Below are 57,671 nucleotides of genomic sequence, written 5' to 3'. Positions count from 1 at the left end.
TGTTTGTAATGTACATCATCAAGTTCTAAGCATTCTATTAATGCACTATAAACAGTATTAAGGACTTTATCTTTTTGCTTGGGATGTCCTACATGAATTTCTTCGATTTCCTCTTTGTTAATCTTTCGCTTATTATCCCCTTTAAGTAGGTGAAGGTAGCTAGGTAAAGCCGAATTTTTTGAAAAATAAGTGTCACTTTCAGTTCGGATACAAGCTACCGCTGAACCATCAACGTGAGCCATACAACCACCTGTCTTACCACAAATTACACATGGGGTTCGATAGTATTCATACCAATCTTTGACTCTAGTTTGCCTCATTAATTTCATAATTCGTAACAACCTTTCTTATAGTTCTTAAGCTCTTTACACACAATCCTTAAATCGGAAATGATCAATTGGCGGCATGACTGTTACAAGCTTAAAAATAAAATGCGAATGTTTAGCGATGACCACAACAATCGGGTTATCATCCATATCTCTCCCGGCTATTACAACCTTAGATGCCCCTTGTCTTTCAACGATATCTCCATTAAATAAAGCTGAAACAATGTCTCCTTTAGAGTACCCTCGCTTTTTAAGCCTTTTCTTAGTGTGTGTCCCTATTAAAATTTTTCCTTTTCCAGTCATTAAGACTTTTTTAATTTCCTTTAAATTCATTTTTTTCCACCTCCATTGAATAAAAAAAGCGGCCAATGGAAAGAAGAGAGAGCATCAAAAAGAAAGCTCTTGCTTCGATCCAAAGACCGCTAAATTGATAAATTACCGCTTATCTCATAAAAGATAGCCAAGAAATAATAAAAGAAAATAGATTACTATCAGTTTAGCACCTACATGAAGAATCAATCAACAGCATCTAATAACTTTCTTTTTATTTTCATCCAGAAGGTTGGTCGGTATATTTTATCAAATTCTTTCCCCACAAACCCTCTAGCTATTTTAATAAATGGCGGTATGAGCTTTTGAGCTGCAATTATGTCAGCAATCAATGGTTTTCTCTCATGGTTATTTGCCATTACCCTGTCAAACATGGAAGGTAAAGCTGTGATGAGCTCCAAGTCTAATAATTCTGCTACGTCCTTTGGCCGGCTATGAGTACCAGTGCGGCTATGAATCAATTTAACTGGCTTTTTATACTCCTTAATGAGTGTATTGTGTATGAAATTTTTCCATTCTTTAGTTCGGTCAAACTGGTCATCAGCAATTACCCAAATTTCGTCGAGGTATGGAAGTGTATTTAAAGTGGAATCATCCATCTTTCCGGTAGGCAAATCCACTAATACATAAGCATTTTCTTTAACTGAAATAAAAAAATCTAAAATTAGATCCTGGTTTCGATCAATATCAAAATCATTTAAGCCTACCGGGAACCATTTGACGCCTTTATAAATCCATAAAGAGTTATTATTGCCATTGTCATTGGAGTAAAGGTTTTCCGTTAGTGAAATCCAATTGTCTGGCTTTGAACCAAACCGGTGTAAGATCTTAAACAAGTGAGGATTCTCTTTTGGGATCTCCACAACTGATATAGGAACACCATGTTGCTGAAGGAATATGGCATAATCCACAATGAAGGTTGTGGCCCCTGCTGTTAAAGGTGCCCAAATACCCACAGTCTTTTCTGTACTGAGATTTACACCATTTAATTTTCTACCGAAATCATGAGCCTTTGTAGGTGAAGAAATGTATATTTTCTTCCTCTTTTTTTGTGAAGCTGATGAGTTGTCATGTTCTTGATTAGGTGCTGCCTTTTTAGATTCCGGACTTGGCGTTTTACTTAGGGATTTACTATTGATCTTTTCTGAGTTTTTTTCTAGATCGTTTTCTTTTGGAGGAATTTTAGAGTTTGTATTATCCTTTTCCTTCGAGAATTCTGGAGGTGATTTGTCTATGGCTTTTTCCTGATTATCACTCTTCTTAACGTCATTTTCAGCTGTTTCATTAGCAATTTCTTTCTTTATCGGCTTATCATTGGATGGTTCCATTACTGTTCTATCTATTCCTAAGTGGCCAATAGGTGAATCATAGATGGCCATTCTTGTATCATTTGTACTTCTGCATAGAACTATGTTTTTATTTGTAACGTTTATACTTTTATCATAGTCGATTACAATGAGTTGACCCTCTAATTTAATGGATTCTAAAATATGTTGATCCAGAAAGTCACTTAGAGTGATACATGCTAAAAATGGGTTGCTTATTGCCTCTAAAACTTCCTCCTTGGAAGATAGCTTATGTACATCTACAAAGGGAAGCAATCCTTTAATTGTACTTCTGATTTCTCCATCTTCTTTATCAGAAACTGCTAAATATATCTTTTTCATGAATCTCTTTCTCCCGCTTCAGATAATCGTTAATCCGAACTCTAAGTTGGGGAGAGAATGGTACCTCGCCCCTTTCAATCTGTCCAAGATAACTTGTACTAATTCCCATCCCCTTTGCAAACTGATATTGGGATAAGGCCATTCGTTTTCGGAGAATTAACAATCGTTCTACGTCATCTTCTATTTCAATTTCATTAAATGTATCAACTGTTAGCATTTATTTTACTGTTCTCCCCTCTTTATAGATTCAAAATAAAAAAGACCGCTAAACACACCTTTAACAAAAGGCTGTTTGAGCGGTCATCGCTTTAAGTAAATTAAATTATAGAAATATTATAGCACATCGGGAAGCATTTTAAAGGGTAAAAACACCACAATAGCACAATCCTGGAAGTTTATTATTGTTAATTAAATTATAAAATTGTATAATTTTTTCAGGAACTTTTTTTATTTTTTTATTTTTTGGCAGCCATAATTTGGTTAGCGGATACTCTATTAAACTTACAACCTTTGGGTTGATGGAATTCAAGTAAGCATTTTGTGCTTATTTGTAACTATCAAACTCAGAGGTTTTTTTGCATTAATGGAGCAAAAAATAAGTGGTGGAAAAGTTCTAAGAAACTTTAAGGGGCTGTTGTTGTGAAGAAAGATTGTAGCATGGAGGAAGTTATGCAAAAGCTGCAAGCGCCTTTTCCTTCAAAGGATATCGAATGGCGTGTCAGTCGAAGTGGTCAAAGCAATGGTAAAAAATATGCCTTTGTCTTAGCTTATGTCACAAATCGAGCAATTCAAAATCGATTAGATGAAGTATTCGGACCGGCTGGATGGCAAAATGATTTTTCTGATTTTATGCAAGGAGTCCTTTGTACAATCTCATGTTATGTAGATGGCGAATGGATAAAAAAATCAGATGGAGCAGAGCAAACTCAGTTTGAATCATTGAAAGGTGGCCTTTCAAGTGCAATGAAAAGAGCTGCAGTTCAGTGGGGCATTGGAAGATATTTGGTGTGAACTGTTCTCGCACAAAAAGTTGTGGAAACACACTATATAAAAGCGAGGGAACAACAATGTTCCAACTGCATGTTTGACTAACAAGACTTGGAAGTGAGTCTTGCAAGAATATCGTAAATTCTTGAAAAGGTCTAATCCTACGGATAGCAATAATAGATAACCCTATTATTGTTATAAGCCCGTTGAAGTCGGTGAAAATCGAGCCTAAATTCCTGTGGGAACATGGTAAGAGAAGTAATCGGGATGCCATAAAATATCTATGGATAGAATGAATCACAGATTCTGACGAATCACCGAATGTACATGTCGATACTATCCGTTCCATAGAAATATGGAGGAGGTAAACCCCTACCTTTTCAGTTGTGGAAATGATAATCAAATATATCAAATCTACGGATAGGGACTATCCCCTATTCATCTAATGAACCACATTACGATTAATTCATTAGTAACTGACGGCATAAAGGTGAATCCTAAGGTTATATGCAAGGCTAGAACATGCGGAACAGTTGAAGTTGGTGAGAACGCAATACGGTGGTTAATTACCGGTTCGTGGATATAAGGTATTGAAACAATACTGAAATTCCTTTACACCAATGGCAGCAGGGTCATAGTACTGATGAGGGTTATGTAATGTAACCGAAGGGAAGGGCCCGAGTCTACAATCAAGCAAAAGCGGAATTATTCTAGGAATGTGTAACAGTAACCGACTAAACCTTAGAGCAAAATCTCATTAAGAGGTGATGCAATATGGTGCGAAAACTAGAATACACTCTTGAATCAGAATCAGAATTAAGATGCACATTAGACAAGCTGCACTCAAGAACAAGAGAGCAACTGGAAAACAATATCAAGGTAAAACACACATCTCTCCTTGAAATAATGATGTCAAAACCCAATATTGTCACAGCGATACATTCACTGAAGAGCAATAGGGGCTCTATGACACCAGGAGTCGACGGAAAAACAATACGCGACTACTTAAAACTATCCGAGGAAAAACTCATTGAGTTAATCCACGATAGAATTAAGAATTTCAAGGCACATACCATAAAACGTGTGTTTATTCCAAGGGCTAACGGCGGACAACGACCTCTGGGTATTCCTACATTAGAGGACCGAATAATCCAGCAAATGATGAAACAAGTTCTGGAACCTATATTAGAGGCACAATTCTTTAAATATAGTTTCGGGTTTAGACCTGAAAGAACTACTTATCATGCTCTGGAAAGAATCAAAGTCCTTGTTCACCGTACTGGGTACCACTGGATCGTGGAGGGTGACATTCGTCAGTTCTTTGACAAAGTAAACCATAGAATCCTAATAAAGAAATTATGGAATATGGGTATCAGAGATAGACGAATATTATGCTTAATAACTGAATTTCTCAAAGCTGGTATCTTCAAAAATATTGTCAGAAATGACATTGGAACCCCACAAGGAGGCATTTTAAGCCCCCTCCTAGCTAATGTATATCTGCATTACTTTGACAAATGGGTTGCTAAGCAATTTGAAGAGTTCACCACTAAACACAAATATTCAAAACACGACCATAAATTACGAGCTCTAAAATCTTCTAAACTCAAACCAGGCTATCTAATCAGATATGCTGATGACTGGATTTTGGTCACAAATAACAAATCCAACGCGCATAAATGGAAAACTGTTATTAAAAATTTTCTCCAGAAGGAACTTAAACTAGAACTCTCTGAAGAAAAGACGAAAATCACCAACATCAGAACGAGTCCAATTGAATTTCTAGGATTTAAATACAAGGTAGTTCTAAAAGGAATAAAAGGTAAAAGGAAGAAAGATAAAAAGACTAGATACATCAGTCATGTTACCCCTTCCGATAAGAAGATTAAGAGCAAAGTAAAGGAACTCAGAGCTGAACTCACCTCTCTTAATAAAAAGTTAAATCATGACAAACTGAGTAACGCACAGCTAATATTAGCCTACAACTCAAAGGTTAGAGGTCTAGTAAATTATTATTCATATGCAACAGATACTTCCATTATGGATAAAGAAGGTTATAAATTAAGAATAAAAACTTATAACATTCTTGCCAAACGTGGAGGAGTCTTACAATCTACCAATAAATGTGTCAACCTTGCGGTCAAATATCCCGAACGGACACAGAAAACTTTGGCTATCGAAACCGAAGTTGGATTTGTCGGCATAATGCTTCTCAATCTAGCAAAAATGAATGAAAACCTGTTCAAACAAAAAGTTCAAGACGAAACCCCCTATTCTCCTTTCGGTCGAGCATTAATCGAAAAAAGAAAAGGAACTAGGGAAATCGGTATCAGGCATGATGAAATAACAAGCTTATCCCTTCTTGAGAAAATTAGGAAAGAACTTGTTACTTCGCCACGATACAACTTTGAATATTTTATGAACAGAGCATACGCGTTCAACAGAGATAAAGGTAAATGTAGAATTACAGGAGTCCCTCTCGGGAAGCATAACCTGCATGTTCACCACATTGACCCTAATCTTCCACTAGAAGAAGTTAACAAACTGCCAAACTTGGCTTGTGTTCATAAGGAAATCCACAAGGCTATACACACCGCAGTAGATATGAGCAGCATCTTGAATAATAAGGAACTTAAGAAACTGGAACGGTTCAGGAAGAAAATTCGCACAAGCTGATAAGTAGATGGAGCGCCGTATGAGGTGAAAGTCTCACGTACGGTGTGGACCGGGGGAAAAGTCAATCTTAACGGGTAGTGCTGAAGAATTGGCTTACCTATCGGTATTATAGATTGGAAGAGAATTACGTACAAGTTTTTGATAATAAACGTGATGGATCCAACTATATAAACGACAAGAAAACTAATGTTAAGGGTTATTGGATGCCACCAAAGCTTCCAGATTGGGCTTTGCCTGCTGATGAGAAAGGAAATTGTAGAAATGCTTCTCAAGATCCTCAAAATAAGCCTGAAAAGCAATACCAAAGAGAAAATAGCCAAGCTCAGCAGAGTAATCAAAATGACTCTGTACTGAAAAAAACTGGGAAACAACCTCCGAAAGGAACTAAACAAATGAATCAAAAGGGCGAATTTGACCGCTCTCGTTGTTTAAAGGTAATTGGTGAGTATTTAGAAACTACGGGCCTGAAGGAACAACCGCAATTTATCATTCCGCTGTTCAAAAAGGTGACCCAAAATTCTACTTGCAAGTCACTACAAAATATTTTTGATAAAGCAACAGAAGAGGAACTTAGAGCATTTTATGGTGTTTTGAGGCCGGTTAATGACCTGGTTCTTATCACAAATAATTATAAAGTTGCTTTAAGTGATTCTTTAAGATATGTACAAATTCTTCTTCCTAATGTGAAGATTGAGAGTTTGTTTAGTTGCTTTATACATCTAACGAAGGATCATGTTAAAGAAGTCGCTACATTTATTAAAGAGGACCTTCAAAATGGAAATTTAACTAAAATCGCTTAATTGAGGAGTGGCACTAAAGAAGATTTTTCTATCTTTCTTTTGGTGCTTTTTTATTTATAAAAAAACAACTCATGGAGGAATAACAATGCATATTAAAATTAACCATTCTGTGTTGTCTGATGCTTTAAAAAAGGTAGAGAAGGTAGTAAACGCCAAACACAATATCCCTATATTACAAGGAATCTACATGGAAGCTACTAATGAAGAACTTATTTTTATAGGTTCTGACAGTAATGAATCATTCCGCTTTCACGTACCTGTTGATGGTGAAAACGTTGAGGTATATGAGCCAGGGAAAACGGTATTGCCTAAACAAGTGACCGAAACCGTAAAAAGATTCAAGAAGGACATTACCTTAAAGCTTGATGGTTTTACTCTCCTTCTGCAATCAGGCCGGTCTAAGTTTAATTTGAATACGTTTGACCCTGAAGAGTTTCCAAAGTTACCCGACTTTGCTATTGAAGAGTCTACCCTGTTCTTAAAGGGTACTGATCTTAGCAATCTAATCAAGAAAACGGGATTTGCTGCGGCTGATTCTGAAATACGCCCTATATTAACCGGTGTATGCCTAGACCTTTCTGGAGATTGTATGCAAATGGTTTGTACCGATTCTCACCGGTTGGGTAAAGTCCAGGTGAGAAACACTTCAGATAGGGATTTAAAGTTTGTTATTCCTGCGAAATCGCTTGATAAGCTGAATAAAACATTTGATTTACAGGAGGATGTCCATATCTATTGTGAATCAGAAAACCAGCTCATCTTTAGAAGTTGTTCCTTGGTGTTCTATTGTCGTTTGTTAGAAGGCACCTACCCTGATACTTCCCGTCTCATTCCGCAAGATTTTAAAGCGGAAATGAAGATTAATCGGAAAGTGTTCCTGGATGAAATTGAAATAATCCGCGGGATTGCTAATAATGCAGACAATGGACAAGGAGGAGTAATTAAACTTCATGTAAACGGAGCAGCAACTATTTCTTCTTATACCGCTCAAACAGGCAAAGGTGAATCGGTTGTAGATTATGAGTCTTTAGAAGGCGAAGATAATTTCACGATTAGCTTTTCGGGAAAATACATTGTTGATGCTTTAAAAGCCATCGATGACGAATTCATAAGTTTCAAGTTCAACGGAGAAATGAGACCTTTCTTGTTAACTCCATGTGAATCTGAGTATGAAGAGCTTCAGCTGGTCTTACCAGTTAGAACACAGTAAGGAGCGGAGAGTTATCTCCCTCCTTTTCTAATGGGGGAATTAATTTGAAGATTGACTTTTATAAAGTAGAAAAACTTTTGGAGCCTTATAAGCAAATTAAAAAGCAAACCTCTGAAAAGAAAGAGGAAGGAGTAGCCAAAGTCATTCAATATGTATGGAATCATACTCCTACCAAAAAGGTGGATTTTGATTCTTTTAATCTAAACGGAGGTCTTAGAGCTTTTTATGAGTTTTATTTCCTCCCCCACTACGATGATGAAATGACACAGGCAGATTTAGTCGCTATTAAAGACAATCTATGGGAGATTAACGCTGCCTGGGATGACTTGATCTATTCATTAACCAAATGTAATAACAAGGTTTATGAGAATGAAGATGATTTCATTTAAGGAGGAATTGGCATGAGAATGTTATTAGATGCAGAAGAAAAATACGCTTACGATGAATCAATAAGCAATTTTCTTACATTAAAGATTTGGCACGATTTAGGGGTTAATGTGAAAGAATTTCCGGATTACATTGTGTATCCAGGTGGTTATGATGGTTCATCTTTCGAGATTCTAGAAGCTGGATTAAAAGCACTTTATCCAACATTCAGACAGCTGGATTATGAAGATGAACACAAACTAGAAACCATTGCTAAAGAATCTAATATTTCTTCTACTCCTGAGCGGCTATATTTATTAAACAATGATAAGGTTCAAAAGCTACTAGATACGGGTGAGATAGATAAGCTAAAAAAGCCATTATCCAAACTTTACGGAGATCTTACTGAATTTGATATGAGTTTCCATAAGGAATATGGATTGGTCTTGGCAATTTATTTTACAAGTGTATTTTTTGAAGCGGCTGAGGCAGTGGCTAGAATTACTAGATTAGTAGAGGATTTATATATACAAATTGAGGGTGTGACAGATAATGGATTATGTTATCAAGCTATCTGACAAAATTGATGACTATGAAGGTTATGTAGAGGTTCTGCGATTATCTGACCGTTTTGATGGAAAGACAGAAAGCTTGGACAAGATGGTGAAAATAGAAAACCGTCTCATCCAGGATTTATATAAAATGACTCTATCAGATTTAATCCGGATCTTATCGGAATCTAGTGCAGGTGGAGAAAACATTTCAACTCCTATTTTACCGCAAAATTGCATAAAGCATGTATGGGTGAATCGAGCTGCTAAACAGCATGAAGTATACATTGAGATACCGAAAAGGCGGTGGGATATTACTTATCATTCTCAGGCTTTTGAGAAGGTGGGATTCCCAAGGATGATTTTTAAATACTCAGTGTCTGACACTAAAGTAATCCTATCTAACATTGTAGCAGTGCAAGAGCAAGGGATACTAACTGATGAAACCCCTTTATTTCTGTTTCCTTTTTCAAATGTGAACACAGATACAAAGGTATGTATGGGTGGAAATGAACTCCCTCCTATTAAAACTCTATCTCAGTTAAGTACTTTTCATAATATCTTTTTTGTGGCACCGTTCGGGGATGACTATGGGTCAAAGACGTCTAATGGAAAAACAATACGAGAGCTTTTTACCGTACTTAAGGACAACGATTTTAACGATGAATGGCTTGTTCCTTTAAAAGAGTCTATACTTGGAAATTTTTTAAAAAACTAATTGGAGGAAATAAACAATGACAAAGGTAGAACAAACTGATATTTTTAGCAGTGCGACACGTTCCTAACTTAAAAGGTTAGGCACTAACAACAAGTTAGTAGAACTATTATTCTAAGAAGTCAAATGAATGGGTAACGCCATGAAGGGCTTCCTCTAATACTCCGACATGCACAATGTTTGGTAAAGAACAAGGTGTTTGAAGCTCGGTGAAGTCGGCCAAAAGCTACCGTAACAAGTAAAGTTGACGAAAGCTCTCCAGAGGTGGAAGGTGTAGCTGATAGGTCGGGAGTCTATAAAAAACCTATGATTAGAATGTTCAGAATACCTTTATGTTTGGTTAGAACTGACGAATCTTCGAATGTACGGATCTATAAAATAGCTGAATAGAAATGTTCAGAGACTCAATATGAGTTGTGATTATGGATGAGTAAGATTTGCTGATATGAAAGTCCATATTATGTTACAGGCATAATCAAGATCACAGGTCCAAAGAAGAAATCTAAGGGTTTATGCACAGATAGGAATAATGGAACGTGGTAAATCTGCTACGTGGAGGGATTGCCCCCTATGAAACGGTTCAAGGAAAGTACTGGTGATATTAGCCAACTGTATAACTTGATTTAAGCAGATGAAGGTAATGGCACAGTACCAATGAAACGTCTAATTAACGTGGAGGGATAGCCATTAGTCTAGTGAAGATTAATCCAACTAAAAGTGACATTTCTGACGAGTTATAAGGTTCGAGTAAGACTAAGAGAGGTTTATCTCCTCAGAGGAGGAACCAACTTATGACTAAAGGAAAGAAAGCCAAACTCAGACATGTAGAATACTATTCTCTTCAAGCAACCCTTGATGAACTGTATTCACGTAGCCTGAATGGGAACAACTTTTATAACCTTGTAGAACTTATGAGCAAAGAGGAAAACATAAGACTAGCATACAGAAATATTAAGAGAAACAAAGGAAGCAAAACACCTGGAACTGATGGAAGAAATATAACTGACATACAGAACCTAAGTGTCGAAGCAGTAGTTGCTAAGGTCAAATCAATGTTTAATAGATATGAACCACAGTCAGTTAGACGTGTGCTAATACCTAAACAAAACGGAGAAAAAAGACCGCTAGGGATTCCTACCATATGGGATCGGATCTTCCAACAGTGTATTCTGCAAATTCTTGACCCTATTTGTGAAGCTAAATTTCACAAGCACAGCTATGGTTTTAGACCTAATCGTAGTGCCCATGATGCTATAGCTCGTATGAACGACCTGATTAACAAAGGAAAGAAATACTATTGCGTAGACATTGATATCAAGGGATTCTTTGATAATGTGAATCATGGAAAACTTCTAAAACAAATATGGGCATTAGGAATAAAGGACAAAGCATTAATTTCCATAATATCTCGCCTACTTAAAGCTGAAATTGAAGGAGAAGGACAACCAACTAAAGGTACACCCCAAGGTGGTATCCTTAGTCCCCTTCTCTCTAATATTGTGCTTAACGAATTTGATTGGTGGATTAGTAATCAATGGGAAACTTTCAAAACGAAATTCCATTATAAGACTGAAAAAAACAAGTTTGCCCCACTCAAAAAGTCGAGGTTGAAAGAATGCTTTGTAGTCAGATACGCTGATGATTTTAAAATCCTATGTAGTAATTACCAAACCGCTAAGAAAATTTTCTACGCTACCAAAGACTTTCTTAAAACTAGATTAGGTTTAGATATAAGTCCTCAAAAATCTAAAGTTATAAATCTAAAAAAGCAAGGTAGCGAATTTCTAGGTATTAAAATTAAAGCTGTGGCAAAATGTAAGAAACTTGTTGCACAATCGAAAATGACTGAAAAAGCAAAAGGAAATGCCAAAGCCAAGATAAAACTAGAAATTAGAAGAATCCAGAAGAATCCAAACGCTGATACAGTTTGGAACTTCAATTCGGTGGTTATGGGAATTCACAACTACTACTCGGTGGCTTCTAATATTTCGTTAGATTTAGCGGAGATAAACAATTCTCTAAGAATAGCTCTTTATAATCGATTAAGAAAAAACTTTGCGGAAGCTTCAACAGCAGATATGACTAAGACTCTTAAAAAACGATACGGTAGTTATAAACCAAAGCTTTGGAAAATACAAGGTATGGTCTTAATACCCATATATGCTCAGAAAACCAAGCCTGCTATGAACTTCTCACAGAACATATGTAACTATACTGTAATGGGGAGAAAGAAAATTCATGAAGGTCTTAAGAGTATCAATAAAAGAGTACTAGAATTGCTTATGAAATCCTTCATTAGAGATACGAGCATTGAATACAACGATAATCGTATCTCCAAATTTATTGCTCAATATGGAAAATGTTCAATATCCAAAAGAATTCTCGGGATTGAAGAGATACACTGTCATCACATAACCCCAAAGGAATATGGTGGAGATGACAGTTATCAAAATCTCACCATTATCCATAAGGATTTGCATAAACTTGTCCATATGAAGGATGAGGGAAAAATCATTCCCCTTCTTAAAAGTTTCAATCTTAATAATGAGCAAATCTCAAAACTTAACAAGTTAAGAGAAAAAGCTCACAGAAAAGTGATATAGGGATGGATTGATTGGATTAGATGGGACGCCGTATGCGGTGAAAATCGCACGTACGGTGTTAACCGGGGGAAAAGCTGGAGATAACCTCAAATGCTTACCTATCGGAACTGTTTGATATTGAGGATGAGGCAGTAATTAAGCTTGAAGCTGCAAAAGCAGCCGCCGTAAAAAAGCGAGAAGAACAAATCGAAAAATTAAGGAAATCAAATGAGGAAAAGAAAGAGGCCAAAGCTTCTACACCAGCTGCTCCAAAAAAGGATCCATTTAAAGTCCTGGTTGATACTATTGTTCGCTATGCGGGTATGGACTTGCCAGTTACCAACTATTTCTCAATAGAAGAGCTAGAAAATGGACTTCCGACTAAAAAGAAGAAAAAAGATGATGATGGAGAAGAATCAGCATTTGAGCCGATTTCTGAAAATGCTCTCAGAAAGAAATTAGAAGATGACTTTCCTGAGCTTGTGGCCAACTTTACTCAACTTGTATACATTGAGAAGAAAAACATTATTGTACCCGTACTTTCTGCAAAGAAGAAAGGTATGGTGGATTGTAAGGAGACCTCTGCATCTGCAGAGGTTTCTTCCTGTTCAAAGAAAAAGAAAATTCCCTTTCACATATTGGCTGATTTTATCGTAGTAGCCAAAGATTTTTCTAGTAAGTTTGGAACGGAGGTTCATGCCGACATCTACCTTGACAGAGACAAAGGAACATTTATCTTAGATTTTCCCAAGCAAGTGGTTAATTCTGTGCTTTGCTCAATCGATGATGATAATGCGTGGCTTTATGTTGAGAAATACGGTGATAGAAACTTAATGAAAATTATGGAGATCCACTCTCATCATGTAATGCCGGCTATCCCCTCTCCAGTGGATGATGCTAACGAAAGGTCCCCTATCCTTTATGCCATAGTTGGCCGCCTGGATAAATTTTTTCCGGACTTAATCGTCAGAACATTTAACAAGGAGACTCAAAAACACTTTAATATTAATCCCTTTAATGTTTTTGAAAACCCGGTATTTGATGACTATGCGACTTATCTTAGTGATATCTCAAATGTGGAGGTTGAGTAATATGCCGAAAATATCTGTGGATTTTACAAAAGGCAAACGACTTTTCACTCATATTGTGCTAGTTGGAGCGGGAGGTAATGGAGGTTATGTCATTCAGCAAGTAGCTCAAATGCTCAATATTTTTGATGTGTGGGGCAAAATGGTGATTGCTGATTATGACCATTATGAAGAAAAGAACCTAGCTAACCAGCTTTGTTTACGCCAAGATTTAGGAAGGAACAAAGCGGAAGTATTAGCTAAACGTTATCGCTCAGCTTACCAGGTAAACATTGAAACATATAGCGCTAGTTATATTGAGAATGTTGAAACCTTAGACAATTTATTTAATACAGACTATGAAGGTTGTCATGGCTGGAGTACATCATATGTACCAATCTTAATCTCTTGTGTTGATAACAATTTCTCTAGAAGGGTATTCCATGAATACTTTGAAAAAGTAGATAACCTATTATATATCGATATTGGGAATGAGGAAGTCCAGGTTCCCAACGACTTCCGTATCCGGTCAAAAGATGCCTGGACAGAAGAAGAGTTGGAAACTTATGAACGATCAGGCTTTACGGGTCAATTGGTATGTGGCCTTAAAATTAATGGGAATGTAATTTCGGAGCCAGTTGCTTCTGTATTTTCTGATATTTTAGAAGACCAGGATGAAATTGCCCCGTCCGAACTTTCATGTACTGAACTTGCTGCTTCTAATCCGCAGAGAGTGATAACTAATCGTTACTCAGCTCTAGCAGCATCCACAGTATTGAATGAAATATTCGAATTAGGAACAGTATCTACCCATAAGATATTTTATCATTCTAAGAAAGGATATATGAGAAGTGAGCCGATAACTCAATAAAATAAATTATTTTCTATAAGACCATCATTTTTTAGATGGTCTTTTTTGTACTTCGAAAAGAAGATATGTAAAGACCAAGCAGAGGCAATCTGCTTGGTCTTGTTTATTAGTTGTATTGAAAGAAACTGTCTACTTGAGCTAAGTTAACTGTAAGTTTATCTGTATCAAGAGTATTCATAACAACTGCTCTAGTAACTATTTGATCTAAAAGATTGTCCTGCTCTAAATCAGTTAGGCTAGTTTTTATTGAGATATTCAGGAAAAGACCTTTTTCGCTATCCCCGATATCAACAGCCAAAACTGTTACTTCTCCTATTTTGTCTAATCCTCTATAATCTGAATTTATAATCTCCCAAACTTCACTTAAACTATTTACTGCAGTTAAACTAAGATAGTTCTGAGGATTAATAAAGGTAATGTCATCTAGAGAAGCCATAATGCCTTTGTGTTGAGACTTATAAAAATGTATACCTCTTTTATTAGCCTCGTCTTTAAAAGCCCATAATGCCCCTAAACAAGCCGTATTTAAGGATATATCCATCAGGGTAGGGTAAACACCCTCATATTCAATTACCATCCATTTGATCAACTCTCTAAGGCTATCCATGGTTATTACTTCTTCTAGGTTATTATTTGAGCCGACTCGGAGCATATCGGGGATTTGTTGCGCTATTACCCCTTCTGCTTGTTTAAACCAATCATCCTCAAAGTTCGATTCGCTGTTTTGCATTAATTCCATTGCCATAAAGTAACCATTAAATATTTGTGATTGAATTCCTGCAAATAGCATATTCTCCATCTTCTCTACTTTGTCATGCTGCACGTATTGTAATAATCTATTTTTATAGAACTCATAGATTGTTGCTAAATCAATATTGAACTCTTGATTATTCTGTTGGTGGGCTTTTAATTTCTTTTGTGTGTATTCATAAATATTAATCTCAGTGGTTTGTGTCATCTAAATTCTCCTTTGTAAGTATTATGAAGCATTATCCTGAACTTCATATGGAGGTGAAGGACTATCATCAGCATATTTCCAGACTCCATTTTCCTTTTGAAGTATGGATATAAAATACTCCTCCCCGTTTGTTGTTAAAACCTTACGATAAAAACTCCCTTCATTTTTAAGCCGGTTAAAAGTAACATTTGTTAATGTGTAGCTTTCGCCATTAATATTTTGTTTTAGATACAGGTCCTGTAATGAAGAAAATACAGTTACAGCATCATCCTTAGAAGGTAAAGATTCCTTTACTGACTCAGTTCCATATTGTAAAAGGAATTCATAATAGTTTTCCGGAGAAAGTTGCACTGTGTAGAATTTATACAATGCGTCTGCGACAAATTTTGAAAACTCTGCAGCATCCTTATACTCTTCTAAATTTTTGTAGTCTAGATTTTCAACTTCTTTTAAGGTATCTAACTCATTTTCATAGACTACCTCATTAACTGGTCTCTCCATATCTTTGTATATTTTCTCTTGTTCTTCTTTTTCTTTGCTATCCTTAAGTTCACCTTGCTTCTTTTCTTCTTTTAGAGCTTCAATTCTTTTTGATTCTTTATCGAATAAACCACCGCATCCAGTTAACAGCAAAGAACTAGATAGAATTAGAGAAATAGCTTTAACTTTCATCTTAAAATCCCTTCTGTCAAAAGCTTCTTTTCTTTAGTAGTAAGATAATTTATTAGTTCTGCGCTATGTAAAGCAGAGATGTCACTCACTGCAGATGTGACAAGTTTAGGTATATCTGTTATTTTCATTTGGTTATTGCTAGGTGTTACTGGTACTTTTAAATGCTTTTCTAAACAATATGAAAGAGTTTTAAGATGATCTCTATCAATACTGGTTGGTAGTGATATGCATTCTAATTTTCTAATTCCAAATAAGTTGATGCAGACAATAATCGATTTTAAAGTAATCAAGCCTGGATCTAAGGTTAAGCTAAATATCTTCGAATTATCTTTGTACCATTGGTCTTTCAAAGTTTTTAAAATTGGATGTGAATGTATACTAAGCTGTTCTTTTTTACTATTAATTTCAATATAGTTACTAATCTGCTCATTCTTAAGAACTTCCGATAAGTATAAAGATTTTTGTTTGTTAAAAGGTATAGATAATACATCATTGGAATTATTGAAATTAAAATCTCCTTCTCCTATTAAGACTGCTTTGGAGAAATCTAATAGGTTTCTAGAAACTTGCTTATCTTCCAACGCCACAGCTCCTTTCCCATAAAAAAAAGCACTCCAGAATAAAACCATCTCCAATAAAAGATAGTTTTTCTGGGTGCTTCCCATTGTTGTTTTTGTTTCCACAATTATACACTTAATTTTGAAGCCTATTCAAGTTCTTTTTGGGTATAGGTTCCTTCGACTATCTGTTTCAGATAGTATGATGCAGTATTTTCTTCAATTCCTAATTCGGCGGCTATGAGCTGGATTGGTACTTTTTTAGAATAAAGATCAAATGCGATAGCTCTTCGAATTATAGTAAGAGTTAAAGCTGGAGATCCTTCAGGGAGGTAATCACGAGATATTGCTCTTAAATGACTTTGCATGGACATTACCTGTATAGGTCCAGTTACGTTCTCTCCGTGATGTTTTGTCGTAAATACATACTCGCTGCCATTAAAAAAAGTGGAGTAAAAGTACTCATGGAAGTATGCCACTTCAGATCCCTGGAGGGTAATGGTTCTATTTTTCAATTGAATTTCAACTATATCTTTATTTGCGTTATCTTTAACTTTATCCTTGGTAAATCCAAACTCAGCCATCTTTAAGCCTTTAGTGGCCAATAAAAACAATACTTTTCTAAGCGGCGAATATTCATCATTAAGCAGAACTAGATCAAGTACTTTTAGAATTTCGTGAAATTGAATGTGCACAGTTGGCTTTTCTTTTACAACAAACCTCTTGATTTTGACTGCAGGATCAACACTTAAAGGTACTTTGTCAGTTTCCCAAAAATAGTTAAACATAGTCTTTAAAATGGCAAGTTCTTTATTTATTGTCGAGATACTTTTTTCTCTTATATCACGTTGATACTCTAAGTATTTGATTATGTCTGAAGAGGTAATTTGAAAAGGTTCCTTATTCTCCGGATATTTATCTTTAATAAAGGCAAAAAATTGGTTTATAACCTTTTCGTAGCTATTTACTGTTTCCTCACTATACCCTTTATTTTCGATATGCTTAATAAATCCGTAAGGCATACATTCTCCCCTCCTAATATCAGACCTTTATATTTCCTATATTATACTAGATTATATGTTCGTATCTTCCTTAAAAACTAAAAAACTGCCAATTTTAAGTGGTTTTTTGTTGTAATTTACTACCGCAAGTTTTAGACTCACCTTAACTACTCAGCGGTTTTGAAACCTAACTTTTTTAGAGTTCAGTTGTACCCTGTATTTTATTTATTTTTCAAACCAAGAACGCAGCTAAGGTTTAACAAAAACCCATTAGAAATACAATAATAATGACTAAAAAAAAAGCTCATCCCAGTAAATATTTTACTGAATGAGCTTTAATAGCTATAGGAGATATTGAACTTACCAATTAATGATTGTCCTGGCGATAGCTGCTAGCAGAGTTACTGCGGTTGCAGCCACCACCACTTTATCAATTGTTCTAACTGTTTTCTCTTTAAAATAATATGTTAACACTCTGCCCACCCCTTATGAACAACTTTAGTAAACCCATTATAAAACATATGTTCGGAAATTTCAATCTATTTCATATTTGCACTTAATAGTTTTTTGTCATCTACATCAGTATCAAGCTGCATATTCGAAAAAGAATCACGCTCTTGCTGTAATAACGTATTTACTTTCCTCTTTTCCTCTTGAAGTGTTTCTATTTCTTTTCTTGCTATATTGATCTTCTCTTTAATTTCTTGATCCATTTTTTCTTTTAGCTTTGTTTCTACATCCTTGTTAATTTGCTCAACATCAATAATATCAGGTTTCTTAAAAAGCCCTAAAAAAGAAGGTTTTTGAATACTTTTCTTCAATGAGGTTGATAGCAGCTGCGATTGTTTTTCTTCTAAGTACTTCATATAAGCATCTGTCTTGATTTGGTCTATCTCAACTTCTTTTCTCTCTAGTTTTCTCTCAATATCAGAAATATCTTTTTCGTACTTAAGTATGTTCAGCATTTTACTCTGGAATCCTAGATTTCGCTCCATAGTTGATAAACGTTCTTCATAATTATTCTGCAGCTGATCGCTATACTCTTGAAGATCGGTACTTTCACGTTGAACCCTCTTTACATTGCCTCCCATTGAAACACCAGGTTGCATTCCTAGCTCAGCAAGAAGATCCACAGAAGTTTTAGAGGCCTTGTCCATTAATACAAATATTAAATGTAAACGAAATACACTTTTATAATTTAACCTGTAAAACTTCCCGAACTTTTCAGGTTGAATGTACTCGATTAGATCTGAACGAAAATGATTTCTAATTGTAGAGTCTGACCGTTCAATAATACGACCTGCCTCAACAGTGCTATATGTCATATCTTTATGCATTGATTGAATACCGGTTGTGAACACGCTGTCCTCTAATCCATTCAAAACAGCCATTCTGAATATAGGATCATTTTCAAATTCTTCCATAAGCAATTCTTTCATATCTAAGCTTTCCACATTCTCACCTCCAGTACTGTAGATTTCTACAATCATTTATAAAAAATATTACACTTAATAGATTTATAAATCAACTCAAAACGTTGATATATTAGGCGTTAGCAACCTCCGAACGATTCGCAGCGCTTGCGATATTTGCCACAAACGAACATCAGCGCGAACGCTACCTTGCGAAATTTAATAAATCACTAACGTAATTGAATCAAACTCATATGCATGAATCTATCATTTTCGTAATTGAATTATATAGAGCGTTATTTAACGTTACAAGAACGTTAGCGCTACATGTCGTTTGTGCTTAATAGCGCTTGATTTATAAGGGTTCTGGTTTTGTTGTTTGCGTTTGATTGAGAATGAATGATGAAACATCGTCCGTGTTATGTTGAGTGAAGATGAATTTTGTGAATTACTAGGTTTTTATCCAGGTTAAGAGCTTTTTTTGCGTCTTGGATCCAGCACAAGTCTTTTCTTTGAATTTCAAAGCGAACCTAACATAACTTAAGGGCATTCTTTGATTTTAACTTATAGTAATAACCGTATTAGTAAGGTAAAAATAATTTTATATGTACCGCAATTGAGGTTGCTAATTATGGTACACATATAAAACGTTGATACACGAGGGATTGATGGTTTACGGTCCTTTTAGGTACATAAAAGGGGTACACAAAGTTTGGAGGAATAAATACAAAAAAACAAGCCTAGAAGGCTTGTCTTTTTAAAAATCAATATCATTCAAATCGGCAACTTTAGCTTTCTTTGGCTTATTCTCATTATCCTCAAATTCTAGATCATCTAAAGTCATCTTTTTCCGTCGGACTGTAGTGTTTCCAGAAGAAAAGAAGTCATCAAATTCATCTAACCCTAGTGCTGAAGAAGCTTGTTTCTTAGCTTCCTCTTGTTCTTTTTCTAACTGTTCCCACTGCGATAATTCTTCTCTTAACTGTTGAATTCTTACAGAGGGAGAAGGGTAAACGGCAAGGCCATATAAAGTAAGGTTTTCCAATTTGCTATTTTTAGATATTGATAAGTTTACTTTGGTATCAAGCAAGTCAGAAGTATATCTGAAAACATCATCTGCAATCTTAGGTGATATATTCTTCGAAGAAGGATATAGAACTGCTACAGCACCAGCCACTGCATTTTGAACTTTATAACTAGCCAGTACTTCATTGTTATTAAATAGATTTCCTATAACAGATTCGATATTTTCATCGTTTCTCAGTTCCTTGTGCTTCGATATAGATAGCCAGCCTGGAGTTGATAAGGTAGTAAGTAGTTCCGTTTTATCAAATACGGACCGTCCATCTAAAAGAGGTAGAGATGAAATCTCTGCCAAAGCACTTGCGATCACCATATTGCTATAGGATTTAGCATCAATTTCAAGGCCTCCGTAAGTTTTGAGAGGGCTATTTGCGTAATAGTCTTTCATTTTTTCATTATCAATAACTACAGCAGCGCCCATTTTGTTTTCATTCATAAGCTGCTGAATTACACTAATACCAGCAAGAGCGTTCCTTCTAAATGCAGAACCTCTTTCGTCAGAAGAAGGCAGGGAGCAAATAACACCTAAAGGAATTTTCCCGCCTGGTAGGGCTCTGTTTTCTCTAACTTTTGACAAGTAAGCTAATGCTACTTTTAGCGCTCCATTACCAGTCCCGCCGCCTAAACTAACACATACCCAAACGAACTCTGAGTCCTGTACTGCATCGTCAAGTGCGACCTTTTTATATAAGTCTGCATTTTCTTTAGCGATTTCAAATCCAAGCTGTGCATTTTTATCTGTACCTTCAAGTTCAGGAAAGTCTTTACTGGAAGTTACAATCCTATGAGTTTCCGGTATTAAATTTTTATGTTCTTCCATATCTGATTTTGATGAATTGAGTAAGAAAGTTGGATAACCAAACCTTGATAATTCAGCAGCGATTCGGCCACCACCTTGTCCAAGACCAATAATTGCTTGTGAAGGATAACGATCCATTTCAGATTTTAGTTCATCAGATAGTAAATGTGGGGATAGCAGCGCTTTAATTGCACCTAACTTTTCATTTTCTCCAAAAGTCTTAATCATCATATGTGTTGCTCCTTCCTTAACTTTTCTTCATAAAGTAGTTGGGCTAATTGTTTGCCTCTTACTGTAACAAAATAGGGAGTCGCGGTTCCGTCTTCTTTTTTCTCAACGAACCCTTGAGCTTCAAGAGTCAAAAAAGCGGAATCATACTTCTTTCGTTTGCTATGAAAGTTATCTAACCTAGTCTTAACAAGGCCTCTATGTATCTTGTTTTCTTTCACGACCTGCCTAAATACGTCAATAGTAAAGTCATCTAGCTTTTTTCTAAGGAATCGCAGTGTGTCATTATCGTATTCCAGTTCATCTAAGTCTCTGAAACTCTTAGCTTCAAGTTCACTCATTCCTTCACCACCTTATGAACCTAAAAAGACCTCTTTTGTGTACCTTTAAGGAACATTATAGAAAACAAGCCAAATAAATGCAATATATATACTTTATTATCTCAAATAAATGTACTTTCCTTCCATCCTTGTGTACCTTAATTGTGGTACACAACACAAATCTCAGACAGCTTGATTCCTGAAAAAACGTACCCTCCAATAACGCTCGATGTGTACCGCAATTGTGTACCTTAATTATGAACCTTAAAATTTACATAATAAAGTCCCCCATATTTCATTTTCGTATCATTAAATTCATTTTAGTTCTGTTTAAAAAGGGAAGACAGATCATCTTCGATCACAATTCAAATTCATTCAACTTACATATTTACCGTTGTCTAGCAATCATTCAGGTTCATTCAAGCTCATGTACTAGCATTATCATTAAAATAAATTTTTTTAAGTAAAAACAGCAATTGTTTTATACGATTACTGGAATACGGAGTATTAAATGCCGGGGAGACATTGCTAGAAGGAAAATGATTGTAAGAGATTGTCTGTAGTGGGGAGGTCTCGAAAGGATTCCTAACCATCTTTTACATAGGGGTATTCACTTTTTCATTCAATCCATGATTTTATATTTAGTCCTCAAGATATAACATAATCAGTAAAGTTCCGCATACCAGTGGAAAGGTTGCGGTGGAAAGATTATCGTTCCACCAAAAGTTTTCCACCATGGTACACCAATAAAAGTTCTTTGAAGTCTAGGTATTATAGTAAATACGGGTTCCAAAGCAAGTGTGAGTTCTTACCGTGTTTTCACCCCGTTTAAGTTAAAGGATTGAGACTGAATTCTATTGATTTTACAACATCGATTTGTACCCTAAAATATAGCTATTTCATAACAAAACTTATTAAGTACGAAGGTCACCATTCTTTGTATATCCCTGTATAATCATTCGCTAGATATCACGATATTTTATTGCCAGCTCTTATATAAAATGGTATACTCAGGTCGAAATTTCATATCTAAAGGGACGACCCTGGACTCACTAAGCTTAGGCTTGGTTTGTTCGGGGTCTTTTTTTATCTCATAGAAAGGAGGCTATAAGTGGTGAGTGAGAAGTCTATCTATACTTACAATAATGGTAGGGCATGGATAACTGAAAAGGATAAAGAATTATTAAAGCTAATATGGTTACATAAATCAGTAACTGTCTCACAAGTAAGGTTCTTTCTTTTAAAGGCATATGGTATGAAAAAGAGTGCTGTCTACAAGAAGCTTCAGAAATGGAACGAGCTTAAGATTACCAAAACACAAGTTTATAGCGGGAGGAAGAAGGTCCAATTAAGATGTGTACAGATGAATAAGAATGGAATTGATATTTTAGTAAATGAAGGGGTTATCCATAATTCAACTTATCCTTTGGTAGAGCTGCCAAATCCTAAAACGGCTGATCACTTCTTTTTAACAAGAGAAATAGTTATAAGAACGTATTTAGAGTTTTATAAAAAGGGAGGTAGGTTTACTTCAATTCCTCCATTAGAAACTCCTTACTATGACACTAAAGTGAAGAAGGCTTATAAAGAACAAGGAAAAAATCTCTTAAAAATACCAACTCTAGTAGAACCGGATTGGATTTTGTACAGTGATTCATCAATACTGAATATTGAATCGGATACCGGGCATGAAAGAGCAAATACTATCATCGACAAAGTTAAAAGGTATGTAGAATATAATGCTCAGAATTTAGAACATAAAGACCATCATATATTGATTGCCCCTATAGATTCTGCAGATGATGACATCCTATGCTATGTGGAAGATCGGCCAAAAGAACGTAAAAAGCGTGTAAGCCAAATAAAAGAATATGTTATTAGGGCAAGCGCTCATATCATTCCTAACCTTCATTTCCATGTGGTCACTTCTAGCAGAGCAGGGAAAGTAGCTTATAACATACTAACAGGAAAGACTAAGGAACATTCCTATGTACTAAATGAAAGTATTGGAGCTTTAGAAACTAATAAACACCTCAATGTTTCAATGGTAAAAAGGCTACCTGAAGAGTTTTATACCGGAAACGTATTAAATTCATATTTTGCTGACGGCCATTTTGACATGAAAAGAGAAGGAGAGAAGGTAAAAACATTTTTAATCAAAGTAATGGATGAAGGCTGCGTAAAGTCCTTGGACCAACTTGCTTATTTAAACTGGCTTTTAGAAAAAGACCGTTATAAAAGTCATGTCGATGGAATCCTTGCTATCTATCAAACAGAAGAGGAGAGATTGCATGATAATCTGGGTGACCTTTGGGAGTTAAATCATGTCTATTTCAGTTCTTTAGAAAGGCTACAAAGAAATAGTATTGACGGATCAACATTTTATCAGCAAACCTCTAAATTTAAGAGGAAGAAGGTGTTGCTTTATGAGGGATAAACTGCTGTTAAAATTGCCGGGCATTGCCGTTTCAATACTGGGTATTCTCTCTTTGTATCTAACAATCCGGGCAACCATAAATTATTTCTTTTTAATGTCTGCTCAATTTAAAGGTGTGGTACCATCATTTATTTTATTTGGTGATTCTACAGAACCTGGCCGAATCGGTTTCTGGTTATCAGCAATCTGTCTTATAGTGGGATGGCTAATCAGTACAAAGTTTAAAGCATTTCAAACGAAAAGGTGGAGAATTGCTTGGTTTGGAAATATGGCTTTAGGAATGTTTTTTCACTTCCTTTGGTTGATTAGTGCACCAGTATATAACACCCTGATCCCGTATTTAGGAAATCGCATAAATCAAATGGATGTTCAAAGTATATGGTTAGAAATTGCGGTGGGTGACACTCAAACATTGCTTCTAACAGTTATGTTCGTTCCTACTACAATTACTTGCGTAAGTATGCTATGGCTATTTGGACAGTACTCACAATATTCAAAGGAACTTAATCAAGCATTTTGGGAATATGAATACAAGAATGTTCATCTGCAAAAATTCTTTAAGATTAGCAAAAAGGAACTATGGCCAGATGTGGTATTGGGCCCAGACTCAGACACAAAAGAAATGGTTGTCCAACCAGGTAAGGACCGTACTCTCAACAATGTCATAATTGGTAGTATCGGTACAGGTAAAACCGCTGCTTTGGTTCTACCTATAATTAATCAGGATTTACATTGGATGAGCCGCTACATAAATGAATATCCTTCTCTGTATCAGAGGGAGGACTTCCATACGGAAGATGTTAAGGGTATGTACCTAAATGGAGTAAGCATAATAGAGCCTTCAAACGACCTTTGCCAAAAGGCATTTCAGTTAGTAAAAGCACATGGCATCCCAGAGGAGTCAGTATTTTACATCGACCCTACAAATCCGAATACTCCATCTATAAATCCTATGGAAGGACCGGTTGATAAAGTGGCTGAAGCTTTCGCTATGGTTATCGAGGGTCTAGCAGAAGGCGGTCAGGCAAACTTCTTTTTCCAACAGAGTGAAAGGAACCATTTAAAGCACTATATCTATTTACTAAAACTGCATGAGCCTGAACAAGAAGTTACTTTCGACATGTTGTTAAAAATGTACGATAATCCTAACCTTGTTCGTGTAATGCATGAGAAACTTAAAAAGACCTTCCCAGAAAATGTGGACCTGATGGAAGATCGTGATGAGCGGAATCATTGGGCTATCGTAAAACAGATAGATGAATGGTTTGACACAAACCTTCTTCCGAAAACAGAAAGAGCAGGTCAAGGAAACGTACCAAAACTTGTCCAAGAAGGGGAGTTTCGTGGGCAGCAAGAATATTACGATGCTAAAGCGGAGTATGTACAGGGTTTAAGAAACATTCTTAACGACATAGGGGCAAGCCCGTTAATACGAAGAGTATTATTTGGGAAATCTGATTTTTCATTTGACCGCCATCTAGAATCAGGCGGTGTTTTACTAGTGAACTCGGCCAAGGGAGAACTCGGCGGCCTATCCAACGTATTAGGTAAACTCGTATTGTTGAGTCTTCAGAATGCAGTTTTCAGAAGGAAACCTAATATATCAAACTTTCATCATATTTTAGTAGATGAATTTCCAGATTACATTTATCAACCATTCAAAGAGTTTCCAGCTCAGTCACGTAAATATAAAGTTATTGTTACCGTTGTAGCACAAACTGTTGCCCAGCTAGCGGATAAGTATGGAGAAACCTATATGCATACTTTGCTAGGTACCTTACGACACAAAATGGTTTACGGGGATATTCCTGATTTTGATGCTCAACTTTTCTCAAAAATATTCGGGGAGGTTGAAAGATTTGAAGAAGGAGTAAATGAACAAGCAGTCAGCCCACTGCAAGAAAAGCCTATGTTACGGGTTGGGAATTCCTATCAGAAGAAAAAGGAGGCTATCCTATCTCCAAGCGATATCATTTTCCAGAATCCATTCCAATGTGCAGTTAAAATTGTTGCTAATAATAAGCCGGTGCCGGTTATGCAAATTGATGCAAACTTTGTTCCAAAGGAAGAATTTAACGAGGCCGTGATCCAGGTAAATGAAGAAGCTGCTAAAACATGGCTAGAGTCTAGAAAGGGCATAGTTTTGTTAACCGAGAATCAAACTCTCGAAGAATTTGAAGTATTAGATGAAGAAGAGGTTATTAAAGAATTAGAGAAATCGGACATTGAGCAGGCAGAACCTCTTCTACTAAATCCCGGTAATGATCATCCTATTACACTACCAATTTTTAATAAAAAAGACTCGGACCCAGAGGCTGAAATACCAGCTGGAGTTTCAAGTGACAAATTAGAAGCTGTTCCGGAAGATTTAAAAAAGAATACTGACGCAATAGAGCCGATTGTTCCTTTAAGTCCCGCTAATTCAGAAGATATCAAAACAGAACCTCCTTCTAGTAGTGTTATTCTAAGTAGCGATGATGGTGAACCCACTGTCAATGTTTTGTCCAAAGAAATGCCACAGGGTTTACCAAAGGAGCGCATAAACATAACTCATGAGTCAGACAGTAATATATCAAATAAAGAGGTGCAGCGACCAGTACTGTCTCAATTAGGCGAAAAGCAGGAACAGCTTCAAAACGAATTACTAAAAGAGTTAAGTGAAATACCCGCAAAGTCAGAGGTTGCTGTAGCTTCTGAAACAGACAAAGAAGCAAAGAACAATTCTAAAAAGGCTGAAATTCTATTCAGTGTATTTGAGGAATAAAGTAGTAATATAGTTAATTATAGTAAATTAATTATTGCCAAATCTATAACGCTTAGTATACACTTTTGGTAAGGTAGCAAGAGCGAAAATTAAATTATTCTAAAATGGGAGTCCCCCAAGAACCAGAGTAGTACTACACTACTCTCGTTTTTGGGGGACTTTTTTTGTTTGCTTACCTGCCTTTTTAAAATCAGGAGGGATACAAATGGAAGAACTCACAACAAAATCTTGGAAATCTGAAGAGCAGCTAGATGATCTTGCAAGATATAAAAGAAATAAAGAGATTGTTAAAGGGGTTGTTACCTCTGTAGGAGTAATTAAAGCAAGGGTCCTGGACGCTGACTCTCAAGAGTATGTAAATAAAGAGACTGAAATTGCTTATCTAATGCTTGAAAACGGGGTAACAGCTTATTGCCCGGCACATGAATTCTCATCACATGAGTTCCGTAGCCTAAATGGATTTGCAGGTACGATGCAGGAGTTCCTCATCGACCATCTGGATTTAGAACAAGAAATTTTACTTGTCAGCATAAAAAAGGCAGATGAGATTAAAAGGGCAAAATTTTTAAGCCAGCTTGAGGTTTTAGAAGAAACTGACCAATTGCATGAATTTGTGTTTGATGGAACGATAACTGGTTTTGATAGAAGAACTAGAAGAATTTTCGTTCGTGTAAATGGTGTTGATTGCACTATGTACCCAGACGATTACAGCTGGGAGCGGGGAAGACGTATTGAAGAACAAATTCACCGCGGAGAAAATATCAAAGTAAAGATTATCCGATTTAACAAAGAGCGCAATACCATACGTGTCAGCCGTCGTCATACAATGGAAGATCCATATGAAAAACTAGAATCGTTACAATCCAGAAATGCAATCGCTGGGAAAGTTTCAGGTGTAGACGCTGTTCACGGCATCTTCATTCAACTGGATGTTGGATTAGAAGTAAAAGGCGTTAAACCTAATTATCTGGAGGAGCCAGTGGTCGGAGATGTGGTAAGCTGCGCAATTCGAAGCATCGATAAAGAGAATCGGAGAGCCAAAGTTGTCATTACTGGATATCCTAGGGGTAAAAAGAAACGCAGGGACGTTGGAGCGTTCTTGTTTGAATAATGGAAGCTCTTATTCAAGACCAGCCTAACCCAGGAGTAACACAGGAGTATCCATTACTCACAACAAAGAAAGGTGAAGTGCCTTTATGGGATCACCCCTTCCTTAAAGGCACTAAGGTCTTGCCGAAGAAATACTACCCTTACACTAATTTAGAAAGTGTTGTAGAACATTTTACGAAGGGTAGGTTAGACGAGAAGGATTTCACACTCTTAAAAGTTCTTGGTGATGCCATTTGTGCAAACGAAAACCAATTACGAAGGTATCTATTGCCTATTATGAGTTCTTCTCAAACATCTTTAAGGCTAGACCGCTTGCGCCGAAATGGGTTTGTTGAACGCTGGAAAATACGAATTCACGGAGAAGAGGATTCAGTAAAACCACCCGCTCCCTTTACTTTGGGAATGGCCGGATTTAAGCTTTTAAAGCACTTTTATAATTCTGATTTCTTTATGGACGCGAATCGTTGGGATTCTTTAGGTGTTGGTGGAATCAAACGATATGTATCCATGAATGAACTTCGCTGTTTAATGGCGGAAATGAACATCTTAAAAAAATGGAAGTGGAATCCGATCATTGCTACTAACCATCAAAATAACCGACCATTAGGAGCGGCAATCATAGAGTTTCCCCAGGGTCAAATGAATTTTCTTATTGATCGAGTTCAAGGGACTCAAAACTATATTGGGTATTTCAAGGAAAGACTATTCAATTGGAAAAACATTTATGAACACTATGGAAGAATTCCAGTAAGTGAGTTTCCTGATAATACTTCCTATATCATAATATTTGCTTCCACCCTTAGCATTGCGAATCATATACATCAAGAACTAATGCTGGATACCTTCCCATTTAATATATGGGTATGTGTCGAAGAGGATGTTCTTGAAAGTGGATTTAATACTTCTTTTTACATTCCGAACAAGCAAGACCTAAAACGAATTAGACTTGATTTTTAAGGAGGTGGAGAAAATTAACGAGGAGCTTTTAGAAGAAACTTACACTCTTGTTACAGCCTTATTTCATCACTGTCTCGATACGTATATGCACTCATTCTGGGTAGGGGATGAATTATATGCTTTCTCCAACTTCTTAGGATTTAGTAATGCTCAAGACATTTTTGTGCTGGGGCTTCTTCATGACATTGGTAAGCTTAAAATCCCTTACTCCTTGCTGAATAAAACTACACCTTTGACTGAAAGTGAATTTGCAGAGATAAGAAACCATGCCGACTACGGTAAAAAAATACTTTATAAGCTTGATGTCTTTCCTCCAGATTATACAATGTGTATTAAATATCATCATGAAAACTTTGATGGCAGCGGGTATTTTGGAATTGCGGGCAAAGAGATTCCACTTCTTGCTCGGATGATAAGAGTCATAGACAGTTACGATACTATGCTAAATGGAAGAATTTATCAGCATACTAAATGTCATGATGTAGTAGTTCACGAATTGTTATCTAATAAGGGGATACTATACGATCCAGATATAGTTGATCGATTTATACAATTTCTTTCAAAGCGATTTACACTGCAAGCTACTCGAATATAATGGTTGAATTTAGCAAATCGGAGTGATACAATGGGACTACAACAACGCAGTTGCTTTATAGCCTTGAAGCAACAGCCTTTCTTAAAGTTTTTTAGTGTGGGCCTTCTAAGAGATTAGGAGGCCTGAAAAAAACTATAATAAAACGGGAAAAACCCGAAACCTAATTTCCAATCAATACTACATGGTATTGTTGGTGATTACGTTTCGGGTTTTTTGTTTTTTCCAGGAGTGATTTTTAAATGCCTAGAAAAGTGCTTATCGCTGTGGGGGATAAATCCTATACAGACATACTGATTAATACGTTTCAGCAACATACAGAGGATTTCACCTTATCCTCCCAAGAAGTGCTGCATAGACGTTTCCTTAAAGAAATTGTTGAAATTGAAACCCCAGAAATCTTAATCATACACGATTATTACCTTGAAAGTGATTATAACCGACAGGAATTGAAAGACAAAGAGCTCATATCATTCCTCAAAGATATGCGTATCCAGTTTGAAGACTCTTTACGTATCGTTTATTTATGCGAAAGGCCAAAAGGTGATCCTATCCTTTCAACAATAGTCAGTTTAGGGATTATGGATATTTTCAATACAAATTCATTTGATTTGAGTGTTTTTGTTGAACAGCTAAAAGCCAAACCACAATTCTCTAAAGTTGCTAAGTTCCTTTCATCAAATATTTTTTCAGATACCTCTAAAGTCAATGAAGTTGACCACCAGACCAATGAAGAAGAAATAAACGAAAATGAAAGTGAAGCTGATGAAAACCTCAACCCAGAAAAACAAAAGCAAGTTGTCCAAAAGGTAATAGAAAAGAAAGTCGTTCAAAAAGTCGTTAACAAAACCACTATAAAGAGGGACTACACTTTTCATGTACATAACCATACTGAAAAGATTGTAGGTATTCCCGTAAAGAAGAAGTTAGTGATGATTGGTAGTCCGATTGAACGAAGTGGCAGCACATTCATCTCACATCTTTTGGCAAGGTGCTTAGCGAAAATGGGCGTTTCCACTACCTATGTAGAGTCTCCATTCTCAAAATCATATACCTATGATCGATTTTTCGGACATTTATATTCGGATGAGTACAAAAGTAAATTCTATCAATTCAGCAAGTACATAGATCCAAAGATTAAAAGCATATATGACTGGAGCAAATCAGAAGTAGATATTATTTGCAAACACCCTACTAAGGAACCGCTTTATCAGGAGGAGGACGTTACATTTGATGTACTTATCAAAGTACTGTTTTCTTCTAACTCGACAGTAACCATAATGGATGTTGGTACTGACTGGCAATACGAACTCTATCAAGATGTATTTGACATTGCAGATCATGCTTACTTCATTCTTGAACCTGATATTCCTTTTATTCAGCATTTTGAGGAATCAAGTGAAAAATCAATTGAGTTTCTACAAAAGCAGCTTCAGTCTGATAAATCTTCATTGGTAGGAAATCGATTTGATAAAGCTCTAATGAAAAACGAATTGCTTAAGGATCTTTACCTGGAGAAAATGATAACCCATTTACCTTCTATTCCAGTAACAGATGTGTTTCAAGCACAGTTCCAGGGATTATTCTTGAATGATACAAAAGATTACGAAAAACAATTGGAATCAAGTTTGCGGCCGCTTTTGGAAGATATCCTTCCTGGTAATTTTCTTAAGAAACAAAAGAAAGCTTCTGGAGTATTTAAGGGGCTCTTTAATAAGAAAATTAGTGTTGAAAAAGCGGAATCCAAAGGAGAGGAGACAACTGTATGAAGCCGGGAGTCAAAATAGCTTTAGGAATATTCACTTCCGTGGCTACTGCAGGATTTATCTTTGTATACGATTTTTATATAAAAGATCGTATTGATTCAGCAGAAGTAGTCGTTGTGAAAGCTGGGGAAGAAATTCTTAAGTCTGAAAGTATAACCAAAAATAAGTTAGCTATAGAAAGAAGGCCAAAAGAGGCACTAATTGACGATGTGGTACTTGCACAAGATATGGACCAAATAGTGGGGCAGGACTCATCCGTCAATATCGTAGGAAACTCAATGATATCAACTAAAATGATTGATTTTGAACAATTGATTCCCGATGAAACCGAAGGAGAAGCTATTCGCCCTATTACAAAGGAAATGATTTATGCTCAACCAGGTTCATTGCGAAGGAAAGACTCTATTGATATATATCTTGTCAATCAGGATGGAACAACGAATCTTATTACCAACGGTGCTCCCGAAGTTACCTCTGAAACAAAGGAAGAAACAGATTCAAAAGAGGCAGAGTCTAAAGAAAAAGTTGAAATCAATACTTCAGTCAACACTAAGCCATTCCTTAAGGATGTAAGAGTGGTGTACGTAAAGGATTCCGGCAATAAAGAAGTCGTATCTGCTGCTGACGGTAACAAAGGGGATAAACGCTTAGATGCTACCTCTACCATCAGTGATCTGGAAGTGATATTAGATGAAGAGGACTTTACAAAATTAATGGGTGAGGTACTTGGTAAGGGAGCCCGCTTATATATTACTTACCATTAAAGGAGAGTATTATCCCATGAATCTATTAGTGATATCAAAAAACTCTATCTATAAAGAACGGTTTGAAAAACATGAGGAAATCACCACAGTACTTATTATGGACGAAGCAACAAAAACAAATGTTGAAATCAATGCCATTTTATTAGATGGTGAGAGTTTTGATTTAGATAGTTTACAACAAGTTAGAGATCTTTTTCCGGAGAGTTTAGTCTTTTATAAACCACTTGGAGTAAACAGCGATATTATCATGCGAAATATTACCCGCTTATGTGCTGCCTATAAGGTCAAGGTCTTAAGCGAATATTCAACAGTGGATCAAGTTGTAGATGAAATTATTAATCAGATTACAAACAAAGATGATTACCTTTCAAAAAGACTTGTCAGTTTTTTCGGTACCCATAGCGGGGCGGGTGTTTCAACTACTACCCTAAATCTTGCCCGGTCACTCTCGAATAAGATAGAAGAGAAAGTCCTGGTCCTAAGTTTAAACAGCTGGGATCCATCTGATTATTTTTATCACTATAACGGACATTATTTAAATGACTTAAAAGTTGACCTGAAGACCCAAAACTTAACACCAGCAAGGCTTTCAGAAGCGGTTTCACATCAAAATGGGTTTTATCACCTTGCAGGAAACCGGGATATTAAGATGCAACGGTTTTACCAACCAAATGAAATTGAACATCTTATTAAAGTCGCTCAGCAACTATTCGATGTGATTTTAATCGATGCCGGTACTCATTTTGATACCGCTCCAACGGTTCAATCCTATATATCTAGCAATTTACGCTTTTTGGTAACAAATCAAGAAGAAAAAGGTTATAGAGGTTACTTCCCTTACGTTTTCCAACAACTTATTGAGCCTACAGGTGGTGCGTCAGACGACTTTATGTTGATTATTAATCGTTTTCAACCGGCCAACACGCTAATTAATGAAAAGGCATTAGAAGAAGAGCTCGGAATGACCAAGGTAGCCACACTGCCTGATATGGGGGACCTAGGAGCGATGGCCGCATATCAAAAGAGGCTCCTATATGATGTATCGGATTCTTATTATACAAAAAACTTAGACCTGCTATCGAATTTAATTATTTCTGAATGTAGGCTAACCGAAAAAGAGCAGCTTATAGAAGAACGGAATGAGAAAAAGAGATTCTTTTCTTTCTTGAAATAGGAGGTGGTTATCGTTGAAGCAAATTGAAATGGAATTGGGAGTCGAAAAAGAATTTAGTTCTTCTGATTGGTTGGCAGAGACCGTTCAAAAAAAAGGGTTAAAAGTGAATTACATTACAACCTTTGCGAGAAAGAGGTCCTTTAAGGATATCTACCAAAAGGTCCGGGAGCAACTTAATGACATTATTGTAGATGGATCCGTTTCAGAATCTAACAGAGAAAAAGGAAAAGACCTCGATGAAGTACACTACAATGAAAATATTTGGTTGGAACGGCAGCATAAAGCAGTAATTGGTGATGCACAAGCCATGTCTTACTTTATTACGAAGATCAATGAAGTTTTACAAACCGAGAATATCACCACTAATGAGTATCCTCGCTTTTATGATTCCCTTGCTGAAGCTATCTTTCATGAAGTATGGGGAGTCAGTATCCTTCACAAATGGGACAAGCTTCCGAATAGTGAAGCGGCCGTCATACGTGGAAAAGAACTTTGGCTTGATATTGATGGTCAATTTAAAAAACAAATAGAGGAATTTGAAGATGTAGAGGCTGTTGAACGAATAAAAAGGGCTTTTACTATGAGGGTCAAAGATGCGGTTATTAATGAACAAACACCGGAACTTGAAATAGAAAGAGAAGACGGAAGCCGTATCACTATGATTCAAAAACCAAGAGGGAAAGAAAATTACATCATGTTCCGCCGCTTTGTTGTAAAAAATATGAGTCTTGAGGAACAAGCTAATTTAGGAACTATTCTTGAAGATGATATTCCCTTGTTTCGTGCATTATCCAGGGTAATGGCAAACACAATCTTTGCCGGCCGTGTCCGGTCCGCTAAATCGACTTTTATGAAATCTATGTTGAGAGAACGGGATTCCAGCTATGTTGCTGCTGTAATGGAGAAGCACTTTGAGTTGGATTTATCCAAGCAATTTAAAGACCGGCTTATCTTTGAAATTCAAGCCAAAGAAGGCGATCTCCACCATGCTGTCCCAAGACTGCTAAGAATGGAGCACGACTATATCATTGTTGGAGAAATACGAAGTCTTGAAACTGAAGGCTATCTCCAAGCTTGTGAACGTGGGGAAAGGGGAGCATTTTCGACCTATCACCTTACATCTGTAGAAAATGTGGCACCGCAGATTACCCGACATATTTTAGATGAGTTTCCGAATCGGAACTTTGCAAATGAATTGGAACGTGTAGCGCGTAATATTGACATTATTGTAACCATGAGCGCGGATCGAGATAGGAGAAGAAAGCGAGTTATTGGAGTCACCGAAATCATTTGGGATGAAGATAAAAGGGCTCACCGGACACAAGATTTAGTTCGATATAGTCCTGTAACAGATAAATATTACTACTCTTCTAATATCACAAAAGATTTATTGACTCTTATGGCAGCTGAAAGTCTAGAAGATACAAAAATTCTCATTAAGCATTTAAAAGATAAAGAAAGAAAATCACCAATGAAGGATTACTTAAAAATAAAGGATCAAATTATAGATACTCTTTTGGGAGAGAATCTAGATGGATAGCATCTTACACTGGATATGGCAAATTGGCGTAAATTACTTTCTATATGCAATTCTTCTCTGCCTGTCATTATGGACTGCTAAAACAATTATGCAGTCATCAATAAAAACGAAGGTAAATGAGTGGAATTACAAATATAGGATCCGGAAGGTTAAAACAAAAGCTGTTTTGTCTAGAACTCACGAATATAAAAATCCCCTTTTAAAACATCTTAACCTATTAATAAAAACAACTAGTGAAGAAAGGAATGAAAACAGTGTAGAAATTTTCCTTATTCTTTCAACACTATTAGGGGTTTTATCAGGAGTTTTTATCCTATTCGTTTTTGGAGATATTTTTGTATCAGTGATGTTTGGCTTTCTATTACTTTTAATCCCTTATTTATTCTTAAGGTTAAAACTTAATAAAATACGGTATCTCATGAGTTTGGAATTTCTGAACATTGTACAAAAACTTACTCAAAATTACAATGCAATGCATAACGATATGTATCATGCTTTATCTGAAACTCAAAAAGATATTAGGAGTCCAGAATTAAGGAAAGTAATCGTTAAGTTAATTTCTGATCTTCAGGTCTCAAGAAATGAGTATGAATTGCGTGAAAGTGTTCAGGTATTTACTTATACAGCAGGGACAAACTGGTCCAAACGCTTAGGAAGTATTATTTTAAAGGCTTACCTATATAACGAAAAGGTTCTTAATGCCTTAATGGTATTAACAAAGCAGATGGAAGAAACAGAAGAAATGTTAGAAGAAGAAAAATCTCAAACAATGGATTCTGTTTACAACGGATATTTAACCATTCCGGTTTTTATTGGTTCGCTTATCCTTGGGTACTATTCTTCTGGTGCCCAGGATTGGTGGAAACTGCAGTTTGGTAGCCAATGGACAATCCTACTATTTTCAGTTTGTTTATTAGGAGTTGTTTTCTCCATTATTATTTCGGCATTCCTGAAAAGGCCGAAAAATGACTTATAAGGAGAGGAGTGTTACCCCTGGCTGAGACAATGTTCTTTAAATATCTTCCGTATGTAATGTATACACTCTCTTTTCTTTTATCATGTTTAGCCGGTGTATTGGTTTATACAGGATTAAGTTCACAAGCAGAAAGAGTACAAACCCGAATCCGTTTCAGAAATAGCTTAATAAAGAATAAAGAGAAGCTTGTTTATAGTTCAAAAGAAACTAAAGTAGAGGAATGGCTTAAGCTTGCTCAGTATCCTTTAGGTATTAATGGTTTGAAATACTATCTTGTTACTTTTGGACTCATCCTTTTCCTAACTACATACTACGTAATTCTCCCGATTCTCATTAATGGGGGAGCGCAAAAATTAACAATGGTAGCAGCTGTTATCATCTTATTACTTGCTCTCCTGGCTGCACCAAGCAACCCATATTCTTTGTTTGTTTATTTGATGAAGAGAGTTATCGAATACCACCAAGCAAAAAAGCACGCGGAAGTTTTTATGTTATATGACTTACTAATTAACGAGATTGAAATGATGAACATCAGCAGGATCAATACCTATAATATCTTGCGAAATATTAAACCCTACTTCGTTGTTTTGGACAAACCACTCACAAAACTTCTTACTTCCTGGAGTAACGATGAAGGACCAAAAGCAGCGTTAGAGCAGTTTGAAAAAGAGCTTAATTCAAAAGAGTCCCAGGCGTTAATAGGTGTTATTAAAAATTTAGATGACTTAGACAGAAAAACCGCTTTGGGACATTTACGAGGAATGCATAATATGTTTGTTCGTTCGCAAATTGAAAACTATCGAAGAAAGAGAAAAATTACTACTGATCTATTAGGAATTCCCATTAAAATAACTCATTTTCTGATAATCCTTAATTTCCTTGTAGTAATCGTAACAATGGTATCAGTTATTTTGAAATCTTCCCGAATGTAATATCCTAAAAATCCTTTAAGGAGGTGATGTCGATAAATAATTCTCTAAGCACATTTATGAAAATTGCCATCACTGCAGTAGTGATAAGCGCTTTTATTTTCGGAGCCATGTTTACTGATATGAGCATCCTTTCAGACTCCATTGCTGATTACATAACAAATAGTGGATAGGGAGAAAAGGCATGAATAAATCATTAGCCACTTTTATGTTAATGGCAGCTATCGTAATTCTTATCACAGGACTTCTCTTTGGAGTTGCCTATGATTCTTTGAAGCAAAAAAATGAGTATCACGAAGAAATGCTGAAAACTGAGCACCAAATAAAATTTAAATAAATTAGTTATTATTGGAGGAATTTAAACATGAATCAAACTTTATCCACCTTCTTAAAAATTGCAGTAACGGTAGTATCTATCAGCGCTTTCCTATTCTTTATCGGCTATAACATGATTGGATCCGAAACAACCAATTATTCAAACGATATTACTGGAGCAAATAGCAATCTCCCAAGCGGAGCTGGTAATACAACTAATACTCCTTAACATCAAAAATTATGGGCAGGGGGAGATTAACCTCCCTCTTGTCCAAATGGAGGTTATGAAATTGTCCAAAACATTAGGAGAATGGATGACACTTTTTATTGTCATTAATATTATGTTTGCTCCAATCCTGGCTTACTTGGATAGCCTGCATAGAGAGGCAGTAGAAGTAGTTCTCACTGAAGGTGCAAAGAAAGCCTCGATAGAAGGCCGCTTCACTCCTGCTATTATTGACGAAATGAAAGATACTTTAGTAGATAGGTATAACTTTGATGAATCAAAAATAAAGGTAACAGCCACACAATCTTTAACACCCCGTAACCAATATATAGAAGCAAGTATCGAAGCCCCAAGAAGTTTTATTTTTATCCTAGATATTTTTAATCAAGGTCCAAGTACTTTTAAAAAGGAAACGAAAATCTTAAGTGAATATATTAATTAGGAGTTATTTGTATGGCCACTACACTTAGAACCATTCTATTTATTCTCTTATTCGCATTTATAACTCAAATCCAATTTAATCTCGATGCTGACAAAACAGCTACAAGGCAACTTAAAAACGCCCTAGAGTTAGCTGTTCATGATGCTGCCTTAGCTGTCAATCCTGAGCAGCTGGGAAATGGGAGAATTGTTTTTGATCAGGATAAGGCCATATACAATCTTAAATCCAGCTTGGAAAAAAATTTAGATATTAAAAGTGGTTCCGGATTTGTTTATACACCAAATGAAAGTTCTTTTTATAAGAATGATATATTTCTTTTGCATCTTGAATTTATAGATGATAGTTATCCAAGGACCTATCCTTTTACATACGTTAATGACCAATTCAAGATTATGGAGACTGTTGATGGTCCTAGTGTCATAGCAGTTATTAGTACTGAAAGCCCCCGCTGGTTTGTCGGAGATTCGAGCTTTATAAGGCAGGCAGCGGTTTATGAATATAAAAAATAAATAATGGCTCTTATTTAATTGACCCATAATACCCATATGTATTATGATTAAATTAATATATGGCTAACGGGAAAAACCCGAATGAATGATTGAACTTATTCAATCGTTTGTTCGGGTTTTTTTGTATTCATATCAAATCAATGTTTGAAAAGTCTTCCAAAATTTAATATAATAGTCTCAAATGTTAGCTTTTACTATTTTATTGCATCTCCTACTTTGGAGTTAGCGGATTCACAAAAAGAGCGGTTCTTTGGGACTTAAGAGTTACGAGGATAATAGTATTTATTTACTATTGCCTAAAAACCTCTACCAAAGAGCCGTTTTTGTTTTGTGAAAAAAATATAGGGGGAAGACACATGTTGAGACAAAAGAATGCAACTAAAATTGAGGAAAAATCTCGAGGAAGAAGGGGAAGACGAATGAGAAAATTTATGAAGGCAACGTTAGCAACACTATTAGCTGCAAATATAGGAGGGATCTTTCAAAGTAATTCCGTAGAAGCAAGTTCAAAGGCTAGTTGCAGTATGACAATTCAATCGGATATTCATACAGAAAACAACTGGGCAAATGCAACCGGTCCCTGCAATGGGTTGGTTAACGGCTTTTATTCTGCAAGCGCTAATAACTTTCACGTTGTTGGCCACGTTACTACTGAAGTAACAAGAAGCGGCCAAAAGTTCACAATATCTATCTTCGAGGAGCCTTTTCAAGCGGAACTAACTGTAACAACTATCTTGAAGGCGAAACCGAAACCAGAGCCTAAGCCCGAGCCTAAACCAGAGCCTAAACCAGAACCAAAGCCACAGCCTAAGCCTGAGCCAAAACCACAACCAAAGCCAGAACCGAAACCTCAGCCTAAACCTGAGCCTAAGCCACAGCCTAAGCCAGAGTCAAAACCGACAACGAAGCCGGTGTCTAAACCTACAGAAACTCAAAGTCAAACAAATAAGACATCAACTTCATCTAATAGCGGTGGAAGCAGTAAAAACACTTCAACAAATACCGCAACAACAACAAAGGCAAAAGGCAATGAGGAAAATTCTAAATCAGTCACTGAAAATCAAGTAAAAGAGGTGGCGAATGCCTCAACCAAACCTTCTGGAGATAAAGAAAACTCCAATGATGAAGAAGCAAAAGAAAAAGTTGATAGCAAATCTGAAGATGAAAAGTCATCTGAAGATTCTATAAATCAAGATGAGGATAACGGTGGTGATGGAGAAGAAAAATCACTTCAAACAGAAGAAAAAATTAATAGTCAATCTGCTTTAAAAGATGTTTCCAGTGATAGCAACACAAATTCTAGTAATAATAAAATTTGGGTTGGCTTTTCCTTATTAATCTTAATGGCGATTGGAGGAGTTGTTTGGTTTTTCAAATTTAGAAAGGTGAGATAGATTTGAATCGTATCAAATTCAAATTAATAGCATTTCTATTCTTTTTTCTTGTAGGGGGAAGTATTTTCTTCTTCCCCTCTGCAAGTTCCGCTGAATATTCTCCATTTGATGTTCCAAGTACAGTAAGAAGTGGGTGGAATAAAACGCCTGGTGGGAAACATTACAAAGAGAACACCGGGAGAATGCTCATTTACGATGTATATTACAACAAATATATATCTGGCGGACAACGTATCGTTAACAAGAATTTTAACGGCACGGGAACACAACCTTATTTAGAATTTAGAGGCTGGTCAGTAATTTTTGGACATAAACGGCATTTAAGTTCTAATAACGAAACCTACATCGCAGCTCAAAAAGTTGCTGGTAGTGGAGCCGGGGCAATAAAAATATTTAAAGCACAGCAACGAGGATTATACGCTACCGAAGATCTTGAGTACAATAACCAAGGATCTGGTATCTATAACGAATGTTCCGCTTCAACAACGAATACTCCAAACTATGATTGTAATATGCGTTATGAAAGTGTAGGATTTGATGCTTATTTACCTCTTAATGAATTATTCCCTGACGACAGTAAAGATGCTGTTTGGTCCCTCTATCTAATAAAAAAGGTAGACTCTCATATTGTCTATACACCTCTAATAGTTCCTTTTGATTTTTCAAATAGAGATTTTAAATATGGGAGCATTTCTTTATCTAGCGGACAAAACACCAATAAACTGACGATGAATACCGATGAAGTTTTAAGGCGTTCCAAACCACGTGAAGCAGCTGCAAGTGTACGGGATGAGTTAGGGTCTGATCGTTACTTTACAAACAATACGACTTATACTCGTGTTGATTCGGAGGAATCTCAAACAGCTGTATGGTATGGAGTAAGGAGCCCTAAAGATAGCAATAAAACCAAATGGGCTGCCACTTCTTATTGGCGCTTTTCAGGAGATCAGGCCAGAATATCATATATTACTGAAAACGACCCACCTGAACATATTGCCGATAGTATCACTAATCATCGTTATCGAGATGGCAGTAATCATTGGGTTCAACCTAATGATACGGTGACTGTAATGCTCCGCCAATACGATAAAGAATCAGGAAATAAAAATCAGTTCTTAAGAATGCTTGGAAGTGGGGTTGAGGTTCGAGCACGACATGATTTCTTTGATGCCACTAACCATAACTACCATTGGGTCAAAAGTAATCATTTAGTAATTGAAGCAGCAAAAAGGACTGAAAATACCAAGTATGGAAAAGTCGAATGGAGTGTCACTCCTAAAACACATGGCCATACATATGACGTCCAGTACCATTACACTGATAATGTGGGAAATGCTGTAGGATATGATACTGGCTCAGGAAATACCGGTCTTAAATTAAGTGTTGATGGCGTCGCTCCGACTAATATAACAAACAGTCTTACAGGGGCAAGATATATTAACGGAAATGATTACTGGGTAAGAGAAAATGAATCAGTAACCATTACATTAAGACAAAGGGACCCTCATTCCGGAAACAAATACCAATATCTTAGATTATTAGGAAGTGGGGTTGAGGTTAGATCTCGCCATGATTTCGCCGCTGCTTCAGATTATAACAACCATTGGATTAAAAGTAACCACCTTGTTATCGATGAAGCTAATAGGACCGAAAATACTGATTATGGTACTGTGAAATGGAATGTTACCCCAAAAACACATGGACATAATTACGATATCCAATATCACTATTTTGATAATGTAAACAATGGTAGAGGATACGATACCGGTGAAGGAGACACAGGTATGAATTTACGTGTTGATAGCGTTTCTCCTTCTCATATATCCCATAGCTTAACCGGTGCCAAATACGTTAACAATAATGTTTATTGGGTAAACTCTGATGATAAAGTCACAGTACAATTGATGCAACATGACGGTGATTCTGGAAATAAGCGACAATATTTACGTTTGGCAGGCAACAATATCGATGTGCGTTCCAGCCACTATTTTAGTGAAAGTACTAATCACCAGGACTCGTTCTTTAAAAGTTCACACGCAGTTATTGAAGCGGCTAACAGACAAGAACAAACAGCTTATGGAAAAGTGAATTGGACAGTGGTACCCAAAACACACGGCCACCTTTATGATATACAATATTATTATCAAGATAACGTCGACAATATTAGCAATGTTGTAATCGATGAATCGGCTAAAGGTTATCAATCTACAAATATGAAACTTGGCGTTGATGATGCAGGACCAGTTATTCAATACCGAAATAATGAAGATACAGCTGATTTTTCTAGTAGAGATTGGAGCAAGGAGAGCATTAAGGTTCGACTCAAATTTAACGATGCTCATTCTGGTTATAAAAGATCCCGATATGTCTGGACACAATCCTCTAGTACTCCAACTGAATCGCAGTGGTCTTCCTGGTCAACCAACTCAAATTATGTAGTAACGAAATCAGGAAAAGGGCAATGGTACCTTCATGTACAATCTGAAGATAATGTTGGTAACGTGTCCACTACGTATAAAGGTGCTTATAAGTTCAATAACCCTCCAGTAGCTGGGTTTAATACAGATAAAACAACCTATTATCGTGATGGAACCATTAAGGTTACTTCGACTGCCACTGACCCGGATGGAGACCCACTGACTTACCATTATGTGCTTGTAAAAGCAGATGGCACTAAGGTAACCAGTACTTCCGTTAATCCTTCTTTTACTGGATTGGATAAGCCTGGTACCTTTACTATTACTCAAACCGTAAAGGATCCTGAAGGGGCAACAGATAGCATTACAAAATCGGTAGAAGTCGTGAATAGACCGCCTACTGCAGGATTCAATACCGATAAAGCAAAATATTTTAACAATGAATCAATTAAAATTACATCTACTGCTTCTGATATTGATGGTGATAAATTAACATACGTTTATGAGTTAACGAAGCCTGATGGCAGTAAAGTTACTTCATCCGCTGCTAATCCTACGTTTAATGGTTTGCAATTAATTGGTGTTTATACCATAGTACAAACTGTTAAAGATACCTATAACGCTACAGACACCATCACTAAAACAATCGAAGTGGTTAACAGACCTTCAACAATTACGTTGACGTATGACCCAACTGATCCTTATGAAGGAGATACAATTAATGTTTGCGTAAGGGTTCATGATGCAGATGGTCATAAAATGGATGTGAAAATCTATGTTACAGAAGAGGGGACATTTGAAAAGACAGTACTTACTAAAACAAAAGTAGTCTCCGATACCAAACATTGCTACAGCTTTGTTTCCAAACATAAGAAATATACATTCCGGGCAACCTCCGATGACGGATATGATGAGACTGAGGTTACAACCTGGGTGAATGTAAAACCTCTAACCCTAAAAGGTTACGTCAAACACACCCCAGATTGGCAAAATAAACACCAGTCATTAGGTCACAAAGATAATCAGTTCTATAGCGGAGAAAAATTCTTGTTAGAAGCTGATGTTTCACCATACCCAATCGAATATGTTAAAAGTACACTAAAGGCAACACAGGCCAATTCTGTATCAATTAACAGAACAGTCAGCCTGGGAAAAACTACCTCAATTCTTTATAAAGGAGAGTTGTATGACCCTGCTTTTATAGAATACCCAACAAATATAAAGCCAGGGCCGGCTATCTTTGAATTTGAAGTAAAGTATACAAACGGGGTTATCAAAAAAGATAGTGTACCAATAGAAATTCTTGCAGATTCTTATAAAGCGTTTAAGCTTCATAGAAAGTATTAATCAATAAAGAAACTCCACAGCTACCAAATGTAGCAATGGAGTTTTTTCTTTTTATACATAATTTTTCTTTTCAAGTTTAGGCTTTGGTGTAACAATCAGAGGTGGGAGAATTTCATCGTCTTTAGCAGTTGTAATGTTCTCAGAATTATTTAGAATATCTATAGAGTAATTCGCTCCAGTTGAGCAGCCGCTCATTAGCAATCCGATAGTAATAGAAAAGGTTACAAGCAATTTTTTATTCATGGTGACACTCCTTTATTTGGTTAGGTTTGATTTATTAAGAAATTCTCTTGAATACGCAAAATATTTAGCAGCATTTTTATATTTTCCATTAGCATAATAGTGATCCCCCAGAAACAGACAGTAATTAGATAAGGAAAAATATTTTTTTTCCATTTCTAACGCGGGAACTACTTTAGAGAACAATAATTTCTGTAATTCTTCATATTTATCAAGCAATAATAGATTATAAAAGTTAAATTCTAAATAAAACTGATTTTTTAAGTCAGGGTGTTTAATCAACAATTCAAAGCCTTTTTGAACTAGCTGAAATGCCTCTTTATTGTTATTTCTTTTATGTAGTTCCTTAACTAAAGAAAGGATAGTTTGAACGTGAACATAAGGGGTCAATTGATCTTCCTTACTTAAAATTTCTTGAAAAAGATCAATTGCTTTATCTAGCTCTCCGATGACACCGTACAGAAAGCCTAAATTATGCTGGATTGTTAAGGAAATATCTTTGTAATGTATCTGGCCAGCTAAGTCTAAAGCGGTTTTATACTGAGAAATTGCTTCCTCCATATTATTATTCCTTCGATGAGTAATCCCTAATAAAACATGACAGTCCACACATCTCTTTAGAAGATAAAGCTCCTGGTAAATCTCTAGTGCTGATTGACAATATTTTAAACAAATAGCGGTTTTTTTCAATCTTGCGGCAGCGAGCGAGTAAGCATAGTATAGGTCAGCTATTTCTAAATTATTTAACGTAAACATCGTAACTAGGCTCACTGATTTTTCAAAGAAATATAATGACTTCTCTGCCTTTTGGGTGTGGTAGTAATAATAACCTAATGCTTTATAAAAGAAATATCTTAACTCAGATGGAAGCTGGGCTTCTTTTGAAAAAATTGATTGTATCAATTGGGGGAGTTCTTTAAACTGCTTTCTTTCCACAAAGTAGAAAATAGAAATAACTTCAAATCTCAAATTTAACGCTTCTGAAAAGTCCTTATTTAAAAGTTCCTTATAAACTTTCTCTGCATTTTGTATGTCCTTATTTAGCAGAAAGTTATAAAATTCTTGAATCTCTCTTTCTCCAAATTCATTGTTAAGAGTGCTATCCTCAATACCTAATTTCTTAATTAATAAATTTTTAATTTCTTCACTCGGGTAAATGACTCCGTTTTCTATCTTAGATAGATATGAAATCGAACAAATTCCCTTTGCTAGTTCATTTTGGTTTATTTTCTTTATTGTTCGTACATATTTAATCTGTTGGCCAAAGGTAAACTTCTCAAGCATTTCCTCCCCCCTTCCTATAACAAGTTATATGTATATTTTACTATCTTTAGTAATATATTGTAAGTTGTGTGTAGGGGAGTTTGTCGATGAACGGGTATGAAATTTACAGATAAAGCATCAATAAAAACAATATAGTTCAAGAAATTGAACTTTTATTAAAGAATTTCCTATTTTTTTAGTTGTTTTCCACTTTTATTGAATAACTAATTGAAATATCTAGGAAAATGCAGTAGGTATATTGATCGAGAACTGAAGTTTGATAAACAAATTAGAGGGTAAGTATCAGATATGCATAAAGTCCTAAAAAATTGTTGCAAGAAAATATTTACTCTAGAAAAGGATAAATGTATTATAAATTAGCCATTCTAGTTTAACATTTTATGCAATCACGAACTTGTGTTCGCTATTAAGAAAAGGAATTTTTTAGTATACTTTATTAAACAAAAGTATCTTAAATTTTATGGAACCTTATATTATTAGGGGGAATAATTAGCTTAAGATAAAGTAGAGTATCATCAGGTTTATCCTACTGATCATTTAAAAAACCAGATAAATCAATTGGAAAATAACCACTGATAGCAACTGATTTTAAATTTGTACTCTAATTTATTGTGAAAAAATACAATTAAACCTACATTCATCTTGTAAATTAAAACTAAGAAAATCTATAGTTAAAGGATGATAGAATTGAAACAAGAAGTCATTTTAAATGTACTATTTTATATAAAGAGAACAATTTTTAGAAATGAAGAAAATAATAACCTTATTGAACTCATTTATATAACAAAAGAGGAAAAAGAAATAAAGAACGGTATTTCTCTTACTACTCCTGAAATTTTGACATCTTATATTAATGAATTTAATGAACAAAATCTAACAGGGTTAAATTTGTCTTATGAGGAAGGGGTAGACCAACAAGTATACATTACAAAAGAAGAAGCTGAGTACTTACTGGAGATTTCTGCAGATGAACAAAAGTTTGTGGAAGCTTGTCATAACATTTTAAAAGCTTGAACTAGGATGGTGAGAAATGGTAAAATCAAACTATAGTTTTTATTGATTTTGTAATTTTATTGCAACCATATTTAGGTTAGCAGGTCCTTATATAAAACATATGCGTCCTTTGGGATGATCTAGAAAACACTATTTTTGTGTTTATTTTAGAACATTCTAAAGGGCGTTTTTTTGCGTTTTAGAGGGGGCCCATTAGAATCATTAAAACTATAAAGTAAAAACTTTATAGAAGGGTTGTGTTGTTAATGTTTAAAACAAAGGCTAATTTTTTCTGGCGAAATGGAGGAGATTGTTATGTTTAAGTTAACATGCTTTGCTCCGATTGAGCCTGAACAGTTAGGAAAAGCTTTAAAGAGTATCCACTTCAAACAGGTGAGAAATGGATTTGAATGGGCTATTGATGGTTCAACTTTTCGTATTGAGCCATTTGAAAACCAGCCTAGAACTTCGCTAAAAGGGTATCGAATTACATTTAATTGTGATTTATCTGGAGGGTTGTATTTATTTGATCTATCTTTAGGATGCCTCGGTGCATATGTAACAGGGATTGAATTTATACTTGAACATCCATCAATGTTCCATGCTAATTGGATGAAAGAGATGCGTAAAAGGCCATCATTTAAAATGATAGATGCGAGAGGGCTATTTTTCAAAGATGGAATTAACATTGTTCTAGTAAATGACTCAGTGACAATAAAAATTCATAGCAGAAAAAATAAAAAACTAATATTGGCGGATTGTATAAAACAGATTGATCTTATTCGGGAAGAACTGCAGCCGAATGATTTCAATCTGTTTTCGTTTCAAAGGGAGGATATCGCATAATGGTTGAGTTTTACACTAAAGATGCAACGCAGTTTATTGTTACTTCTGAAAAGATTTATCGAAATGGTGAAGTCGTAATTCAGGGCAATATTCATATTCATCATCTCATATTAAATGAGCCAGCGTGGATTGATGTTCAGCAAGGAGAAGATAAACCACCCATTTTTCTTAAACTTGATAAAGTATCTGCTGTATTACCTAGCCAGGAATTCTTTAACGGGGATAGGTGCCATCGGAATGCTTACCAGGTTTCCTTCTATGTTCATAAAACAGAGGGTTGGGTCATGGAAAAGGAAGTATTATCAGCTGTTAATGATATGCATGTACGCCAAATTTTAAAGGCTAAACATGGTAGAGACATTCGTTCAGTTTCTTCTGAGCTTTTATCTGATACTGAACTTTCAATTACTTATTAACCTGGAGGGGATTAAAAAATGGAGTCAATTATTTATAGAGTTTTACTAAGCGGCCATAAGTTTGCTAAGGATGTAATTGTGAACGAGGATAATTTGTGTAGCTTTCTTCATACAGTACGAAATTGTCCTTTAGTTGTAGTTATGGGACCTGAAAATACTATATCTCTACGCATAGAACATGGAAACATTATTGGAGATGAAAAGATCAAAAACCAACTGCAGGAGATTGAACATGCAGAACAAGCGGGAAACTGGAGACCTTTATCTCTGTATCAAATCTCTTACTATTGTATACTTCATGAAACCGTTTACTTATATGCAGAAAACCAGGAACAAGCCAAGAAAGATTTCTTAACTTGGTCAATTTTTGAACCAGAGGTCATTGTTTTAGTGGCTTAATCTTAGAACTCCATACTCCCTTTCTAGTGGGGAACTTATTCTCAGGTTCCCAATACTAGATTAGGGAACCTAATGAAGTGAAAGAAATGAGTAGAATACCAGCTGCAAGATTAATGGAAAAGTTCATTGAGGATGGACACTACCCAGAGTTTAAAAAAACTGAGGGGACGTATTCTGCCTCATCATTTCGATATCCATATACAAAATACGTTTTACCTTCGTCTTGGCGGTAATCCACCTTTAAAACATTATATGATTGTTTGATAATTTCAAAATTAAATTCCATCTAATCACCTCACCAATATATTTTCCCAAAAAATAGACAAAATCCATGATGAAATTAAATTGGCAGAGCAAAGAACTGAGAAGAGTTCCTTGGTTCTTTTTTACGTTCTTTAATTATACAGGGTTCAATTTGGCTTCTCTTTTGTTATTACCCAAGTACAAAATACCGATCATAAAAAAGTTTTGCCGAACGGTTGTGAAAAGGAACCGGCATGGCTCTTTATGATTACGTAACCAAAAAAATTAAGGAGTGTGGAACAAAATGGCATGTAAAGAAACGTATCCAGGTATCTGTTCAAGTGAAACAAGGGTGACCGTCTGCGGTTCATCTTACTCAGCAAGTGCTATCTCTGGCAGTGTCCGTGTGAATACCCCATGTACATTCAAATACACGATGACATTGCAACGATGGGATCATAATATCGGGCAGTGGTTTGATTCAGGATCACGCACCGGATACAGTAACGATGGGATCTCCCAAACATTCAATTTATCTAGGAACAATTTTGACTATCGCCTAAAAGTAGAGCCAAATGCGTCTGGGGCGCGCGTTTGCTATTCGCCAGTGTTTAGACACTAAACGCCTGCTATTCCCAGCTGTGTGACGACACGAGAATAAGAAAAGGAGCCTCTCATGTGATTTTTTGCCTGGGAGGTTTTTTATATAAAAAAATCGTGTTAAGGGTTGTAAAATCTAGTGCCGAACGTTCTTTATCTACTAGGTAGGAAAAAAATAAGCATAAAGAGAGGATTTTTTATGAGTACAATCGATATTCCTTTATGGACTACTATTCTGGGCAACTTTGGATTCCCTATTGTGATTACGATCTACCTCTTTTTGAGGTTTGAGAGGAAACTGGAAAAGTTAGAAGAAGTCATACTGAAATTAGCGGAGGTCATAAACAAAAATTAGGATAAATGAAATCGTCTGCGTAAATTCTCCAAAATTATACAAAATTTTGGTACAATTTAAGAGAGGTAAAGCTAGTCAAATAGGAAAGACCTATTTTTTTTGGTCATCAATACGAACGTACGTTCCAAAAAGGAAGGTGGGCGTTTGAAAATGCGCAATTTATCGACGGATTTGACAGGGTATTTGAAGGCGAACGAAGATCAATTGAAAAACTCTATCATTCATTCATTTTTGGCCATTCCGGAAAATATGGAGCTATTAAAACAGGTAATTGAAGGCCCAAACGATCATTTAATCCATCAATTAGATGAATCGTTTAAGGAATTTTACTTTCGGATCAGGTTTACTAGCTATCTATCTAAGACCATTCATTTTCACTCCATCAACTTTGATAAGAGGCATAGACAAAATACTGATAGGTTTAGATTGATCTTGGATAAACCTTTGAGCAGCGAAACAGAAACATCACTCCTCGATGTGCTGGCGACAACAGAGTTCAAGAACGAACTTAGTGAGATTGAGATGTCATTCGGGATCGAGGACCAGCTTACGAATTATTGGCTATACGAGGGGTATCGGCAATTGACGGAAAATCAGCGCCAAATTATAAGTTTGGCCTATCTTCATGGTTTGACCGACTCAGAGATAGACCATAAATTAAATCGATCCCAGCAGGCAGTTTCAAAAAGTCATGCGAGGGCTTTGAAGAAAATGAGAGATTTTCTCGAAACGGCAAGTAAGAGGGAGGAACATAGATGAGAGATAGTTTATATACGCTTGTAAAACGATCCAAGACGGATGTTCAATCAATGAATAGGGTTATCGAGATGTTTTCCCCGAAAATTCTATCTTCCCTGAACCAAACCAACCATCAGGATAGGGAAGATTTATCGCAAGAGATCAAAATGAAATTGTTACTTTGTATAAAAAATTTTGATGTGGAAAACACTCCAGGCTATTTTCAAATGATGGAGCAACTCAAAGAACGAGACGTTGCGCAGCGATGAATCATACATGAGATTTGGGGGACGGGAAAAAAATTGTGTAAACGGGTTGTATTTAACCATGTGAGTCTTTCTCTATTAAGTAGCTATTCATAGGAACGTGGGGAACGCTTCCCCGAAGTTCCTATGAGTAAGTACAAACTAAAACGAAGGAGTGTTTGGATATGGATTTAATGGTCTTAATGGTTCAAGAATGGGTCAACAGCACATATGGAGGACGAAACGGTTATGTGCCAGCTCCGGAAAACGGAAAAACAGGGTGGTCAACGGTATATGCCCTCACGCGTGCCCTGCAGATTGAATTGGGGATTGGAACCCCGGCCGACAATTTTGGACCTGGTACAAGTTCCGCTTATAAGGCTTGGGGTGAAATGGAATTTGGGAAAGTACCCGAAACGACGAAAGGGAAAAATATCGTTCAAATCCTACAAGGGGCTTGTTATTGCAAAGGTTATGATCCAGGCCGCTTCCATGGAATTTTTGATGAGAACTTAAAGAATGCCGTGATTCGACTGCAAACCGATGCGGGATTGCCCGTTCGTAACGGAAAAGTATATGATTACGTGTTTAAAGCGTTCCTGACCATGGATGCCTATGTTCTGACAATCGGCGGCGATCCTAGAATTCGGCAAATGCAGCAGGAATTGAATAACAAATATTATACAACATCCGGCGTGCAGCCATGTGACGGCCATTATCAAAGAGGAACGAATAGAGCGTTGATCTATGGCATTCAAACAGAAGAAGGGATTGAGCCAAGCCTTCAAACAGGCAGCGTGGGCCCGACGACCAGGGACCGATTGCCGACATTAAGTTTAGGTAGCAGTGGCAACTTTGTTAAGTTGCTCCAATATGCCCTCTATGTGAACGGGTTTGACCCTGGAGCCTTTAGCGGGATTTACGACAGTGCCGTCAGACAAGCCGTACTGAGTTTTCAAAGTTTTTGCATGTTGCCTGCTGATGGTGTCACTGGAAAGCAAACATGGCTTTCCGCTTTAGTGAGTACCGGGGATTCAACTAGAAAAGGGACGGCTTGTGATTGTGTAACCATGATTACCCCTGCGCGGGCTCAAGCACTGAAAGCGGCAGGGTATCAGACAGTGGGGCGTTACTTAACGAATGTGCCTAATTCCTCGTTGAATAAAAAAATTCAACCTGGTGAGCTGCAGAACATCTTCAACGCTGGATTGACTGTCTTCCCAATCTATCAGACAATCGGGAGTTATTTGGACTATTTCAGTCTTCAACAAGGTCGCATTGACGCTCAGGCGGCGTTGAATGCCGCCAGGGAGTATGGCTTCTTGAAGGGTACAACCATTTATTTTGCTGTGGATTTTGACGTCCTTGGTCACGAAATAACAGAGAATATCATTCCTTATTTTATTGGGGTGAACGAGAGAATGAGTAATCTTGGGGGTATTTATAAAATCGGGGTTTACGGGCCAAGAGCGGTTTGTATCCGAGTTTCTGCGCAAGGGTTGGCCACAACAAGTTTTGTGAGCGGCATGTCCACTGGATATAGTGGTAACCTTGGTTACCCTCTCCCTGGGAACTGGGCTTTTGACCAAATTTCCACTATTTCGATCGGTTCTGGTACTGGCCAAATCGAAATTGACAACAATATCAAGTCTGGCAGATACAATGGGGAAAGCAAAGTAGACCCTCAAGCTCAATACCCTGACAATCCAGACATGTCGAACCACGTATTCTTTGATTTAGTGGATAAAATCTATGATATTGCGTTTGATCACACGGGTGGGGATATTCCAGAGGCAAATATACTCGTATGCCAATATCTGAGAGGAAAGCGTTATTTTGGATCTCTTTGGAATATGGCAGCTGGTTTTTTGGATGACGAATTTATGGCTAAGGTAGATAGTCAATTATATAACCCAACCATTAATGAAATCTACGATCCAAAATTTAAGGTCGATATAGGTGTTTATCATTTAGCAGCCACCCTGAATAGTGTTTTACATCATGGAACGATCAATAAGGCCATTGTGGATTTTGCTGGTTGGGCCGGGGATTTGGTTGACGCTGCTGGGACATCTGCGGTTGCAGAGGGTTTCGACTCAGCTTATGACGCAGCATTACACCTAATTGGGCATCTCGATGAAACCAAGAGTAGGTTTTCAATGACCGATTTTATAGGGGATGTGGATGCGGTGAACATCGGAAATATGCTACTCAATATCCCACAACCAATAAATAGTTTATTGCGACATTACTATGAAGATAGATATAAAGTACGGTTCAGTCTGTTCTTTGAAAGCCGATTCTCGGGAGACCCTAATTTAGTGCAATCTCAAAGCACGTACGTACTGACATCGGATGAGGCGGGTATGTTGGAGATTCGAAGGCTTTTCATGTTTGCATTCGAAACTCCTGGTTATTCGATTGAGCAAGGAGAAGAAGTCGCCAGGGCCTTCAAGGACATCCTTGTTCGGCTATCAAACGAAGAATAGAGTTCTCGAATCAAAAAGGCTAACCACCATATGGCTAAGTAGTTCAGTTAATGTGGAGAAAATTAAAAATCACAGTGCTTTTCGCATTACAAAAAGTAATGTAATTAACAATATATTTAACAGTTGATTTTGCACATAAAAACGCTTGGATTTTCTCCAAGCGTTTTTCATCGTATAACCTCTGTTCTTATCATTCCTGAGTAATATCTACAATAATTTCATCGAAATATTCTCCATCAATATAAACCTTTAACTTCCATAGTCCCGATGAAGGAAATAATACTGCTGAACGAGAGTGTCCGTTTATGACATCACCACGAGGGGTTAATTGTTCATCTTTGAATGTTATTGGATTTATCGCTTCTTCTTCGCCTTGTTTAAAGGCTTTTACTTCCCATTCTTTGTATGATATATTTTCGGTTCCCCAAAAATGCCACATCCACTTTTGCCCATTTTCTGTAACAGTTTTAGAACCAATTATTCCAATACTACCTTCTTTTCCAAACATTTCGCCATACTCATTAGTAAAAGTTGGGCTATTATCTTCCCATTTTTCTTCTTTAATTGTTTCTTCCGATTTGCAAGCAGCCATTACTAAAACAATACTAAACACAATCAACATCAATAGTTTTTTTCTCAAAGAACTTCCCCCTTCATTTTCGTAAATCCATTTTAGTCATTCGTAATTTATATATTTATTTTAGCATAAAATTTCCATTTCCTTTCAAAAAATAAGTTCACTTAATATTAAGTGAACTACCTTAGATATATTATATCTTTCAAATCAAACACTTTATCTGTAATTCCTAACCTTTGAGCAGGAGTAAGTTCCTTACCATCGGCTGATTTATAGGTTTCGCAAAAGTTGTAGAATGTTCTTAGAATAGTTAAGGCATATTGAGCATACTTCGGATTAAAGTTAGCATAAATATAACTTTTCCCATCGCCTCTTGCAGTCATCAAAGGTCTTTCGAGGATAGATAATCTTCTCCGAATTTGTTGGATAAAACTATTTGTGGCATTATCATTCACATTCATTATAAGTTTCGCAATTTCTTTCGGTTCGAGAGAAGATAAATCAGTTGTGCAATCTACTCTATGAAAACCTTTATCTCTTGATGCTAATGGATGTGTTATTGGGTTTTTACCCCAATCATTGTAAGAGTGAGTTGATGTTTTGATTACGTTGTGAAACTGATGCGTTTCAAATACTTCTTTTAAATATGAATAGGCTAATTTACACAAGTTCTTCGTTTCGTATCCTCTATGAAATCCCCAATCCAATAAATCTGATTTTGCATCATCAAACTCTTCTAAACATTGTTTTCTGCTTTTGTTCTTATCAAGTAAACAAAGGAAGTGGTGTGCATCAGACATTCTTACTTCTTTTGAGAACACTCTAAAAAATGCAGTCATTATGGAAGCATCATTATCGCTAATCATTCTCCATTCATTAGACTTTACCATTTGTTTAATCAGCCAATAGTGTGCCATAGTCGTGTAAGTGGGATTAACGTGAAGCCCATCAACATACTGCATTCTCTTATGGAATTCATTTAATTCAGCTCGGTATTCGTGCGGCATTTGAGTGTCATTCTGGGTTGGTTCTTGTGGGTAATAGGAAAAGTCCAAGCGGTTATTCTTTTTGCTGAAATCGTTCAAATGGTCTTCTTTATAAACCGCAGTATCGTATTTTAAATCCTCAACCGACATTTCCCAATCATACGCCACATCTGACCTAAAAACGTATCGTGAGATTGTATCAGACGATACAACTACATAGGTCTGTACTTGGCTATCTTCTAAACCAGAATACTTTTGACCACCTTGACCTTTCTTACGAACATTATTTAGGTTGTAGTGCATTTTATCGGTATTTAGCCACATTTCTTTAAATGTCTTATTGGTCAGAGGAACAGTCTCATATTTTTCTAAGAACTCTAAGCAACAACGGTACAACCATTCTAATTTATGATAGTAAGTGCCGACACCGATTTCTAAAATATCGCAAGTTCGACTGATTGGCATTTTGTTTAATAGTAATTTAGCAAACATCGGAAGAATATCATTCTTCTTTTGACGATAGGTGGTGGACTGACGCTTGTTTGGAAGAATACTTGTTTTTTTCTTACACACTTTACATTGCCATCGTTGAGCATTATTCAGTGTTTTTCCTTGTTTATAGAATTCATCTGGTGTATCAAAAGGCGTTAGGTGTCCAACTACACAAATATCCTTATGGAAGGTATATTCTGGCTCAACATCTTTGGTCTGGTTAATACGAACAAGCCTCGAAATTTCTTCGGCAACTGACCAATTTGAAACAGTCATAGGACTACAATTCAACGTCATACCTATTGTCGGGTTAATAGGGTCAGGATTACATCGCAATTTCTTTTGACTGTTCTTTCCGCCACCCTCTAATTTATAACGAGAAGGCTTCCCTTTGACTGTATCAAACTTCACTTGTTCTTTGCCGCACCATTTACAGAAAGGGTTCGTGCAGAAGTTGTATTGGATTTTATGTGTATTTCCATTCCAAGTAAATTCAATGGGCAGAAACAACATATTATTATAGCGAAATGCAAATTGTTTATCGGATAATACTTTGTATTGTTCCTTTCTATCTTTTAATTCCTCGTCACTTACAGGATTATGAACGACAACGATGCCATCTTCTTTTGTTGCTAATCGTTGTAATTTAGCCAAGTTTTTGTCCCTCCATTGCATCCTCTAATCCCATTTTCCTCATCATTCTTTTATTGTTCCGAATGCCATCAACCCATTTAAGAAACTCTTCATCTTTGAGAAGGTTTTTTAAGAACATATCAACTACTTCGCTCTCACTGTATTCGCAGTATTCCGCATAATTCTTTACTATTTCTCGGACTTGTTCAGATATTAGCCAATCCACTTTATCAGCATTATTATTCTTAGGTTTGATGAATTGCACGATTTTCACTCCTTTTAAATAGGTAGTAGAATTAGCATAGTAAATAACACCTATTTTAGTATCATATTTTTTACGTTGACAATAGTTATTGTCACTCTGTTATTTAGTATGCGTTTTTGACTGCGATTTTATACCTATTTTCACCGAAAATACTAATATAACAACAAAGGTAAAAGACCAAATCACTATGCGATTTGGTCTTAAAATTGATATGCTATTTCTAATGTTTCTCCACAATAACTGAACTACTTACCATATGGCGGTTAGCCTTTCTTCTTTGAATTTGGCGTCGAGTTAATCGTTTTGGTATTGCAATTCAATCGTTTTAAACTGATGCTTATAATTAAAAGCATAATGGACGATTAATGTATTGGGTGACTCCCATTCCAATTCATAGGTCCCTTCCGAAAATGGTTTGTATTCCCGATCGACATCGAGCCTGGTCTTGGTCAAAGCGGTCATGAATAAGCCTGTATTGGAAATCTGGTAAAGTTTGACATACCCTTTTTCGATCACCACAAATTTTTCGCTTTGATCGGGTGAGGAGAACGTGGTGTATTTGGTTTCCATGAGCAGATTCGGTGCGCTAGTCACTAAGATGAAAAAGATCCCAACCCCTATCGCCAACCATTTCATCCCTTTATCCGTTAACATATATACAGCTGAAATGACGGCTGCAATAATGAGCAAGGCGCTTATGGTATGATGCCCGATGCCTTTGGATGGCGGCCCTAGTTGAAAGTAAATACCCTTTGTATCCATCACCAATTGTATGAGCAGAAGGAATAAGCTGACACCAAGGCCAATGATGGCCATCTTATTACGTTTGATCATTAGATTTAACCCTCCCTTACCTTTGAGAACCTATCGCACAAAGTATATCATAATTAAGATCAATACATTGCGAGAACTCTTGTAGATGGTTGGAAAGACGAATATAATGGATATGTGAAATATTAGAAGATTGCCATCATCCATTTTAGAAGAATGCGGGTCATGGTTTCTGTTAAAGGGAGGACTGTTTTATTGAAAATCATTAAAATCGGATTGGTCGGTATGTTGGCAGCCGGATTGTTGACGGCATGTAATGGAAATGACGCTAAATCGGTTACGAAAACGGACGATCAGCCAGCCGCGGTTGAAAATGATACGGTTGAATTTTCTCCGGAAGCAAAAGAATGGATTGCTGAAATGGCGGCGGAGTTCAATCGGGCACCGGAGGAAAGTTTTGATGAATTAAAGCAAGAAGATGTTGGATTTGTTTATTATACAAAAGCCAATGAACTCTATGAAAATATGCAGCACTATATTGATGACAAAAATGAAAGTTTCGATGAGGACTTTGCCAACTTGCGAATGCTTGCAGCTGGAATAAGCCATGATCAATTTGAACGGACCGCCCATATCGATGATACGGGGAAAGAAAAGGACAACCTTGAAAATGCTGAGGATTGGAAACCCGTACCGGCAAGCATGGAGACGGCGTATCAATACATGGGACAATTACTCAACGATTTGGACGTTGCCATCAATAAGGGCGGCAAAGGGAATTCTTTTGGAGTGTCACACTTAACGAATGGCGACAAGGTGAATGAACTGGAGTCGTTTATAAAACAGGACAGCTGATAAAAAACACCTTTCTTTGGAGAGGTGTTTTCTTTTCGCCGATTAGTCGAATCACTATTTATCTTTGAAAATTACAAAAAACCGGACAGAGTTTCTGTACCGGTTTTCGTACACCTGTATGACCATAGCGACCGACTGTATGCCTGGTATTCTCCTTCTGACTTAAATATGTGTTTGATGTTTTTTTGTGAGTCACTTGACCTGTAAATAGAGTTGAGCCACGCTGAAAACTTACTTCTCATTGGTTTCATAAACAAAGTGTACGTTAAAACCAGGCTGAGGTTGGATTATGTTATTGTCGAAAATGAGAATATCTATCAATATAGGCCTAAGTATCTACAAATTTCACGGTATATTTTAAATTGTGTTAATTAATAGGAAAAAGGAGGATATGAGTATAAGAAAAAACAAATGATTTCGGTGTTGGTTTTTGCAGTATCTCTGACAACCCTTAAATACTATAAAACTTATATAGGAGTATCTAGATGAAACTAATTGTTTGGAATGCTGCAATGCGTTTTAGAGATAAATTGGAACACTTAAAACCCTATCAAGCAGATATTTTAATTATTCCAGAATCCGAATCTCCGGAAAAATGGGGACAAACTAAACTCCAAGACGTTAATCAATTCCTTTGGTTTGGTGAGAAAGTTAATAAGGGGATTGGAATATTTACATTAAATGAACATTATAAAATTGAACTTCACCCTTTGTATAACAAGGATTTTCGCTATATTATTCCGTTGTTGGTAACTGGAAAACGGAATTTTATTCTCTTTGCGGTATGGTCACAAAATACAAAAGCAAAATTTGAAAGTTACATTGGTCAAATATATTTAGCCCTAAAATATTATGACACTTTGTTGAAGGAACCCTGTGTTATTGCTGGGGATTGGAATAGCAATAAGAACTTTGATCATATCAGGAGGGTTGGTACGCACACGGATGTTGTCAATCTATTGAAAAGTAAGGGTATAACTAGTACATACCATCATTTTTATAACGAAGAGCATGGTGATGAGTCACAGCCTACCCACTATTTTCGAAAAGAATATGCAAGACCATTTCATATCGATTATATTTTTACTTCTACACATATACTACCATCGCTAATTAAAATGGAAGTAGGGAAACATGAAAATTGGATTAAATTAAGTGATCATATGCCTTTATTTACGGATTTTAAGGTATCCGACAGCAATAAATAAATAAATAAATAAATATTGCCTATAAATCCAAATAATAGTAAAATAAATTTGTAACATTTTATTATTTTATTATTTTTAGCAACCAATCTTTGGTTAGCGGGCTATGTTTATTAAACGTATGCGTTCTTTGGAACGATTCTTTTACACATTTTTCTGTGTTTATTAGAGTCATTCTGGAGGACGCTTTTTTGCGTTTTAA

General features: G+C 36.3%; 56 protein-coding genes (1 of these 56 running past the window's edge). 38 read left to right on the top strand and 18 right to left on the bottom strand.

Annotation, left to right across the window (positions count from 1 at the left end):
* From M3205_RS04700 to M3205_RS04685, 4 genes are all read right to left on the bottom strand, one after another.
* Positions 1-242, bottom strand: partial view of a DUF3854 domain-containing protein gene (locus tag M3205_RS04700; RefSeq protein ID WP_251168866.1) — the beginning only. Its footprint begins 931 nt before the window's first position; the window shows 242 of its 1,173 coding nt (coding positions 1-242); the start codon lies at positions 240-242; its stop codon lies off the left edge, out of view.
* A 123-nt stretch (positions 243-365) separates the two neighbouring features.
* Complete coding sequence (locus M3205_RS04695) at positions 366-659, bottom strand: DUF4258 domain-containing protein (protein ID WP_019379646.1); 294 nt, start codon at positions 657-659, stop codon at positions 366-368.
* Positions 660-841: 182 nt separating this feature from the next.
* A complete protein-coding gene (locus tag M3205_RS04690) occupies positions 842-2,323 on the bottom strand; it encodes a hypothetical protein (RefSeq protein WP_251168865.1) in 1,482 nt (493 codons plus the stop codon).
* Positions 2,295-2,540, bottom strand: a complete 246-nt coding sequence (locus M3205_RS04685; protein WP_009336117.1) for a helix-turn-helix domain-containing protein — start codon at positions 2,538-2,540, stop codon at positions 2,295-2,297. The genes M3205_RS04690 and M3205_RS04685 overlap by 29 nt, the downstream gene beginning before the upstream one ends.
* 440 nt (positions 2,541-2,980) lie before the next feature.
* On the opposite strand from M3205_RS04685, the gene M3205_RS04680 reads away from it, so the two are divergent.
* The 10 genes from M3205_RS04680 to M3205_RS04635 all read left to right on the top strand — a co-directional run bounded on the left by M3205_RS04680 (position 2,981) and on the right by M3205_RS04635 (position 14,148).
* The gene (locus M3205_RS04680) at positions 2,981-3,334 is read left to right on the top strand and encodes a Rad52/Rad22 family DNA repair protein (RefSeq protein WP_251168864.1); all 354 of its coding nucleotides are present in this window, start codon (positions 2,981-2,983) and stop codon (positions 3,332-3,334) included.
* Between the two features lie 750 nt (positions 3,335-4,084).
* Positions 4,085-5,986 (top strand): group II intron reverse transcriptase/maturase, encoded by a 1,902-nt coding sequence (gene ltrA / locus M3205_RS04675; RefSeq protein ID WP_159870484.1) that lies wholly within the window; start codon positions 4,085-4,087, stop codon positions 5,984-5,986.
* Positions 5,987-6,099: 113 nt separating this feature from the next.
* Complete coding sequence (locus M3205_RS04670) at positions 6,100-6,786, top strand: hypothetical protein (protein WP_251168863.1); 687 nt, start codon at positions 6,100-6,102, stop codon at positions 6,784-6,786.
* An 85-nt stretch (positions 6,787-6,871) separates the two neighbouring features.
* Positions 6,872-7,996 (top strand): DNA polymerase III subunit beta, encoded by a 1,125-nt coding sequence (dnaN, locus tag M3205_RS04665; protein WP_251168862.1) that lies wholly within the window; start codon positions 6,872-6,874, stop codon positions 7,994-7,996.
* 44 nt (positions 7,997-8,040) lie between these two features.
* The gene (locus M3205_RS04660; RefSeq protein WP_251168861.1) at positions 8,041-8,385 is read left to right on the top strand and encodes a hypothetical protein; all 345 of its coding nucleotides are present in this window, start codon (positions 8,041-8,043) and stop codon (positions 8,383-8,385) included.
* Positions 8,386-8,397: 12 nt separating this feature from the next.
* The gene (locus M3205_RS04655) at positions 8,398-8,940 is read left to right on the top strand and encodes a hypothetical protein (RefSeq protein WP_251168860.1); all 543 of its coding nucleotides are present in this window, start codon (positions 8,398-8,400) and stop codon (positions 8,938-8,940) included.
* Positions 8,915-9,631 (top strand): prokaryotic E2 ligase family D protein, encoded by a 717-nt coding sequence (locus M3205_RS04650; RefSeq protein WP_251168859.1) that lies wholly within the window; start codon positions 8,915-8,917, stop codon positions 9,629-9,631. The genes M3205_RS04655 and M3205_RS04650 overlap by 26 nt, the downstream gene beginning before the upstream one ends.
* 788 nt (positions 9,632-10,419) lie before the next feature.
* The gene (gene ltrA / locus M3205_RS04645; protein ID WP_251168858.1) at positions 10,420-12,231 is read left to right on the top strand and encodes a group II intron reverse transcriptase/maturase; all 1,812 of its coding nucleotides are present in this window, start codon (positions 10,420-10,422) and stop codon (positions 12,229-12,231) included.
* A gap of 302 nt (positions 12,232-12,533) precedes the next feature.
* Positions 12,534-13,301 (top strand): hypothetical protein, encoded by a 768-nt coding sequence (locus M3205_RS04640; protein WP_251168857.1) that lies wholly within the window; start codon positions 12,534-12,536, stop codon positions 13,299-13,301.
* A 1-nt stretch (position 13,302) separates the two neighbouring features.
* On the top strand, positions 13,303-14,148 hold the full coding sequence (locus tag M3205_RS04635) for a ThiF family adenylyltransferase (protein WP_251168856.1): 846 nt from the start codon (positions 13,303-13,305) through the stop codon (positions 14,146-14,148).
* Between the two features lie 106 nt (positions 14,149-14,254).
* Here M3205_RS04635 and M3205_RS04630 read toward each other — a convergent pair whose 3' ends face one another.
* The 8 genes from M3205_RS04630 to M3205_RS04600 form a co-directional block, all read right to left on the bottom strand.
* Positions 14,255-15,106: a hypothetical protein gene (locus tag M3205_RS04630; protein ID WP_009336108.1), complete on the bottom strand. Its 852-nt coding sequence runs from the start codon at positions 15,104-15,106 to the stop codon at positions 14,255-14,257.
* Between the two features lie 21 nt (positions 15,107-15,127).
* Positions 15,128-15,778, bottom strand: a complete 651-nt coding sequence (locus M3205_RS04625) for a hypothetical protein (RefSeq protein WP_251168855.1) — start codon at positions 15,776-15,778, stop codon at positions 15,128-15,130.
* Positions 15,775-16,461, bottom strand: a complete 687-nt coding sequence (locus M3205_RS04620) for a hypothetical protein (RefSeq protein WP_251168854.1) — start codon at positions 16,459-16,461, stop codon at positions 15,775-15,777. Before M3205_RS04620 ends, M3205_RS04625 begins: the two co-directional genes overlap by 4 nt.
* 23 nt (positions 16,462-16,484) lie before the next feature.
* A complete protein-coding gene (locus M3205_RS04615) occupies positions 16,485-17,357 on the bottom strand; it encodes a tyrosine-type recombinase/integrase (RefSeq protein WP_019379635.1) in 873 nt (290 codons plus the stop codon).
* Between the two features lie 339 nt (positions 17,358-17,696).
* A complete protein-coding gene (locus tag M3205_RS25545) occupies positions 17,697-17,819 on the bottom strand; it encodes a hypothetical protein (RefSeq protein WP_285886104.1) in 123 nt (40 codons plus the stop codon).
* A 56-nt stretch (positions 17,820-17,875) separates the two neighbouring features.
* On the bottom strand, positions 17,876-18,790 hold the full coding sequence (locus tag M3205_RS04610; RefSeq protein ID WP_251168853.1) for a hypothetical protein: 915 nt from the start codon (positions 18,788-18,790) through the stop codon (positions 17,876-17,878).
* Between the two features lie 715 nt (positions 18,791-19,505).
* On the bottom strand, positions 19,506-20,861 hold the full coding sequence (locus tag M3205_RS04605; RefSeq protein ID WP_251168852.1) for an FtsZ/tubulin family protein: 1,356 nt from the start codon (positions 20,859-20,861) through the stop codon (positions 19,506-19,508).
* Positions 20,858-21,199 (bottom strand): hypothetical protein, encoded by a 342-nt coding sequence (locus M3205_RS04600; RefSeq protein WP_009336102.1) that lies wholly within the window; start codon positions 21,197-21,199, stop codon positions 20,858-20,860. Before M3205_RS04600 ends, M3205_RS04605 begins: the two co-directional genes overlap by 4 nt.
* Positions 21,200-22,292: 1,093 nt before the next feature.
* Here M3205_RS04600 and M3205_RS04595 point away from each other — a divergent pair.
* The 18 genes from M3205_RS04595 (at position 22,293) to M3205_RS04510 (ending at position 42,837) form a co-directional block, all read left to right on the top strand.
* Complete coding sequence (locus M3205_RS04595; protein WP_236566287.1) at positions 22,293-23,615, top strand: hypothetical protein; 1,323 nt, start codon at positions 22,293-22,295, stop codon at positions 23,613-23,615.
* The gene (locus M3205_RS04590) at positions 23,605-26,379 is read left to right on the top strand and encodes a type IV secretory system conjugative DNA transfer family protein (protein WP_251168851.1); all 2,775 of its coding nucleotides are present in this window, start codon (positions 23,605-23,607) and stop codon (positions 26,377-26,379) included. Before M3205_RS04595 ends, M3205_RS04590 begins: the two co-directional genes overlap by 11 nt.
* A gap of 205 nt (positions 26,380-26,584) precedes the next feature.
* Positions 26,585-27,490 (top strand): S1 RNA-binding domain-containing protein, encoded by a 906-nt coding sequence (locus M3205_RS04585; protein WP_009336099.1) that lies wholly within the window; start codon positions 26,585-26,587, stop codon positions 27,488-27,490.
* Entirely contained in the window at positions 27,490-28,446 is a 957-nt protein-coding gene (locus M3205_RS04580; protein ID WP_251168850.1) for a hypothetical protein, read from the top strand. The genes M3205_RS04585 and M3205_RS04580 overlap by 1 nt, the downstream gene beginning before the upstream one ends.
* A 4-nt stretch (positions 28,447-28,450) precedes the next feature.
* Positions 28,451-29,041 carry an HD-GYP domain-containing protein gene (locus M3205_RS04575; protein WP_251168849.1) on the top strand — a complete coding sequence of 197 codons (591 nt, stop codon included), beginning with the start codon at positions 28,451-28,453 and terminating at the stop codon, positions 29,039-29,041.
* 239 nt (positions 29,042-29,280) lie between these two features.
* Positions 29,281-30,807, top strand: coding sequence for a hypothetical protein (locus M3205_RS04570; protein WP_251168848.1), 1,527 nt, complete (start codon positions 29,281-29,283; stop codon positions 30,805-30,807).
* Complete coding sequence (locus tag M3205_RS04565) at positions 30,804-31,568, top strand: hypothetical protein (RefSeq protein ID WP_251168847.1); 765 nt, start codon at positions 30,804-30,806, stop codon at positions 31,566-31,568. Before M3205_RS04570 ends, M3205_RS04565 begins: the two co-directional genes overlap by 4 nt.
* A gap of 16 nt (positions 31,569-31,584) precedes the next feature.
* Positions 31,585-32,742: a P-loop NTPase family protein gene (locus M3205_RS04560; protein ID WP_251168846.1), complete on the top strand. Its 1,158-nt coding sequence runs from the start codon at positions 31,585-31,587 to the stop codon at positions 32,740-32,742.
* A 13-nt stretch (positions 32,743-32,755) separates the two neighbouring features.
* The gene (locus M3205_RS04555; RefSeq protein WP_251168845.1) at positions 32,756-34,282 is read left to right on the top strand and encodes an ATPase, T2SS/T4P/T4SS family; all 1,527 of its coding nucleotides are present in this window, start codon (positions 32,756-32,758) and stop codon (positions 34,280-34,282) included.
* An 88-nt stretch (positions 34,283-34,370) separates the two neighbouring features.
* Positions 34,371-35,258: a hypothetical protein gene (locus M3205_RS04550; RefSeq protein ID WP_251168844.1), complete on the top strand. Its 888-nt coding sequence runs from the start codon at positions 34,371-34,373 to the stop codon at positions 35,256-35,258.
* Positions 35,259-35,287: 29 nt separating this feature from the next.
* A complete protein-coding gene (locus M3205_RS04545; RefSeq protein WP_251168843.1) occupies positions 35,288-36,190 on the top strand; it encodes a hypothetical protein in 903 nt (300 codons plus the stop codon).
* A gap of 26 nt (positions 36,191-36,216) precedes the next feature.
* Entirely contained in the window at positions 36,217-36,360 is a 144-nt protein-coding gene (locus M3205_RS04540) for a hypothetical protein (protein ID WP_251168842.1), read from the top strand.
* An 11-nt stretch (positions 36,361-36,371) separates the two neighbouring features.
* Positions 36,372-36,524 (top strand): hypothetical protein, encoded by a 153-nt coding sequence (locus M3205_RS04535; RefSeq protein ID WP_166672553.1) that lies wholly within the window; start codon positions 36,372-36,374, stop codon positions 36,522-36,524.
* 27 nt (positions 36,525-36,551) lie between these two features.
* Complete coding sequence (locus tag M3205_RS04530) at positions 36,552-36,731, top strand: hypothetical protein (protein ID WP_113885160.1); 180 nt, start codon at positions 36,552-36,554, stop codon at positions 36,729-36,731.
* Positions 36,732-36,792: 61 nt separating this feature from the next.
* Complete coding sequence (locus M3205_RS04525) at positions 36,793-37,170, top strand: hypothetical protein (RefSeq protein WP_251168841.1); 378 nt, start codon at positions 36,793-36,795, stop codon at positions 37,168-37,170.
* 11 nt (positions 37,171-37,181) lie between these two features.
* Positions 37,182-37,679, top strand: a complete 498-nt coding sequence (locus tag M3205_RS04520; RefSeq protein ID WP_251168840.1) for a peptidase M23 — start codon at positions 37,182-37,184, stop codon at positions 37,677-37,679.
* Positions 37,680-38,035: 356 nt separating this feature from the next.
* Positions 38,036-39,073: a hypothetical protein gene (locus M3205_RS04515; protein WP_251168839.1), complete on the top strand. Its 1,038-nt coding sequence runs from the start codon at positions 38,036-38,038 to the stop codon at positions 39,071-39,073.
* 2 nt (positions 39,074-39,075) lie between these two features.
* Positions 39,076-42,837 (top strand): Ig-like domain-containing protein, encoded by a 3,762-nt coding sequence (locus M3205_RS04510; RefSeq protein ID WP_251168838.1) that lies wholly within the window; start codon positions 39,076-39,078, stop codon positions 42,835-42,837.
* 51 nt (positions 42,838-42,888) lie between these two features.
* Here the strand turns inward: M3205_RS04510 and M3205_RS04505 are convergent, their stop codons facing one another.
* Both M3205_RS04505 and M3205_RS04500 read right to left on the bottom strand, forming a co-directional pair.
* Positions 42,889-43,080 (bottom strand): hypothetical protein, encoded by a 192-nt coding sequence (locus M3205_RS04505; protein ID WP_159868141.1) that lies wholly within the window; start codon positions 43,078-43,080, stop codon positions 42,889-42,891.
* A gap of 12 nt (positions 43,081-43,092) precedes the next feature.
* Positions 43,093-44,361: a helix-turn-helix transcriptional regulator gene (locus M3205_RS04500; RefSeq protein ID WP_009336083.1), complete on the bottom strand. Its 1,269-nt coding sequence runs from the start codon at positions 44,359-44,361 to the stop codon at positions 43,093-43,095.
* A gap of 687 nt (positions 44,362-45,048) precedes the next feature.
* On the opposite strand from M3205_RS04500, the gene M3205_RS04495 reads away from it, so the two are divergent.
* The 8 genes from M3205_RS04495 (at position 45,049) to M3205_RS04460 (ending at position 51,685) form a co-directional block, all read left to right on the top strand.
* The gene (locus tag M3205_RS04495; protein ID WP_113885545.1) at positions 45,049-45,375 is read left to right on the top strand and encodes a hypothetical protein; all 327 of its coding nucleotides are present in this window, start codon (positions 45,049-45,051) and stop codon (positions 45,373-45,375) included.
* Between the two features lie 294 nt (positions 45,376-45,669).
* Positions 45,670-46,200 (top strand): hypothetical protein, encoded by a 531-nt coding sequence (locus tag M3205_RS04490; RefSeq protein WP_159868138.1) that lies wholly within the window; start codon positions 45,670-45,672, stop codon positions 46,198-46,200.
* Positions 46,200-46,616 carry a hypothetical protein gene (locus M3205_RS04485; RefSeq protein WP_159868135.1) on the top strand — a complete coding sequence of 139 codons (417 nt, stop codon included), beginning with the start codon at positions 46,200-46,202 and terminating at the stop codon, positions 46,614-46,616. The genes M3205_RS04490 and M3205_RS04485 overlap by 1 nt, the downstream gene beginning before the upstream one ends.
* Before the next feature lie 18 nt (positions 46,617-46,634).
* Positions 46,635-47,015 (top strand): hypothetical protein, encoded by a 381-nt coding sequence (locus M3205_RS04480; RefSeq protein ID WP_159868132.1) that lies wholly within the window; start codon positions 46,635-46,637, stop codon positions 47,013-47,015.
* A 1,042-nt stretch (positions 47,016-48,057) separates the two neighbouring features.
* Positions 48,058-48,213, top strand: a complete 156-nt coding sequence (locus tag M3205_RS04475) for a YvrJ family protein (protein WP_113885506.1) — start codon at positions 48,058-48,060, stop codon at positions 48,211-48,213.
* Between the two features lie 150 nt (positions 48,214-48,363).
* Positions 48,364-48,972 (top strand): sigma-70 family RNA polymerase sigma factor, encoded by a 609-nt coding sequence (locus M3205_RS04470; RefSeq protein ID WP_251168837.1) that lies wholly within the window; start codon positions 48,364-48,366, stop codon positions 48,970-48,972.
* A complete protein-coding gene (locus M3205_RS04465; protein ID WP_159868126.1) occupies positions 48,969-49,220 on the top strand; it encodes a helix-turn-helix domain-containing protein in 252 nt (83 codons plus the stop codon). The genes M3205_RS04470 and M3205_RS04465 overlap by 4 nt, the downstream gene beginning before the upstream one ends.
* Positions 49,221-49,381: 161 nt before the next feature.
* A complete protein-coding gene (locus tag M3205_RS04460) occupies positions 49,382-51,685 on the top strand; it encodes a glycoside hydrolase domain-containing protein (RefSeq protein ID WP_251168836.1) in 2,304 nt (767 codons plus the stop codon).
* Positions 51,686-51,875: 190 nt separating this feature from the next.
* On the opposite strand, the gene M3205_RS04455 is transcribed toward M3205_RS04460, so the two are convergent.
* From M3205_RS04455 to M3205_RS04440, 4 genes are all read right to left on the bottom strand, one after another.
* A complete protein-coding gene (locus M3205_RS04455; protein ID WP_251168835.1) occupies positions 51,876-52,325 on the bottom strand; it encodes a DUF4871 domain-containing protein in 450 nt (149 codons plus the stop codon).
* A gap of 116 nt (positions 52,326-52,441) precedes the next feature.
* The gene (locus M3205_RS04450) at positions 52,442-54,394 is read right to left on the bottom strand and encodes an insertion element protein (protein ID WP_251168834.1); all 1,953 of its coding nucleotides are present in this window, start codon (positions 54,392-54,394) and stop codon (positions 52,442-52,444) included.
* On the bottom strand, positions 54,387-54,638 hold the full coding sequence (locus M3205_RS04445; protein ID WP_251168833.1) for a hypothetical protein: 252 nt from the start codon (positions 54,636-54,638) through the stop codon (positions 54,387-54,389). The genes M3205_RS04450 and M3205_RS04445 overlap by 8 nt, the downstream gene beginning before the upstream one ends.
* Positions 54,639-54,932: 294 nt before the next feature.
* Positions 54,933-55,472, bottom strand: a complete 540-nt coding sequence (locus M3205_RS04440; RefSeq protein WP_159868120.1) for a hypothetical protein — start codon at positions 55,470-55,472, stop codon at positions 54,933-54,935.
* Between the two features lie 192 nt (positions 55,473-55,664).
* Between M3205_RS04440 and M3205_RS04435 the strand changes: the two genes are divergently transcribed.
* Positions 55,665-56,264, top strand: coding sequence for a hypothetical protein (locus M3205_RS04435; RefSeq protein ID WP_159868117.1), 600 nt, complete (start codon positions 55,665-55,667; stop codon positions 56,262-56,264).
* Positions 56,265-56,749: 485 nt separating this feature from the next.
* Positions 56,750-57,472 (top strand): endonuclease/exonuclease/phosphatase family protein, encoded by a 723-nt coding sequence (locus M3205_RS04430; protein ID WP_159868114.1) that lies wholly within the window; start codon positions 56,750-56,752, stop codon positions 57,470-57,472.
* The last annotated feature ends 199 nt before the right edge of the window (positions 57,473-57,671 follow it).

Origin of the sequence: Cytobacillus firmus (assembly GCF_023715565.1) — a bacterium.
Lineage (GTDB): Bacteria > Bacillota > Bacilli > Bacillales > Cytobacillaceae > Cytobacillus > Cytobacillus firmus_C.
This window is presented reverse-complemented; position numbering and strand designations above follow the sequence as displayed.

Bases quoted from the DNA above. Each gene is read 5' to 3' on its own strand.
- M3205_RS04695 (WP_019379646.1), bottom strand. From the start codon at position 659: ATGAATTTAAAGGAAATTAAAAAAGTCTTAATGACTGGAAAAGGAAAA.
- M3205_RS04690 (WP_251168865.1), bottom strand. From the start codon at position 2,323: ATGAAAAAGATATATTTAGCAGTTTCTGATAAAGAAGATGGAGAAATC.
- M3205_RS04685 (WP_009336117.1), bottom strand. From the start codon at position 2,540: ATGCTAACAGTTGATACATTTAATGAAATTGAAATAGAAGATGACGTA.
- M3205_RS04680 (WP_251168864.1), top strand. From the start codon at position 2,981: ATGGAGGAAGTTATGCAAAAGCTGCAAGCGCCTTTTCCTTCAAAGGAT.
- ltrA (WP_159870484.1), top strand. From the start codon at position 4,085: ATGGTGCGAAAACTAGAATACACTCTTGAATCAGAATCAGAATTAAGA.
- dnaN (WP_251168862.1), top strand. From the start codon at position 6,872: ATGCATATTAAAATTAACCATTCTGTGTTGTCTGATGCTTTAAAAAAG.
- M3205_RS04655 (WP_251168860.1), top strand. From the start codon at position 8,398: ATGAGAATGTTATTAGATGCAGAAGAAAAATACGCTTACGATGAATCA.
- M3205_RS04650 (WP_251168859.1), top strand. From the start codon at position 8,915: ATGGATTATGTTATCAAGCTATCTGACAAAATTGATGACTATGAAGGT.
- ltrA (WP_251168858.1), top strand. From the start codon at position 10,420: ATGACTAAAGGAAAGAAAGCCAAACTCAGACATGTAGAATACTATTCT.
- M3205_RS04640 (WP_251168857.1), top strand. From the start codon at position 12,534: ATGGACTTGCCAGTTACCAACTATTTCTCAATAGAAGAGCTAGAAAAT.
- M3205_RS04635 (WP_251168856.1), top strand. From the start codon at position 13,303: ATGCCGAAAATATCTGTGGATTTTACAAAAGGCAAACGACTTTTCACT.
- M3205_RS04630 (WP_009336108.1), bottom strand. From the start codon at position 15,106: ATGACACAAACCACTGAGATTAATATTTATGAATACACACAAAAGAAA.
- M3205_RS04625 (WP_251168855.1), bottom strand. From the start codon at position 15,778: ATGAAAGTTAAAGCTATTTCTCTAATTCTATCTAGTTCTTTGCTGTTA.
- M3205_RS04615 (WP_019379635.1), bottom strand. From the start codon at position 17,357: ATGCCTTACGGATTTATTAAGCATATCGAAAATAAAGGGTATAGTGAG.
- M3205_RS04605 (WP_251168852.1), bottom strand. From the start codon at position 20,861: ATGATGATTAAGACTTTTGGAGAAAATGAAAAGTTAGGTGCAATTAAA.
- M3205_RS04600 (WP_009336102.1), bottom strand. From the start codon at position 21,199: ATGAGTGAACTTGAAGCTAAGAGTTTCAGAGACTTAGATGAACTGGAA.
- M3205_RS04590 (WP_251168851.1), top strand. From the start codon at position 23,605: ATGAGGGATAAACTGCTGTTAAAATTGCCGGGCATTGCCGTTTCAATA.
- M3205_RS04585 (WP_009336099.1), top strand. From the start codon at position 26,585: ATGGAAGAACTCACAACAAAATCTTGGAAATCTGAAGAGCAGCTAGAT.
- M3205_RS04580 (WP_251168850.1), top strand. From the start codon at position 27,490: ATGGAAGCTCTTATTCAAGACCAGCCTAACCCAGGAGTAACACAGGAG.
- M3205_RS04570 (WP_251168848.1), top strand. From the start codon at position 29,281: ATGCCTAGAAAAGTGCTTATCGCTGTGGGGGATAAATCCTATACAGAC.
- M3205_RS04565 (WP_251168847.1), top strand. From the start codon at position 30,804: ATGAAGCCGGGAGTCAAAATAGCTTTAGGAATATTCACTTCCGTGGCT.
- M3205_RS04560 (WP_251168846.1), top strand. From the start codon at position 31,585: ATGAATCTATTAGTGATATCAAAAAACTCTATCTATAAAGAACGGTTT.
- M3205_RS04550 (WP_251168844.1), top strand. From the start codon at position 34,371: ATGCAGTCATCAATAAAAACGAAGGTAAATGAGTGGAATTACAAATAT.
- M3205_RS04545 (WP_251168843.1), top strand. From the start codon at position 35,288: ATGTTCTTTAAATATCTTCCGTATGTAATGTATACACTCTCTTTTCTT.
- M3205_RS04540 (WP_251168842.1), top strand. From the start codon at position 36,217: ATGTCGATAAATAATTCTCTAAGCACATTTATGAAAATTGCCATCACT.
- M3205_RS04535 (WP_166672553.1), top strand. From the start codon at position 36,372: ATGAATAAATCATTAGCCACTTTTATGTTAATGGCAGCTATCGTAATT.
- M3205_RS04530 (WP_113885160.1), top strand. From the start codon at position 36,552: ATGAATCAAACTTTATCCACCTTCTTAAAAATTGCAGTAACGGTAGTA.
- M3205_RS04520 (WP_251168840.1), top strand. From the start codon at position 37,182: ATGGCCACTACACTTAGAACCATTCTATTTATTCTCTTATTCGCATTT.
- M3205_RS04515 (WP_251168839.1), top strand. From the start codon at position 38,036: ATGTTGAGACAAAAGAATGCAACTAAAATTGAGGAAAAATCTCGAGGA.
- M3205_RS04505 (WP_159868141.1), bottom strand. From the start codon at position 43,080: ATGAATAAAAAATTGCTTGTAACCTTTTCTATTACTATCGGATTGCTA.
- M3205_RS04500 (WP_009336083.1), bottom strand. From the start codon at position 44,361: ATGCTTGAGAAGTTTACCTTTGGCCAACAGATTAAATATGTACGAACA.
- M3205_RS04490 (WP_159868138.1), top strand. From the start codon at position 45,670: ATGTTTAAGTTAACATGCTTTGCTCCGATTGAGCCTGAACAGTTAGGA.
- M3205_RS04485 (WP_159868135.1), top strand. From the start codon at position 46,200: ATGGTTGAGTTTTACACTAAAGATGCAACGCAGTTTATTGTTACTTCT.
- M3205_RS04480 (WP_159868132.1), top strand. From the start codon at position 46,635: ATGGAGTCAATTATTTATAGAGTTTTACTAAGCGGCCATAAGTTTGCT.
- M3205_RS04475 (WP_113885506.1), top strand. From the start codon at position 48,058: ATGAGTACAATCGATATTCCTTTATGGACTACTATTCTGGGCAACTTT.
- M3205_RS04470 (WP_251168837.1), top strand. From the start codon at position 48,364: ATGCGCAATTTATCGACGGATTTGACAGGGTATTTGAAGGCGAACGAA.
- M3205_RS04465 (WP_159868126.1), top strand. From the start codon at position 48,969: ATGAGAGATAGTTTATATACGCTTGTAAAACGATCCAAGACGGATGTT.
- M3205_RS04460 (WP_251168836.1), top strand. From the start codon at position 49,382: ATGGATTTAATGGTCTTAATGGTTCAAGAATGGGTCAACAGCACATAT.
- M3205_RS04440 (WP_159868120.1), bottom strand. From the start codon at position 55,472: ATGATCAAACGTAATAAGATGGCCATCATTGGCCTTGGTGTCAGCTTA.
- M3205_RS04430 (WP_159868114.1), top strand. From the start codon at position 56,750: ATGAAACTAATTGTTTGGAATGCTGCAATGCGTTTTAGAGATAAATTG.